This is a genomic window from Proteiniclasticum aestuarii, assembly GCF_017368455.1.
Lineage (GTDB): Bacteria > Bacillota > Clostridia > Clostridiales > Clostridiaceae > Proteiniclasticum > Proteiniclasticum aestuarii.
This window is the reverse complement of record NZ_JAFNJU010000010.1, coordinates 115,344-164,105: the sequence shown is the minus strand read 5'-3', so window position 1 is coordinate 164,105 and position 48,762 is coordinate 115,344. Positions and strand designations below refer to the sequence as shown.

The window sequence follows — 48,762 nt, the reverse complement described above, 5'->3', positions numbered from 1 at the left end:
TTGCAAAACTTAGTGAGACAGTCACCCATAGCCCAAATAAAAACTCCACAAGATTCTTGTTCAACAAAGATGCTGGCATGTATGTTTGTCAGGCTGGACACATGAGTATTCGAAAAACGATCACAGGAAAAAAGAAAAGAGAAAAGACAGGTTTCGCAGCCGTTGTTTCCTATTTCTTCGATGTCGAGAAATGTAGGGTTTGTCCCCATAAAGAAGGTTGTTACAAAGAAGGTGCACTGACTAAGAGCTTTTCGGTTACATTAACATCTAGATTGCACTCTGAACATAAAGCATTTCAGGAAACCCAAGAATTTAAGCTCTACTCGAAGCACAGGTACAAGATTGAAGCAAAGAACAGCGAACTGAAACATCGGCATGGCTATGGTGTTGCCTCCAGCCGAGGTCTGTTTGGCATGACCTTACAAGGTGCATTCGCAATTTTTGCAGTGAATGTCAAAAGAACATTGGCTTTAGTCGATAAATAACAGAAGAATAATACAGGTAAGAGCACCGAATAAAAAAAGAAAAGAGAGAGAAGTTTCGCATAACTTGCGTTCTTCTCTCTCTTTTCTTCGAGGCAGACTTATTGTGAGCCACTTTTTCAGTGGCCTCGCGTTTTCGTTTTCTTCTTTTTCTTATATAAGAATAAAGAAGATTCCGGATTAAAATTTCATGAATTAAGCCAGCTTAAAGTCTTCGGGGCTATAATGAAAGAAAACGGACTGGAGAGATAATGTGAAACGTGTAGTGAACGGTATAGAATTTACAACCATTAACAGGGATTTCAGAAGGATCTTTGATGGCCTCTACGGAGGAAATCAGCATCTTTCCACAAAGCCTCTTGCCATGTTCGGCTGCGGGTCTGTGACCCTGAATAACCATGCGGCGTATACGGAGGGGAAATCCTATGTTCGAGAAGAACTGGTGAAAGACCAGAACCATATGTTCAGAAAGTATCTTCTGGGACCCACCACAGCACTTCGATTCAAGCTCGCTTCACTCTGGTATTATGCAAGCAGAGGAAAAAGAGCCAAAGTGAAGATCATACACAGCTATGCGGGCAGCCTTCTCGGCCTCAGAGCCATGATGGTGGATATCAAGAAGCATATCGATGCCGACAATCCTGTGCCGCTCATCGTGGGCCTGAGACTCTTCAAAGGCTATCGGGATGGACTCTACAATCATTGGGTCACTGTCACAGGCTACGCGGATCATTTCCATGTCCTGGTGTCTAATAATGGAAAGATGGAAGTGATCAATCTGAAGGACCTTTCCGAGAAGAGAATGTTTGTGGCTACGGCCTCCATTACTGTAAGGGAATAAGGGGAAAACAAGGAGAAGCTGGTTAAGTTCAGCTTCTCCTTGTGGTTCCAGATATTTTTTCAGCACCGGACATATTTTCTTTTGAATCCCAGTCGTCCCCGGTCCAGCTCCTTACGGATGGAAGCGATGGGATGGATGGTCTTTGGATTCTTTTCATCTTTCATCAGCATGATTTCTCCCAGCTCCTCTGCAATCTCCACGGCTTCCTCATGAAGAGGAAGATAGGATAGAGCCATGGTATAGAGAAATTCCCCCATGGCTTTCTTCGCATTTTGAGGTGCTTCATGAATGGTCTCTTTCACATGCCGCATCATGGAGCGCAGCTTCTCTTTGTCAAATTCGCTGTCTTTCCGGTTGCCGAGAAGCCAGCAGTAGCAGCTGTAGCCACCAGACATTTTAAGATCCTCCCCGCTTCTGATCCAGCGATCCGCCACTTTCTGAGCGATGTCAGATTCGGAAAGCGTCACAGCAACGATGTAGTCGGAGATCATGAAGAAATAGGCAGCATCCATCCATCTGTCATAATCCTCTTCACTCATGCCGTCAGGATCCGCGATGATTCCGGCAAAATACATGGCATCGAAGTTTCCTGTGGCGTAGAGCTCTTCTGCCAGAGACTGATTGATGCCGATTTTCTTTGAAAGAGGCTTCATAGCGCCTGTGGCTACGCCGAAGAGGGGTTCTTTTGCGCCTCTTCCCATATAGCTTTTCTTTATGCGTTCTTTTCCAAGTGACGCCAGTTCTTTCATGAGCGTTTCAAAATCAAGTGCTTGTTCCAAACAGATCACCTACTCTTCTCTGCTTTTCAGGAACTCGATGATTTCTTCTGCATGACCCTCTGCCTTCACCTTACGGTTCTCATAGATGAGGATGCCTTCTTCGTCAACGATGAAGGTGCTTCTCTGTATGCCGATGGATTTCTTTCCATACATGTTTTTTTCCTTGAGCACATCATATAGAGTGCAGACTTCTGAATCCTCATCGGAAAGCAGGACAAAGGGAAGATCCAGTTTCGTGATGAACTTGTCATGGGACGCCAGGTCGTCTCTTGAGACACCGATGATCACGGCATTCTGTCCCTTGAGAGTCTCATTGTGGTCTCGGAAGCTTTCCGCTTCCAGCGTGCATCCGGGGGTATTGTCTCTTGGATAAAAGTAGAGAATCACTTTTTTTCCTTTGTAGTCACTAAGGGAATGGTTCTTGTCATCAGAGCCCATGAGCGTAAAATCAGGGGCTTTTTCATGTAGTTTCACCAAAATCGATCACTCCTATAAATATTATTATCTCTATATTATAGCGGGAAGGTATGAACTGAAAATTAAGAAGCAGATAAGCTTTCTTTAGTATGATTGGTATGGTTTTGTAATCCCTATGAAATATGTTAAGATAGAAAAGAATTCACTGTAAAAGGAGTAAATTAAATGGAAAACAAAGTACTGGCAACTGTCAACGGAATCGAAATCACAGATGCGATCCTGGACAGCACCATTGCCTCATTAGCCCCAGAAAGAAGAAGTTATTTTGAATCAGAATATGGCAGAAAGCAGCTGCTGGATCAGCTGGTCAGCGTGGAGCTGATCAACGCCTTCGGAACAGAGCTTGGCCTGGAAAGCGATCCTCAGTACATGGCTCAGGTAGAGCAGGCGCTGAAGGACATCAAGTACAGCTTCACCATGAACAAGATTCTAGGAACCATAACCATCGAAGAGGATGAGGCTAAGGAAGTATACGAAGCGCATCCTGAAAGATATCAGGGACAGGAAAGCATCAAAGCCAGTCATATCCTGGTGGATGATGAGAATCTTGCAAAAGAGCTCATCACAAAGATCATCAGTGAGGAGATCTCCTTCGAAGATGCTGCTAGAGAACATTCAAGCTGTCCGTCCAAGGAGCAGGGTGGAGACCTTGGAGAATTCGGAAGAGGCATGATGGTCAAGGAATTCGAAGATGCGGCCTTTGCCATGAACGAAGGAGAAATGACAAAGAGCCCGGTATCCACACAGTTCGGATACCACATCATCAAGACCACTGAAAAGAAGGGGTCTGAGCCACAGAAGTTTGAAGACGTCAAGGATGAGGTCATGAACAAGATGCTTCAGGACAAGCAGATGGAATACTACACCAAGCTCATGACGGAGCTTCAGGAAAAGTTCCCTGTGGAATACAAGAAATAGCACTGAAAACGGAAAAACTCTTTCGAATCATTTCAATGGATTCGAAAGAGTTTTTTTTGTGCCATTTCACCATGAAAGCAGGAGCGCTCCTTTAAAGAAGATGCGGAAGCAGTTCTCCGAAATTCTCGATATAGGTGTGACAGATGCCAAGAATCTCCTCTTTTTTGTCTTCAGAGAACTTATCATGGACACCGAACACCTTCATGCCTGCCTTTTTTGCACCGGTCATGGCTGCTGGAATGTCCTCAAAGACCGCGATGCTTTCAGGGGCGATGTCCATGAGCTTTGCGGCCAGAAGGTAGACATCCGGCTCCACTTTGGTTTTTCCGGCCATATCCGTTGTGACGATGACATCAAAGAAATGGGCGATGCCTTTGGAAGATACGGTATTCTCCAGAAGCTCCTTGGAGGAGCTGGTGGCGATGGCCATTTTGATGCCTTTGGCTTTCAGTGCCGTAAGAAGAGCCAGCGCGTTGTCCTTGAGAAGGACGTTATGGGTATACTCATGTTTTGCCTGCGTGTTCCAGTGGTTCTTGATATCCTCCACGGATTCAGGCAGCCTGAATTCTCTTTTGAAATACTCTGCTGTTTCATGGAAACTCAGGTGGGAAATATTTCCCATGAGATCTTCGGGCAGCATTTCAATGCCCTGTTTCAGAATGAAATCTTCATCGATTTTTCTCCACACCCACATGGAATCAATGAGCGTTCCGTCCATGTCGAAAATGACACCTTTGATTTGATCAAACATAAAAAAACAACCTCCTAAAACAGATGCACTGCCAGTGCAAAGAAACTTCCGATGACACCACCTGCGACGACATCGGATGGATAGTGTACGCCAAGATAAACCCTTGACAGCGCCACAAGAAGCGCCAGCACAAGGTAGGCGGTGGATGCCACATGACCGTTTGTCACCAGTGCCGAAGTCACTGCCAGGCAGAAAGCTGCAGTGGTGTGCCCTGATGGAAAGGAAAACTGGTCCACACCGATTTTGAGACTCTTCAGTTCAATGATGGTCTCGAAGGGTCTTTTTCTTCGGATGGTGTTCTTCAGAATCCCCACGGTGATGGAAGAGAGTATCAGTGCAGCGGCAGCGTATAGGGCAAAGTCATTGATCTTGCTTACAGGAAGAAAAAGGAAGGCCAGGATGAATCCTATGGCGAAAACATCCGATCCCATGTACGTTGCAGCAACAAAAAAGTAGTCCAGGGATTTTCTTTTGATCTTCTGATTGATATAGATGACAATGCGTTCATCCCAGTTTCTGATTTTCTCTATCATAATTTCCTCACTCGCCTATAGATATGTAAGATATTATACCCTATTTTCAGCTCAGTTTCACCCATAGCAGGGAGCGGGCAATGGATTGGATGAAAGTGCTTTCTTGTATTCGTCTCCGTTTGCCTATAAAATGTAAGAGAATATGAGAAAAGATCGAAAGTGGGTTTATTATGAGTGAGTTACTGCCAGGGGAGACATTGGAAGATCTGGAGAGAGACGGCCTTAAAATCATACAGAAGGAAAAGGGATTCCGATTCGGTGTGGATGCTGTGCTTCTGTCGGATTTCGCCAGGGTGAAGAAAAAGGATCTGGTGATGGATTTCTGCACGGGTACGGGCATTCTTCCGATTCTTCTGTATGGAAAAAGTCATGCCCGGCAGATCACGGGCATTGAGCTTCAGGATGAGTTCGCGGAAATGGCCATGAGAAGCGTGCAGCTTAATCACATTGAAGATCGGGTGAAGATCCTCAAGGGAGACGTCAGAGATGAGACGCTGCTGAAGAGCCTGCCCCGGTTCGATGTGGTCACGGTGAATCCTCCCTATAAGAAGGAGAACAGCGGTATCATCAATGAAAAGGATGCTTTGACCATTGCAAGGCATGAGGTCACACTGAATCTGGAAGATGTGATCCGAGGAGCAAGAACCGTTCTCAGGGATCAGGGAAGGTTCTATATGATCCACAGACCGGAGCGGCTTGCGGATATCCTGACGCTCATGAGAAAGTACAGAATTGAACCCAAGCGGATGAGAATGGTCTATCCCAATACAAAGAAAGCACCCACCATGGTTCTGGTGGAAGGCGTGAGAGATGGAGGAGCCTTTCTCAAGGTGGAAGCGCCCCTTTATGTGTACAATGAAGACGGAACCTATTCAGATGAAATCAGAAGAATTTATGGAGATGATAGAAGATGACGAAACTGTATATGGTACCGACCCCCATCGGGAATCTGAAGGATATCTCATTCCGGGTGCTGGAGGTCCTTGGTGAAGTGGACCGCATTGCCTGTGAGGATACCAGGGTCACAGCGAAGCTTTTGAACCGATATGAAATCAGAAAACCGCTCATAAGCTACCGGGAACACAATGAGATGGAAGCGTCCGCTTTCATTCTGGACAAGGTGGAAGGGGGAGAAAACATCGCGCTGGTGACAGATGCCGGCATGCCGGGCATTTCGGATCCGGGTGAGATCATTGTGAAGAAGGCCATTGAAAGGGGTATTGAAGTGAACGTCCTGCCTGGACCCTCTGCCCTCATCAATGCACTGGTTTCCTCGGGCCTGGATACCAGACGATTCACCTTTATCGGATTTCTGGACAAGGCGAAGAAGAAAAAGAGAGATGAGCTCGCGCTTCTCAAGGAAAGAGAAGAGACGCTGATCTTCTATGAAGCACCTCATCGGATTCTGGATACACTGGAAGCAGTACGTGAAGTATTTGGAGACCGCAGGATTTCCCTTTCACGAGAACTGACGAAACTTTATGAAGAGCATCTGAGAGGCACCGTCAGTGAAGTGCTGAAGTGCTTCGAAGACAAACAGCCCAAGGGAGAGTTTGTTCTGGTGGTTGCAGGAAAGTCACAGGAGGAGATTCAGATGGAGCGGGAAGAAGGCTTTATACATCTGTCCATAAAGGAACATATTCTGGAAGTGATGGAGGAAGGGCTCACCAAGAAAGAGGCAGTGAAAAAAGTGGCGGAGCTGAGAGGTATTCCCAAGAAAGAGGTCTATAAAGAAAGCCTTGATCTGTAGGGCATCTGCATCCTAAGCATCAATAGATGTGCGCAATAGGACAGAACGTGAAAGAACACTGAAAATGTTTGATATATGGTATTTATTAACATATAATAAAGTTAAAGTAAGTGTTAAATAAGGATGTGAATGTATGAGCGATCAGAAGGACCCTACAGCGATCAGTATTGAGGATTCCGTGAAGGTGAAAGCTAAAAGCAGTATTCTGCCTTTAAAGGATTTCCCCAAATATGATCTGTTTCTGTCTCAGGTCATTGAATTTCTGGAAGACCTGTTCAATGATGAGACCTACACCATCAATATCATACAGAATTACATAAAAAGCGATGTCATCGCCAAGCCCCATCAGGGGAAAAAGAAGGGATACACCAATATCCATCTGATTCAGCTGGTTTTCGTCAGCTATATGAGACCGGTTCTCAGCACGGAGGAGATCAAGAAAGTGTTCAATCTGGCTTTCAATGACATCAACAATCGTGAAGATGACATCATCTCCTGGGAAACCGCCTATGCGCTATTCTATGAAATCCAGAAGAATCAGGCCAAATCAACTTCCAATCTCATCATTGATGAAAAGAAGTTAAGAGGATATGTGGATGAGCTGAACATCAGAGAAGAGGACAAGGAAAGAATCTTCATCTTCATCTCAGTGCTCGCACTGGTGGCGAAAGCCAGCTTCATCAAGAATACGGCAAAGGAACTGATCAATTAATCTTCGCTGCTTCACCTGTAGGATGCATAGTTAGCTATGGGGTGAGAAATATGGAAGTACTCATTGATGCCTGTGCCAACATCGGATTTCCCATGGTCATTGCCATTTATCTTCTGACGAGGATTGAAGGCAAGATGGAGAATCTGACCATCAGTATCAACAAGCTCAGCGGTGCACTTGAAAAATCACTGTAGCAGACCCTTAAGAGAGTCCCGAAAGGGACTTTTTTGCTTTCTGCGCCTTGTGCCTGAGGCGGACCAACATTGTTCATTTCAGACTGTATTCAGCACTGTTTAATGGTATAATTCATATCATAAAAGGATAGAAATCAACTTGGAGTTATTATGATTGATATTAAGATATCTGTTAGAAATATAATAGAATTCGTCCATCGATATGGGGATATTGTTTCTTCGACCATGGGGGCGAGTCCCCAGAGAATGGAAGAAGGCACCCGTGCCCATGTGAAGATTCAGAAGGACAGACAGAAGGAGAATGCTTCCTATGAAAAGGAACAGTACCTGAAGTATGAAATTCTCTTTGAGGACATACGCTTCACAGTGGACGGCCGAGCAGACGGGATGGTCAGAGGCAGCTACATTGAGGAAATCAAGTCCACCTATACACCGCTGGAAGATGTGGATGAGGACTTCAACAGGCTCTACTGGGCTCAGGTGATGTTCTACGGATTCATGTATATGGAAGAGCATAAGACGGAGAATATCCTGCTGCTGCTCACCTATTTCAATCTGGATACGGAGGTTTCCAAAACCTTTGAAAAAACCTTCACCTACGAAGAGCTGAAGACCTTTGTGACGGAGACCATAGAAGAGTATCTGCAGTATGTGAGAGAAGATGCCAGATGGAAAAAGGAGAGAAACGAATCTCTGAAGGAGCTGAAATTCCCATTCCTGAACTACAGAACCGGCCAGAGAGAGCTGGCTGTGGATGTGTATCGGACGCTCCGGCAGGGCGGCAAGCTCTTCGCGAAAGCACCCACAGGCATCGGGAAAACCATATCCACCCTGTTTCCGGCGGTGAAAGCCATAGGAGAAGGGGAGGCGGACCGGATCTTTTATCTCACTGCAAAGGGAACCCTGAAGACCGTAGCGGAGGAAGCGGTGGAGATCATAAGAAACAAGGGCGGCAGCGTGAAGTTTCTCACCATCACCAGCAAGGAAAAGGTCTGTCTCAATGATGAGGTGAACTGCAATCCCGACAAATGCACCTTCGCGGAAGGTCACTATGACCGGATCAATGCATGCATACTGGACATTCTGAAGAAGGAGAGCAGCTACTCCAAAGAGATGATTCTCTCCTATGCCAGAAAGTACAGAGTCTGTCCTTTTGAGCTTTCTCTGGATCTCTCCTATTTCAGTGATCTCATCATCTGTGATTACAACTATGTGTTCGATCCAAGGGTCTATCTGAGAAGATTCTTTGTGGATGTCCGGGAAAACTATATTTTTCTTGTGGATGAAGCCCATAATCTTGTGGACAGATCCAGAGACATGTACTCTGCGCTTCTGACCAAAGATATGGTCATGGAAGCGAAGAAAGCCGGGGAGAAGTTCTCCTATCTGAAACGCTCTCTGACAAAGGTCAACAAGAAGTTCATAGAAATCAGGAAAGTGCTGGAGGAAAAGGGCGGAAAGCAGCACTATTTCGGTGTTTCCGATGACCTGATCTTCACGCTGAAGGATTTTCTCATGGCATTTGAGATCTTCCAGAAGGAAGTCAGAGAGGATTTTGAAGGAAGGGAAAAGATTCTGGATCTCTTCTTTGCGGTGAACAGCTTCCTTAATATAGCTGAACTCTACAATGACGGGTATGTGACCTATGAGGAAAACAGCGGATCCAATGTGATCATCAAGCTTTTCTGCGTCTACCCTAGAGATCTGCTCATTGATGTCTTCAAACGAGCCAAGGCCTCCATCCTGTTCTCCGCCACCTTGTCCCCAATGAGTTATTATTTTGATGTTCTTGGGGGAGAAGAGGCGGATTACAGAAAAACGCTGGGTTCTCCTTTTCCGAAGGAGAATCTCCAGGTCTATCTGGACAGAGGCATCGATACACGGTACAGAAAGAGAGAGGAGAGTTTCTCGGGCATCAGTGAGAACATCCATAAAATGGTCAGCGGAAAAAAAGGGAACTACATCGCCTTTTTTCCATCCTATAAGTATATGCGTGATGTTCACGAAATATTCATGGAGAAGTATGGTGATTTCTTTGAAACCTATATCCAGGAACCAAGTCTGGGTGAAAAAGAAAGAGATGAGGTGCTGTCACTGTTTTATGCGGAAAGAGAGAAGAGCTTTGTGGCGTTCATGGTTTTAGGGGGGATTTTTTCAGAAGGGATCGATCTGGCGGGCGAAGCGCTCATCGGTACTTCAGTTGTCGGCGTGGGTTATCCTCAGGTGTCTTATGAAAGAGATCTTATAAAGGATTATTTCGCCAGGGATAATCTGGGATTTGAGTATGCGTATATCTATCCGGGCATCAATCGCGTACTGCAGGCGGCAGGCAGGGTGATCCGCTCTGAAACGGATCAGGGGCTTGTGCTGCTCATGGATCTTCGCTATTCCTGGGCGCAGTACAAACATCTTCTGCCGGAGGAATGGCTACCCCTTCGGGACTGGAAAAATCAGAACCAGTGATCGATTCTGCTGGGGGAAATGTGAAATATTTTTAATGACGCTTAATCAATTGACAGAACTTATGAATTAATTATAACATTAGGTAGACATTGAATAATTTTAGTATGAAAGGAGTAGATTATGTTAAGCAAACGAGCGAAAAAAGTATTGCTCCATACTAGTATTGCCTTAGTGATGAGTCTATCGGCTACGGCTTTACCGATGGGTAGGATCGATACAGTTGTGGAAGCGGCAGTAATCAATACTCAGGCAGGAAATCTTACCGTCACTGCATATTCATTATGGGCATACAGCGGTCCCGACTGGAATGCAAAGACAAGAACATACAGCAAGGGTACTACCCTTCAGGTCACAGAGAAGCATGCTGTAGATGGAAAAGAGATGTATAAGCTGTCTAATGGACTCTACATCAGCGCGAACCCATCCTATGTGTCATTCTCTGCTTCAGCTGCTGCTGCGCCATCTGCGCCAAGCACCACCACGGACAAGAGAGAAACCACGGCGAATCTCAATATGAGAAGCGGCGCTGGTCTATCAAACTCCATTCTGCTCACCATACCCAAGGGCACCACACTGACTGTGCAGTCTGTTTCAGGTTCCTGGGCGAAGGTCAGCTACAGCGGAAAGACCGGATATGTTTCCACGAACTATCTCAGATCTGTGACATCATCCACTCCGGCACCGTCACAGCCGGACAATACAGCACCCGAGTCTGGTACGGACATCAGAAAGACCACGGCGAATCTCAATATGAGATCAGGTGCTGGGACTCATAACCGAATATTATTAACCATACCAAGGAATACTACAGTAACCGTATTAAGTCAGAGCGGAGGCTGGGCGAAGGTCACCTATGGCGGAAAGACCGGATATGTCTCCACCAGTTACCTTACGGTGGTTTCACCCACTACACCGGAACCGACACCCACACCGGATCCTCCTGCAGGGGCTGTAGATGATGTGCGGCAGACCACGGCCAATCTCAATTTCAGAAGCGCAAGCTCCATCACCAGCAGTGTGCTGAGTGTGATCCCCAAGGGGACAAAGCTCACGGTGCAGAGCGTTTCTGGGACCTGGGCAAAGGTCACTTATGGTGGGAAGACCGGATACGTTTCGACGAATTATCTGTCCAAAGTATCTACGAGCACACCGGACCCCACACCCACACCGGAACCGTCCAGTGACATCAGAGAAACCATAGAAAACCTGAATATGAGAAGTTCAGGCAGTATTTCAGCAACCATTCTGCTCACCATTCCCAAGGGAAGCAAGGTGACAGTCCTCAGTGAAAGCGGAGGATGGGCAAAGCTGATCTACAATGGCAGAACCGGTTATTCCTCCGCTGCCTATCTCAGGAAGCTGGCCGTGGACCCGACACCGACACCGGACCCCACACCGGATCCGACGCCGACACCAACACCGGACCCCACACCGGATCCGACGCCGACACCAACACCGGACCCCACACCAGATCCGACTCCGGAACCGGAACCGACTCCGGAACCAGCACCAGAGGAACCTGTCATCGTGAACAGCAAGATGATCATCACAGGAAATCTCAACATGAGAGCGGAGCCGGATGGAACCTCCACTGTACTGACGGTGCTTCCTAAGGGAACCATCGTGACCGTGGAGTCCTTTACAGGCAAATGGGGAAAACTCACCTATAACGGTTATGTGGGATATGCTTCACAGAACTATATGAGCCCCTATGATGAGCCGGAGGTGGAAGTCCCCGCAGGTGAGGATATTCGTGAGAACACCTACAATCTGAACCTCAGAAGCGGTCCAGGAACAAACTACGGTATCATTCTGACCATTCCTAAGGGGACGAAGCTGACCATTGAGAAAATTGATGGAAACTGGGCGCAGGTCACCTACAGCGGCAGGACCGGATATGTATCCATCGATTACCTGACAAAGGTATCAGGACCGGATACACCACCTGAGACGGAAGAACCTTCAGCATCGGATTCCATCATAAAAATTGAAGGGCTTTCAGGAACGCTGGACTATGCGGATGTGACCGTAAAGGGATATGTGCTGACCAATGATTCCGTGAAGCAGGTTGATGTCATCATCAATGGCGTCACCATCGGCATCGCGGAGATCAATATGAAGAGGGATGACATCCTGGCTTCCAACCCTGAATTTGCCAATGCCGGCACCAGCGGGTTCCGACTCATCGTCGGTAAAGACCGTTTTGTCAGTGGCACCAATCAGGTGACCACCAGTGCGAAGATGGCAGATGGAAGCACCGTGAAGACCACTGCAAGCTTCACCTACAACAGACCGACCATTGAAACGGCAGGCAAGCTGGATCACATGGATGTGGTGAACTACAAGAACGAGGATATCCTTGTATCCGGATACGGAAAGTTCAATACTGGTGTGAAGAATGTGCGTGTATATCTCAACGGAAGAGCACAGGGCACAGCGCAGTATGGAATTTCCCGTGCGGATGATGAGAATCTCAATACAGGATTCGAGTATCTGATCAGGAGAAATAATCTCTTCCCTGGAAAGAACACCATAAAAGTGGAAGTGAACGGAAACAGCGGAGAGAAGCTGACGTATACGAAAGAGATCAATGTGGAAAAGATCCCGACCATTGTAGTGGATGCGGGACATGGCGGCAAGGACAGCGGAGCACGAGGAAATCTCAATGGAATAAACGTGTATGAGAAGACTTACGTGCTGCAGTATGCGCTGGCTCTGGATGCGGAACTCAAAAATGCCGGATTCAAGACGATTCTCACCAGAGGAAATGACACCTTCATTGAACTTTCTGATCGTGCAAGAATCGCCAATGAGGCGCATGCGGATCTGTTCTTCAGCATCCATCATGATTACAGCTCGAACAGCAGTTCACAGGGAGCCTTTGTCATCTATCCATCCTACAAGGTATCCAGCATATCGGAGTCTTCCATCAGAGAAAGCATCGATGCGGCGGGTTATGTGAAACAGTCCTTCATCTCCATGGGATTCAGAAACAGAAGAGATGGAACGGACCAGAGTATTTCAGGTCATACCCTGGCAGTGCTGAGACAGACGGAGATGAGATCGGTTCTGACTGAAATCGGCTATATGTCCAATGCGGAAGACCTTTCAAAAATCATTGATCCTGTCTTCCAGAAAGCCATGGCAAAATCCCTGGCAGCTCAGATCAAAGCATACTTCGGTATGTAGGAGATCAGTTTATAATGAAGTGAAACATCCCTGTGCGGAAATACTGCACAGGGATGTTTTTTCCGAACTACATCCATTTCCTTCGAAAAATGGACATTCGGGAAAAATGATACATAATAGAAGTAGTGCTAAGAAAGAAGAAGAAGGGAAGCAGGATGAAATACAGGATAGGAATTGATTTAGGAACCACAAACATAAAGGCAGTGCTCTATGACGAAGATCTGAAACGGGTCTCCATGGCAAGTGCAGAATTAAGGGTCATTCAAGAGAGGAAAGGCTACGCCGAACAGCACCCGGTGGAAGTGCTGGAGGCATTCTATAAAGTCATGGAGGAAGTTCTGATCCCCATAGCGGGGCGGGAGAAGGAGGTTCAGCTTCTTTCCTTTTCCAGTGCTATGCATGCTCTGATTCTCCTGGGCAGCGACAATGCGCTTCTTACGAGAAGCATCATCTGGTCTGACAACAGAGCCACCGATGAAGTGGAGGCGTTCAGAGAAAGCAGAGACTGGCTGAAGCACTACAGAAACACCGGAACGCCCATCCATCCCATGAGCCCTTTCTTCAAGCTCCTGTGGCTGGGAAAGCATACGGATCTCATGGGGAAAACCGTTAAAATCATGGGCATCAAGGAATATATACTGATGCATCTCACAAAGGAGCATGTCATGGACTATTCCATGGCTTCTGCCACCGGAATACTGAACATTCATACCCTCACGTGGGATGAGGAAGCGCTAAGCTATGCCGGAATCAGTGAATCGCTTCTGCCGCGCCTTCATGATGTGACCGATAAGCTGCCTGTGAAAAACATGGATTTTCTCAAGAAACTCGGGTTTTCCAAGGATCTTGAAATCATGCTGGGTGCTTCAGATGGCTGCCTGTCAAACCTAGGAAGCCAGGCACTCAGGAAAGGCGAAACAACGGTGACCATCGGTACCAGCGGTGCGGTGCGCATGACGGTGGACACCCCAGTGCTGGATGATTACGGCAGAACCTTCTGCTATTACCTCATGAAAGGGAAATGGGTCATCGGCGGGGCCGTGAATAACGGCGGAAATATAGTAGACTGGCTGGGAGGGGTGATCCATGAAGAGAAAGAGGACATCTACGAGGACCTGGAAACCAGCCTGTCCATGATTGCCAGAGGAAGTGACGGACTGCTCTTCCTTCCCTATCTTTATGGAGAACGGGCACCGCACTGGGATGGATCATTAAACGCTTCTTTTGTGGGGCTCTGCGCCTTTCATGGGAGAGAACATCTTCTCCGGTCTGTTGTGGAAGGGATGGTCTTCAATCTCCGGGAAGTATGGGAAATGCTGACAGCCCTTTCAGGAGAGAGCAGATCCCTTACGGCTTCCGGAGGGTTTCTGAAAAGTGGAGTGTGGGCCGGGATTCTTTCCGATGTGTTCGGGCGGGACCTTGAGCTCGCGGACGATACGGATGCAAGCTGTCTGGGTGCAGTGCTTCTGGATAGTGTCCCGCACTTGCCGAAGGCGAAAAGCCGAAGGGAAATCATAAGGTGCATCCATGGGCATCATGAGGAATATGAGGTTCATTACAGGAAATACCTCTGGTATTCGAAGAAACTCATCGCCCTTCAGAAAGAGGAGCGGGAACTGTTCCCATAAGAAAAACTGCAGTCTGTGTCGACTGCAGTTTTTCTTATGGTGTTAATATCTGATTCTAATATCTGATTTCGATGATGTAGGTATGGGTAGCGGACTCTCCAGGACTCAGAATCACATTGTCTTCCTTCTCCATGAATTCTCCATGGAAGTCCTCATAGTCCGCATGGCCTACCCAGGGCTCGATGCAGATGAAGGGAGCGCTGCCCGTTGTGGTCCAGATTCCCAGAAAGGGGAATTCACGGATATGAAAGCGCACTTCCTTATTGGTTTTTCTGCTTTTCAGGGAGAGGTATTCTGATTTCAGATTCTGAAAAATCAGGGCATCTTCCTTGAAAAGAGACTTGTCCAGATCAATCCTTGTGACTTTCTTTCCGAAAGGACGATGATTTCGCTTCAGAAGTCCTGTCTGCGCATCCAGTCCCATGGCTGTGAGATCTTCAGGATGCTCGAACTCCAGATAATAGCCCCAGTGCTTCTCATCTCTCAGCAGATATTCCTGGCCTTCCATATCTTTGATGCTGAGAAGCTCCGCACCCTGCTGGGTGAGTTCGATGGTGAGATAGGTATTCTTCAAGATGATCATGTCCATTCCTCCCGGTTTTGCTTCTTTCTTTCCAGTATAGCATCAAAGAACTTTAAACTTCTGATTTTTGCGAGGATTTTCTGCTCATTGGCATGGAATCGCATAATTAAGTTATGAAAGGGGTTGGTAATAATGGCAGTAACAGTAACAAATCTATCCAAGGACCTGATTCTTACTTTTGAGAGGTTCAACGACCAGGGGGAACCCGTTGGAGAAACCAGAAGGGTGAGAAACTTCAAGACCACGGCACTTCCTGAAGATCTTCATGAAGTGGCACTCATGATTGCGGCTTTATCCGAGCAGAACTGCGAAGGGATCAGCATGCAGGACGTCAGCGAAATCACAGCGGCATAGGAGGTAGGGATTTATGAATACTCTTACAATGACATTTCAAACCAAGGAAGGTAGAAACTACAACCTGAGACTTCCCAAAGTGAGAACCGACATCACGAATCTGGAAGTGGAGGAGCTTATGAGCGCCATCATTTCAAAGAATCTCTTCTTTGAAGGAGACAAGGAGCTGGTATCCATAGAATCGGCTTCCATCAACAGAGAAGAGGAAATCATCGCATAAATGAGTTTAAAGGTGGGCTGATCATCGTAAGGGTGGTGAGCCCACCTTTTTCTTTCAGCTCTTTCTTCCTGAAACCGGTATTCTGACGGGGGTTAATCGGATGTTTATCCTTTGTTCACGGGAATGTGTTTGGGAATTTCCCCGCATCTATTGTATAATTTTAGTAATAGTACACGGCTATAGAACGAATCACATAGCCGAAGGGGGTTGGAAATGAACAAGTCATTGGCTTTCATGAAAGGATTTCTGGATAAGATCAAAAGAGAAGACAGCATCGCCTATGCCTATCAGCTTACCTATGGGCTTCTCCTGTCCATCTTCCCTTTTCTGATCTTTATCATGACACTCATTGCCTATCTGGGACTGGATACCAGCTATGTACTGAATCTTCTGAGAACCAGCTTTCCGGAGGAGATCTACAAACTGATCAGCGGACCTGTGGTGGACCTTGTGCAGAATCAGCGAGGCGGTCTGTTATCCGCATCGGTTTTTGCGGCGGTCTACACCTCCTCAGGTGGATTCCGTGCTTTCATGAAAGGAATGAACAAGTCCATGGGCTTCAAAAACAACCGTGGTATTCTCTACAAATACGTCATCTCCATCGTATGGGTCATCCTGCTGGCCACGACGATTCTTCTGGCACTGGTGGGGATTGTCTTCGGGAAGCAGATTCTGGATCTCATCACATCCTACTTCCCGCATTTTCCGGCAGCTGGACTCATCGAAGTGCTGAGAATCATCGTACCGGTGGCACTTCTCTTCGGTATCCTGTCTCTGGTCTACATGTTCATTCCCATTCGAAACATCCGGTTCAAGTATGCTTTCCCGGGTGCTGTTTTTTCAACACTGCTCTGGATCACCGTAACCTTTCTGTTCCAGTTCTACATCAATAATTTCGCCAATTACTCCAGATTCTACGGCACCCTCGGAGCCGTCATCGGTCTCCTTCTGTGGCTCTCTCTGACTTCCATCATCATGATTCTGGGTTCATCACTGAATTCCTATCTCATAGAGGTGAGAGGGGCAGAGCATCCTTTCATCCGCAAGAAAGGTGGTAATCAGAATCAGAATGAGGAAAAGGAGCAGAAAGAAGCGGAGGAGTCCTCTCTGACCATGGCCGAGCGTAAGTTCAAAGCGCTGAAGGAGCGATTCCAGAAGACTCTGGAAACAAAAGAAGACAGTGAAGATCAGTAGAAATGATTCATAGACGAATACAGGCGTTCTGCTCTAAAACCGGCAGAGCGCTTTTTTCATGCAAAGGATTAATATAAACTTTCTAAGAACAATGGGCTAAGTCATTTAACTTCTCTTATCATACTATATTCTTCATAGTATAATTTAGGGTAAAAGACAGGTGGTGAGTACATGATTTTAGGTACCGGGATGGATATCATCGAGATAGAAAGGGTCCATGGAGCCTTTCAGACGGAAAGAAGAAAGAATCGGATCTTCACAGAAGGGGAAATTGAACGAAGCGGGCAGTCCAAGTCGAGACTGGCCGGCTTCTATGCGGCTAAGGAAGCCTTCTCCAAAGCCCTGGGAACGGGCATCAAGGGAATCTCTTTCAAGGAAATCGAAGTGCTGAAGGACCCGGAAGGCAAACCCTACTTCAACATGGAGCCGCTCATGAGCCACCTGACAGGAAGATTCGGAGAGAAGAGGTTTCGCGTTCATCTGACCATTTCCCATGACCGGGAAAGGGCTGTGGCCATGGTCATCATCGAGGAGGAAAACTGATGCATGTAACAGATGTCAAAGCAATGAGAGAAATGGACAGACGTGCCGTTTCAGAATATGGGATTCCAGGGATCCTTCTCATGGAAAATGCAGCCATGGCAGTGATGAAGCATCTGGACTTGTCTCTTCATTATTTCGTTCTGGTATGTGGTCCAGGCAACAACGGCGGAGATGGTTTTGCTCTGGCCTGGAAGCTTCAGAAGCTGAATAAGGAAGTGGATGTGTTCTATGTATCCGACGGGAAGGAGCCGGAAGGAGAGGCGAAGGTCTATTACGATATCATAAGAAAGACGGACGTGCCCGTTGAAGTGGTGTCTGATGCCGAAAGCCTGTGGTCCTTCGTTGAAGCGCTGAGAGACGCGGACCTGGTGGTGGATGCCCTGCTCGGAACAGGTATCAGCAGGGAGATTTCGCCGCTTTTCAGAGAGGTCATTGAGTACATGAATGATTTTTCCGAGAAGATTCTGTCCGTGGATGTTCCTTCTGGATTGTCGGCAGATTCCGGCCTGGCCATGCCTCTTGCGGTGAAAGCCTCGAAGACAGTCACTTTCGAAGCCATGAAGAAAGGGCTGCTGTCCTACGGCGCCATTCCCTGCACGGGTATTCTTGTGATGGAGAAGATCGGCATTCCGGACAGGCTGAAGGAGGAGCTGGCAGGCTCTGTATATCTCACCGATGAAGAGGATGTCATGAAGATTCTGCCGAAACGGGAAGTGACTGGTCATAAGAACCACTACGGCAGAGTTCTGGTGGTGGCGGGTTCAAGAGGGTTCACCGGAGCCGCCATGCTGAGCGCAGAAGCCGCTCTGGCCACCGGATCCGGTCTTGTGACCCTCTGTTCCTATAATGAGACCATGGGGATTCTGGTGCCGAGGCTGACGGAGATCATGAGCCTCTATGAGAATAATCTGGAAGAAGGCGTCCGGAAAGCGGACATCGTTGCCTTCGGTCCAGGACTGGGCGCCTCCCGGGATACCCTGAAGCTTCTTCTTCGCGTCATCAAGACGCTGCAGGAAGAGGAGAAGACCGGGTCCACACTGGTCATCGATGCCGATGGACTCAATGTGCTGGAAGGAAAATGTGAAATACTGAAGCCTTTATGCTTCCACGTGATCCTTACGCCCCATCCGGGAGAGATGGCCAGGCTTACGGGAAAATCGAAGAAGGAGATTGAAGAGAACCGCATAGAAACAGCAAAGGGATTTGCCAAGGAGCACGGCGTCATTGTGGTTCTTAAGGGATACCATACGGTGATCACCGATGGAGAAAGAGTGTATATCAATTCCACAGGTACTTCAGCCATGGCCCAGGGGGGGATGGGGGATGCCCTGACGGGCATCATCGCCTCTTTATCCGGACAGGGGACTCCACCTTTCGAAGCAGCGGTGCTGGGCACTTATATCCATGGATGCATCGGAGACCAGCTGGCGAAGGAACGCTACAGCGTGAAAGCTTCGGAAATCATCGAGAAGATCCCCTACTACATGAAAAAGCTCCAGTTCAGAAAGAAAAGCACCAGCCAGTGAAATGATATCCCAGTGGACACCTGATTATGAAATATCGGGTAAAGTGATGAAATCATCCATGGTGTTGTGATAAGATAATAGATGGACAAAAATTGAGAAGTTATGGGAAACAGGAAGAAGGGAGCGCTTCAAAGATAATGATGAACGAAAAAATGAGGCCCTTATGGGCAGAAATCAATCTCGATCATCTGGCATATAACGTCAGGAACATCAAGAAGCTTGTAGGCAAGAGCAGACTCGTAGCCATCGTCAAGGCCGATGCCTATGGCCATGGTGCATCCTGTGTAGCACAGACCATGGTGGAAGCTGGTGCAGAAGCCTTCGGTGTGGCAGTGATCACGGAAGCGCTGGAGATGAGAAGAAGCGGAGTCAGAGAAACCATCATGGTTTTAAGCTACACCCCTCCCGCTTATTTTTCGGATGCCATTCAAGAGGACATCATTCTAAACTGTCTTTCCTATGAAGACGTGGAAAAGCTGGACCAGGTGGCGGCAGAACTGGGTAGGACCGCCAAGGTGCTGATCTCCCTGGACACCGGCATCGGACGGGTGGGCTTTCAGCCCGATGAGAAAGGCGTTTCTGAAATCATACGGATGAAGAACCTGAAGCATATTGAGCTGAACAGCATCTATACGCATTTCGCATCCGCGGATTATAAAGAAAAGAAAACCACTTATATACAGATTGAAAAGTACAATTCCGCACTGAAAAGACTGAAAGAGGCGGGGGTCGAATTTCAGCATGAACATGTGGCAAACAGCGCTGCCATCGTAGACATGGAAGAGACCTATCTTGAAAGCGTGCGGCCGGGCATCATCCTCTACGGATATCATCCTTCCGATGAGGTGAAAAAAGAGAATCTGCTTCTCAAACCCGTCATGAGCATCAGAGGGAAAATCATTCAGCTGAAGACGGTACCCAAGGGAACAGGCATCAGCTACGGACACAAATTCATCACTGAGCAAGAGGAGACGAAGATTGCGACGATTCCCATCGGTTATGCCGATGGCTACTTCCGTGGGCTTTCCGGAAAAGCGAAGGTCATCGTTCACGGAATCGCATGTCCTCAGGTGGGCTCCGTCTGCATGGACCACATTATGGTGGATGTGACGGAAGTTCCAGATGTGAAGGTGCTGGATGTGGTGACGCTCATGGGAGAAGAGAACGGCGTTTCCTTCAACGCAGAGGATATGGCAAGGATTCTGGGAACCATCCCCTATGAGGTGGTCTGTGCCGTTTCCAAGAGAGTGCCAAGAATCTATATGAAAAATAATGAAGAAATCGGAAGAAGAGAGTACGTGTAGGAGAGAAGATGAAAAAATACAAAGAATATATACTCATTACCTTCGGATCTGCCCTGGTGGCTCTGGCTATACAGCTGTTTTTCGTCCCGAACCAGATTGCTCCAGGTGGGGTGTCTGGCATCGGACTGGTGCTGAATTCAGTGACACCGCAGGTTTCCGTATCCACCTATGTCATCATACTGAATGTCATTCTGTTTCTTCTGGCCTTCCGGCTACTGGGTGGAGGATTCGGCTTCAAGACCATCTATGCAAGCTTCTCCTTATCCATCATCATGTGGATCATCGAGAACATCATAAGACCGGAGAATATCACAGATGATCTGATGCTGGCCAGCATTCTGGGGATCCTTCTTCTGGGAACGGGGCTGGGCATCGTGTTCAATCAGGATGCTTCCACAGGTGGAACCGACATCCTGGCCAAGATTCTCAATAAATACACACATCTTTCCATGGGTTTGTCCATGACCATCATCGATCTCATCGTGGTGGTTCTTGTGGCTTTTTTCTTTGGCCTGGAAAGAGGACTGTATGCCGGACTTGCCACCTTTCTCAATGGAATCGTCATCAACCGCGTGGTAGGTGGATTTAATGAGAAGAAGCAGGTCTTCATCATCACCAGCGACAAGGAGGATGTGAAGTCCTTCATCGTCAACGACATACAGCGTGGAGCGACGATTTTTTCCGGAGAAGGCGGATTTTCCGGTGCAGAGAATCATGTGATCTACACGGTTCTTTCCACCAAGGAGTTCGTGCACCTGAAGATGTATCTGAGAGAGCATCATCCGGACTCCTTCGTCACGGTCAGCAGCACCACGGAGGTGCTGGGGCAGGGATTCAGCATGCCGAAGAAAACAGTCGCCAAGCAGCACTGAGAGAAAACTGGAGGTAAGCCATGAAAGAAATGATAAAGAAGTTCAGCATCAAGGATTTTGTCATGATCACCCTGGGGATATTTCTCGTGGCTTTCGGCCTGGAGTATTTTCATATCCCCAACAACATCGCCGCCGGCGGTGTTTCGGGTCTAGCCATCATCATCAATAATTTCATTCCCGCGCTGCCGGTTGGGATCATCATTCTCATTCTGAATGTGATTCTTTTTGCGGTGGCCTTTCTGACTCTGGGCGGAGGATTCGGGGCGAAAACTCTCTATGCTTCCTTCGGACTGTCGGGTATCATGTGGATCATGGAAACCTTCTTCACCCCTGTGGTCCTGTCGGAGGATCTTTTCATCAATGCCGCTGTGGGCGCACTCATCATCGGGACAGGCATGGCCATGGTGTTCAATTATGGAGCTTCCACTGGAGGAACGGATATTCTTGCAAAGATCCTGAATAAGTATTTCCATGTGGAAATCGGGAAATCCCTCCTGGCGGTGGATTTCGTCATCGGCATAACGGGCCTTGCCACCTTCGGTATCACGGCAGGTCTGTATGCGCTCCTCTGCATTGTGGCCAATGGCACGCTCATCGACAGACTCATCGATGGATTCAATACGTCGAAGGAGCTGATGATCATCAGCAAAAGAGAGGAACAGATCATCCGGTTCATCATCGAGGAGCTGGATAAGTCCTGCACAGTGCTCAATGGGTATGGCGGATACACCTCGGAGGATATTCAGATCCTCTATGTGATCCTCAGCAGGCGTGAATACATCAGGCTCAGAAGCTACATCAAGGAGATTGATCCCAAGGCATTCATCTCCGTCAATGAAGTCCATGAGGTTCTTGGAGAAGGGTTTATGGACATCAAGCTCTAATCACTGGGAAGTGATATCCAAAGACATGTTTTCTTCATAAAATCTTTACATTATTATGACATAATTAGTACTCGTGAGGATGATGAGAAATCCATGCGAAACCTATAGCGCTTCAACAGATAAAAGCACTGAAAATATCTATTTCAGGAGCATAAGGAATTTGAACATTGGGAGATGTAATATGATAGAGTTTAAGAATGTCACGAAAAAATATGACAATAAAGTCATGGCACTGGATAACATCAGTGTCAGAATCGATTCCGGAGAGTTCGTCTTTCTGGTCGGTGCCAGCGGAGCAGGTAAATCCACCTTCGTAAAGATGCTTCTCAAGGAAGTGGAACCCACCAGCGGAGAAGTCATTGTCGGGAACAAGAATCTGAAGGGTGTCACCAAAAAGGATGTTCCATACTACAGAAGAAAGATCGGTATGGTGTTCCAGGATTACAGGCTCATTCCTACACTGAACGTGTATGAGAATGTGGCATTTGCCATGCGCGTCATCGATGCCACACCAAAGGAGATCCGAAGAAGGGTCCCTATGGTCCTTGCGCTGGTGGGCCTATCTGACCGTTCCAGAAGTTTTCCAAGTGAACTGTCCGGTGGGGAGCAGCAGAGAGTATCTCTAGCCAGAGCCATCGCCAACAATCCTACGCTTCTGATTGCAGACGAACCTACAGGGAATCTGGACCCGGAAACGGCAAAGGATATCATGAGACTGCTCATGGACATCAACAAAGCCGGCACAACCATACTCATGGCTACCCATGCCAAAGACATCGTGGATTCCAGCAAACGAAGAGTAATCGCCCTGGAGAAGGGTCAGATTGTGAGAGACGAAAAGAAGGGCAGGTATGAATTCAATGCAGAAAATTAAGATGTTTACCCTTGATGCCCTGAAAAGCCTCAAGAGAAATAAGACCATAACACTGGCAAGTATCGTGACCGTTTCCGCAACCCTGTTCATATTCGGGGTGTTCCTGCTGGTAGCACAGACCATCAATATGGGTGTGGAATCGGTGGAATCCAAAGTGGAAATCAAAGCCTATCTCAATGACGGAATCACCTCCACGGAGCAGAGCAATGTGGAGACCATCATAAACGCCGTGGAAGGTGTCAAGGAAGTCTATTACGAGACGAAGGAAGAAGCCTTTGAAAACTTCAAGGAACGACTGGGAGAAGACAATTCCATTCTTACAGGGTTCTCAGAAGACAGAAATCCGCTGCCGAACTCCTTCGTGATCAGTCTCGAGGAGCCGGAAGCCGCCATGAGAGTGGAAGACGCTCTCACGGGGGTAAGAGGTGTGGAAGATGTGGGAAATGAAAGAGAAACCGTCGAGAAGATCATCGGCCTTGCCAGACTTATCCGAAGCATGGGTGTTGTCATCTTCATCATTCTGGTTCTGGTATCCCTGTTCCTGATTTCCAATACCATCAAACTTACGGTATACTCAAGAAGAAGAGAAATCGGAATCATGAAGTTCGTGGGTGCCACAGACTGGTTCATCCGCTGGCCTTTCATCATTGAAGGAATGATCATGGGTCTTGTGGGAGGAGTCATCGCATTTGGCGTTGTCTACTCCGCTTACAGAGTGATTTATGCGGATGTGACTCAGAGCATGTTCTATGCGGAACTTGTCACTCCACAGTATGTCCTGCAGAATTTCTCCTGGCAGTTCGGCGTCACAGGGCTCGTCATCGGAGCACTGGGAAGTTTTATTGCACTGAAGAGATTCCTGGATGTATAATGAGCTTGGAGGGTGATTACATTGTATGAGGACAGAAGCAACAAACGTACCGGCAAAATAGTAACTTTCATTCTGATACTGATCATAGGAACAGGTGCGTTCTTTCTGGGTACCGTATATGGTTCTCTGAACAGTGAGGAGATCATAGACAATGGAACACCCGTGGTCGGGGATTCGTCCTTCGACAAACTTTATGAAGTCAGAGATGTCATCAACAGCCAGTATTATCAGGACATCGATCAGGATGCTCTTGTGGAAGGTGCTATAAAAGGAATGGTCAATTCCGTAGGAGACCCCTATACTGTATTCTTCAATGCCGAAGAATACAAAGAATTCAATGATGACGGCGACGGCAATTATGTCGGCATCGGTGTCATTGTGGGGATCAAGGAAGATAGAATTGTAGTCATCACACCGTTTGAAGGATCTCCTGCTTTCGAAGCCGGACTTCGTTCAGGTGATTTCATCACCAAGGTGGAAGGCGTCGAATATACAGGCACAGAACTGGACAAGGCTGTATCCGTGATCAAGGGCGAAGAGGGGAAACCTGTGACCCTGACCATCGTGAGAAACGGCGAAGAACAGGATATCACCATTGTAAGAGCCAGCATCACCATCGTGAACGTGGAGTCTGAAATGCTGGAAGGGGACATCGCCCATGTGACCATGCTTCAGTTCAGCAACAACACCGCAGAACAGGTGAGAGAAGCCATGGAGGAGCTGAGAGACCAGGGTGCGAAAGGGTATATTCTGGATCTTCGAGGAAATCCTGGCGGATTCCTGGATGAAGCTGTGGATGTGGCCTCCCTGTTTGTGGAAAAAGACAAGACCATTCTGTACACACTGGATAAATATGACCAGAAGAAGGAGTACAGATCCTATGGCGGAAGTTTCATCGATGCACCTCTTGTGGTGCTCATCGATGGCGGCAGCGCATCGGCTTCCGAAGTGGTTTCCGGTGCTCTGAAGGACTATGAGGCAGCTACCCTGATAGGACAGCAATCCTTCGGCAAGGGGATCGTGCAGATGGTTTATCAGGTGGGAGACGGAGAAGCGGTGAAAGTCACCGTATCATCCTACTATTCCCCGGATGGAATCAACATCCATGGAGAAGGAATCGCACCGGATATAGAGGTGGAAATACCAGAAGATGCGGAAATGCCGCTGACTATGGAAAACGACACACAATTACAGAAAGCTGTGGAAGTCTTGAGAGAGAAGATGCAGTAAGAAAAGAGGATGAAGGATGTTCGTGGAAATTCTTAAGGGATATTTCAGTATATTCGCTTCACCGCAAATTCTGATCATGCTGATTCTGCTGATTGTATTCTACATGAGGAATGCAAAGGAAGCGAATGTAAGAAGAATAATACTAGGGGATAGTGAAGACTCTCCCCTAGTTTTAACTTTATATCAGATGATTTACGGAATTGCGGGAGGCTTTGCCATCAGCGTCATGGCTGGTGTTATTAATATCGGTTTCAACTCCTATATGGAGGTGCAGATCATATTTCTTCTGACCGTGTTTGCGGTTACAAGATTTTCTGGCTATGTCAATATAGGGGTCAACGTCATGGCGGTGTTTCTTGCGGGGTATCTTCTGAATCAGGATGTGATTCCGGTTCTGGACCTTGTGAATCTCTACCTTTTCCTTGGACTCCTCTATATCGTCCATGGACTGATGCTGATTCTTGACCGGAGACATGGGTTTCTTCCGGTGCTTTTCTCGAGAAACGGAGTGATCCGCGGCGGATTCAAAGTAGACAAGATCTATCTCCTGCCAGCAGCGGTGGGATTCTATACCGCTTCCGGGACCATCCTGGGCGCATCGGTTTTCTATCTGACCCTGTTTCATCTGTTCCATGTTCAGGAAACGGTGATGAGTTTCAGCAAGAAGCAGGCCATTCTGATCCTGGGCGGACTGAAGATGCTTGCCGGGTCGCTGATTCTTGCGGGATCTGTTCTTGTCAGCTACGATCTGGAATCGGTGTATCTTCTGATCATTCTGGTTCCGCTGCTGGTCTATGCGGAAAAAATGGCATTCAGACTCATGGATAGCAGAAGAAAGGCCTTTTTCACCTCGGATCAGGATCAGATCATGGTCCTTGAGGTCAGAGAGAACACACCTGCATACCGATCAGGTCTTCGTTCCGGCGACAGAATTCTTTCCCTCAATGGAACGGAAGACCCGACGTACAAATCCCTCATGGCTTTCATGGGGACGCTCCACTATGAACGTGGGGTGCATCTTCTGGTGCAGGATCTGCAGAAGGTGGAAAAGATGGTGAAATTCACCATCGCCAAGGAGACCAGTACGGGCATCATCATCGTACCGCCTTCGGATGCTCTGGCATTGCCGGACAAAGAGAATGCATAGACTTAAAAGGTCTGTTAATAATAAATGAACGTATGTACTTATTAAGTGTGAAAGAGTATAATAGATAATGAATAACGGAAGGGGTGATGAAAATGGAGGGAACCTTCAAGATCGCATCGAAATTCAAACCGACAGGAGATCAGCCTGATGCCATCAACACACTGGTGAAATCCATAGAAAGCGGAAACAGAGGACAGACGCTTCTCGGGGTCACCGGTTCAGGTAAGACCTTCACCATGGCCAACATCATTGAAAGAACCCAGAGACCGACCCTGGTCCTGGCGCACAACAAGACTCTGGCAGCTCAGCTGACCTCGGAATTCAGAGAGTTCTTTCCCGACAGCGCCGTGGAATACTTTGTTTCCTACTATGACTACTATCAGCCGGAGGCTTATGTGGCCCAGACGGACACCTATATAGAAAAAGATTCATCGATCAATGAGGAGATCGACAAACTGAGGCACAGCGCCACATCCGCTTTATTTGAAAGAAGAGATGTCATCATTGTGGCTTCGGTTTCCTGTATCTACGGTCTGGGTAATCCGGATGAGTACAGAGACCTTTCCATCTCCCTGAGACCTGGCATGATCAAGGACAGGGATGATGTGATTCGTAAGCTCATTGAGATTCAGTATGAACGCAACGATATCGATTTTTCCAGAGGATCCTTTCGGGTCCGCGGAGATATTCTCGATGTGATTCCGGCTAATGAATCGGCCAAGGGAATCCGTGTGGAATTCTTCGGTGATGAAATCGAAAGAATCAGAGAGTTTGATGTGCTCACAGGAGAAATCATCCATGAACTTTCTCATATCGTCCTGTTTCCGGCCTCTCACTTTGCCACGTCCTACGACAATCTCCAGCGAGCCATCAAGGAGATCGAAGCAGAGCTGGAAGTGAGAATCAAGGAACTGAATAGCCAGGACAAGCTTCTGGAAGCGCAGAGATTACGGCAGCGAACCAACTTCGACATCGAAATGATGATGGAGATGGGATACTGCTCCGGCATCGAGAACTATTCCAGGATTCTGGATGGAAGAGCGCCTCATACACCACCCAAAACCCTTATAGACTATTTCCCGGATGACTTTCTGCTTTTCATCGACGAGTCCCATGTGACGCTGCCCCAGGTCAGAGCCATGTATGCTGGAGATCGTTCCAGAAAAGAGAATCTGGTGGAATACGGGTTCAGGCTTCCCTCCGCCTTCGATAATAGGCCTCTGAAATTCGAGGAATTCGAAGAAAAAGTCAATCAGGTGCTCTTTGTCTCAGCGACTCCTTCGAAATACGAGAAGGAGCATTCCGCTGTGGTAGCAGAACAGGTGATCAGGCCTACAGGACTCATGGATCCGGAAGTGATCATCAGACCTGTAAAAGGTCAAATCGACGATCTTTACGGGGAAATCATCAAGACGGTGGAACGAGGGTATCGAGCACTCATCACGACACTGACGAAGCGCATGGCGGAAGATCTCACCAAGTACTTCAAGGAGCTTCGGGTGAAGGTCACCTACATGCACTCGGATATCGACACCATGGAACGCATGCGAATCATCCGGGACCTGAGACTGGGTGAAGTGGATGTGCTGGTGGGCATCAATCTCCTGCGAGAAGGACTGGATATTCCGGAGGTTGCACTGGTGGCCATCCTGGATGCGGACAAGGAAGGATTCCTGAGGTCAGAGACCTCTCTCATCCAGACCATCGGCCGTGCAGCCCGAAACAGTGAAAGCAAGGTCATTCTCTATGCGGACCGGATCACAGGTTCCATGGATCGCGCCATGTCCGAGACCGCGCGCAGAAGAAAGATTCAGGAAGAATACAACAGAGAACACAACATCACACCGACCACCATCAAGAAGGACATCCGAAGCGTGCTGGAGATCACTCAGGTGGTGGATGAGATCACGGAATTCGAGTCCCTGGACGAGGCGGTGAAATATAACAAGGAAAATCTTGAAAAGACCATAAAGAAACTGGAGCTAGACATGTACAAGGCCTCCAAGGAACTGGAATTCGAGAAAGCTGCCTACATTCGTGATGAAATCGCTAAACTGAAAAAAGAACTGATCCGAAACAGACAGGGTTAGTCAGTATAAATGGAGAGAAAATGAAGAATATAGTAATAAAAGGTGCAAAAGTCAATAATCTCAAGAATATCAGTCTGGAGATACCACGAGACAAGCTTGTGGTGTTTACAGGATTGTCCGGTTCAGGAAAGTCATCGCTGGCTTTTGACACGCTTTATGCGGAAGGGCAGAGACGCTATGTGGAATCTCTGTCTTCCTATGCCAGACAGTTTCTGGGTCAGATGGACAAGCCGGATGTGGAATCCATTGAAGGGCTCAGCCCGTCCATCGCCATCGACCAGAAGACCACATCCAAGAACCCCAGATCCACTGTGGGTACCGTCACGGAAATCTATGACTATCTGAGACTGCTCTATGCAAGGCTGGGCGTACCGCACTGCCCTGTATGCGGCAAGGAGATTTCCTCTCAGAGCGTGGACCAGATGGTGGATAAGATTCTGGAGCTTCCTGAAAGAACCAGAGTGCAGATTCTTGCACCCATGATCAAAGGGAAGAAGGGTGAACATGAGAAGGTGCTGGAAACCATCAAGAAGGCCGGGTATGTAAGAGCGAGAATCGATGGCACCATCATCGATATCTCCGAGGAGGATGTGAATCTCAAGAAGACACTGAAGCATGACATCGAGGCGGTCATCGACCGTCTTGTGATTCGCGAAGACATCAAAGGAAGGCTGTCTGAATCCATAGAGCAGGCGCTGAAGCTTGGAGAGGGGAATGTCATCGTCAGCATCATCGACGGAGAGGATCTGAAATTCTCGGAAAAGTTCGCCTGTCCGGATCACAATATCGGTATTGAAGAGCTGGAGCCAAGGCTCTTCTCCTTCAATGCGCCCTACGGAAAATGCGAACACTGCGACGGTCTGGGTACCCTTCTGGAGATCGATGAGGACCTGGTCATTCCCGACAGAAAGAAGAGCATCCTGGACGGGGCCATCGCTTCCTGGGGCAACGGAAGACTGAAAGAGGACTCCTGGACCTATGGAATCCTACAGGCACTATCGAAGAAGTATAAATTCGATCTCAATACGCCCATCGAGGATCTGCCCGACAACATTGTGGACATTCTTCTCTATGGAACCAGAGGCGTCAAGCTCAAGGTGTTCTATACCAAGAACTATTCCAGAGGAGAGTACAACTATGCCTATGAAGGGGAAATCAACAACCTGAAGAGACGTTATCTGGAGAGCGGCTCCGATTACATCAAGGGTGAAATCGAGCAGTTCATGAGCAGCAATCCCTGCCCCACCTGTAACGGGGCTAGGCTGAAGCCGGAAGTGCTTTCGGTGACCCTGGCTGGAAAGAACATCTATGAATTCACCACCCTTTCCATCGAGGAAGCCCTGAAATTCATAGAAAGCTATAAACCTACTGAGCGGGACCTGGTCATCGGTGAACAGATCATCAATGAGGTCCATGCCAGACTCAGCTTCCTGATGAATGTGGGACTGGATTATCTCAATCTGGCCCGTAATGCGGGCACCCTGTCCGGGGGAGAAGCCCAGAGAATCAGGCTGGCCACCCAGATCGGGTCCAGTCTCATGGGGGTGCTCTATATTCTGGATGAGCCTTCCATCGGACTGCATCAGCGAGACAACGACAAGCTCATAGAAACACTGAAAGCGCTCAGAGACAACGGAAACACGTTGATTGTGGTGGAACATGACGAGGATACCATAAGAAACGCGGATTATGTGGTGGACATCGGTCCTGGTGCCGGAGAACATGGCGGAGAAGTGGTGGCCAAAGGCACAGTGAAGCAGGTCATGCGGTCCAGAAAGAGCATCACGGCGCAGTATCTCACCGGGGAAATGAAGATCGAGGTACCTGAAAAGAGAAGAGAAGGCGATGGTACTTATATCACCGTCAAGGGTGCCCGAGAAAACAACCTGAAGGACATCACCGTGGATTTCCCGCTACGGGAGCTTGTGGCGGTGACGGGTGTATCGGGTTCTGGTAAATCCACGCTGGTCAATGAGATTCTATACAAGGCTGTGCACAGAAAAGTGAACAAGGCCAGGATCCTTCCAGGAAGACATGAGGATGTCACAGGCATCGAAAACATCGACAAGATCATCGACATCGATCAGAGCCCCATCGGAAGAACGCCAAGGTCCAATCCTGCCACCTATACGGGGGTCTTCGACCGGATCCGGGAACTCTATGCGAACACGCCGGAAGCCAAAGCGAGAGGCTACAAGCCTGGCAGATTCTCATTCAATGTGAAGGGCGGACGCTGCGAAGCCTGCTCCGGAGATGGAATCATCAAAATCGAGATGCAGTTTCTCTCCGATGTCTATGTGCCCTGCGAAGTCTGCAAAGGCAAGCGATACAACCGGGAGACGCTGGAAGTGAAATACAAAGGAAAGAACATCTCTGATGTGCTCAATATGACCGTGGAAGAGGCATCCAAATTCTTCGAGAATCTGCCTCGGATCCACAGAAAGATCAAGACTCTCATGGATGTGGGCATGGGCTATGTGAAGATGGGACAGCCCTCCACGCAGCTCTCCGGCGGAGAAGCCCAGCGTATCAAGCTGGCCTTCGAACTGTCCAAGGTGAGTACCGGACAGACGCTCTACATTCTGGATGAGCCCACCACAGGTCTTCATACGGACGATGTGAAAAGACTCAATGAGATTCTGCAGAGACTGGTTTCCCAAGGGAATAGCGTCATCGTCATCGAACATAACCTGGATATCATCAAGTGCGCGGACCATATCATCGATCTGGGACCGGAAGGCGGAGACAAGGGCGGAACCGTTCTTGTCACGGGCACACCGGAAGAAGTGGCAGAACACGAGGCGTCCTACACAGGACAGTATCTGAGAAAAATGCTCAAATAAGGAATATGCTCCGCTAGGATCTTTGGTTTATCAGGTAGATCCCAGCGGAGCTTCACCATAATCCGAGAGATTTCTTTGGTGTTACGCGGTTTTTGGTATAAAATTAGAGAAATAGGCTGACTCGAGTCAGCAGAGGGAAACAGGTGCCTTGGACAGATTAAGATGGAATTCAAATAATATTAATCTTTTCAGGGTAGAATGGTATCAATCTTATCGTATCGGGAGGGAAACATGGATATTCAGCGTATCATCAGTCTAGCTTTCACAGGCTTTTTCGTCATCATATTATTCTTCATCATCATCCGCTCACTGATCCTCATGTCCAAAGATATGAGCGCACCGCAGGAGGAAAGAGAAAACATCCTGAAACTGACGGTGCTTGAAATCGGTGAGAACAGGAATCTCCGAAAGGGGGGAACCATGACCATTTCCGAAGAAACGACCTTCGGCAGAAAAAATGACAACACGGTGGTGCTGACGGATCCCTACGCTTCCGGATACCACTTCAGAATCTTTCCCCACGAAGGGCGTTATGTCATAGAAGACAACAAGTCCACCAATGGAACGCTTCTGAACGGGGACAGACTGGAGATGAAGACGTACCTCAAGAAAGACGACATGATCCGAGTGGGAAACCTGAAACTTAAAGTGAAAGTGTCATAGGAGGATCTCATGAAAGATGCAAAAATCAGAATGCTCATCCCCATATTTCTATTGACCTTTGCCATGTTTTTCAACATTGCGGTCTTTCAGCCGGTATTTGACATCGGTGCACTGATCATGGCTGCGGTCATGTGTGTGCTGATTGCCTATGCCCATTTTGTGGTGAACAAGTTCTTTTCCAGCGGGGACAAGTTCCTAGTGACCTTCATGTCCGTGCTGCCGGTCATCGGCATCGCAGTGCTGTACAGGCTGAATCCGGATATCGCCATCAGACAGGTGCTGTGGTTCATCATCGGTATGAGCGTGTATATCGCTCTGGTGATCATCCTGCCGGACCTGAAGCGCTTTGCGAAGCTGAAGTATCTGTATCTGGTGGGTACGGTGGTCTTCATGGCCATGGCCACCTTCATAGGAGAGACAAGGTTCGGCGCGAAGAACTGGGTGGATCTCGGATTCATCTCCTTCCAGCCCTCGGAGTTTGGAAAAATCTTCTTCGTGTTCTATCTGGCCAGCAGCCTGAAGAATTTCTCCACATTGAAGTCCCTTCTGGAACCGGGAATCATCGTGCTGGTTTCCATCGGTTTCATGGTGCTCCAGAGAGATCTCGGTTCCGCCATGATCTTCTCCTTCATAGCCATCGCCATGATTTTTGCGGCCACATCGAAAGTGAAGTATCTCCTGGCATCCTTCGGGGTGGGCGCTCTGGGGGCGCTGATGAGCTACGCGCTCTTTCCCCACATCAGAAGAAGAGTGATGATCTGGCTGAAGCCCTGGGAGTATGCGACCAATGAGAGCTACCAGATTGTTCAGGGACTCTATGCCATGGCGTCTGGAGGTCTCTTCGGACAGGGCCTCGGCAACGGTTCTCCGGAATATATTCCTGTGAGAGAATCGGATTATATCTTCGCGGTCATTGTGGAGGAACTGGGGATGGTCTTTTCCTTCGGGATTCTCATCATCTACTTCCTGCTGTTCTACAGAAACATCAGGAGTGCCCTGAAGGCCAGATCGACCTTCACCTCACTCCTGGCGGTAGGGTTTTCGGTGATGATTGCCATGCAGGTCATCGTCATCATCGGTGGCGTGCTCAACATGATTCCGCTGACAGGAATCACACTGCCCCTGATCAGTTATGGCGGCACTTCCATGCTGACGGTTTTCTTCAGCCTGGGTATCATACAGAAGATTTCGGAGGAGGCGTAGCGGATGCGTGAAGAAGTAAGAAAAAATGCACTGAACAAGAACATAAAAATCATCTCCGGTGTGATCCTTCTGCTTTTCGTCGGAATCATGGGATACATGCTCTATTTCCAGGCCACCATGGCGGAGGAGATTGCGGCGAAACCAGGGAATGTGAGAAGCGCTGTAGAGCGAAACAGAGTACTCCGTGGGACCATCTACGACAGAAACGGAACAGTTCTGTCCTACAGCCAGCGGCAGGAGAACGACAGTCAGAAAAGAATCTATCAGGGTGGTGCAGCCTTTGCGCAGACTTTAGGGTATGTGACCAGGGGAACAGTGACAAGCCTGGAGAGCTACATGGATAAAACCCTTGTGACGGACGAATATGAAATCAATATAACCAGAGAAAATTTCTTTGAGGTGTTCAGAGACCCCGGTTCCATCATCAACAGAACAAAGCTCGGAAACAATGTGGTGACGACGCTGGATGGAGAGCTTCAGAGAAAAGCCTACGACCTTCTGGGTGATGAACTGGGAGCCTCTGGCTCCGTGGTGGCGCTCAATCCGAAAACTGGAGAGATACTGGCCATGGTCAATAGGCCCAGCTATGATCCCAACAGACTGGAGGAGATCTATGCAGAGCTCAATGAAAAAGGGTACGATGAAGGTGTGTTTGTGAACCGTGCTTCCAGAGGGACCTATGCACCGGGTTCCACTTTCAAGATCATCACGCTCCTTGCGGCGCTGGAAGAGATTGAGGGTGTGGAAGAGCGGATTTTCGAGGATGACGGTTTCCTGGAAGTCAATGCAGGAAATGGTATCCCCAATGTGAATGACAACCGATACGGAAACATCAGCCTGAAGAAGGCCTTTGAGGTATCCTCCAATGTGGTCTTCGGCGGCCTTGCCATTGAGCTGGGCGGAGAGAAGATGAAAGAAGTGGCTGAAAGATTCGGTTTCAATGAAAGCCTGGATGTGACGGGCGTCAACTTTGTCAGCGGATCCTATACAGCTTATGGGAGAAGCGATGACGGACTTCTTGCCCTGACAGGCATCGGCCAGGGGGATGTAGAGGGGAATCCGCTGCAGATGGCCATGGTCACGGCAGCCATCGCCAACGACGGCATGCTCATGGAGCCGAGACTTGTGAATTCTATTCTGAAATACGATGGAACCACTAAAGAGCGCTACGAGCCCGTCCTCTACAACACCGTGGCGGATGTGGATACAGCCCAGACAGTGAAAGCCTATATGAAGAACAACGTGGATGCATCGAAAAACGACAATATGAAAGTCATCTCCTCCATTCGTGGAGGGGGGAAGACGGGCACTGCCCAGGACAGATTCCAGACGACCAGCGGTGACTACATCGATGTCGAGAATTCCTGGTTTACAGGGTATGCACCCTTTGAGGACCCGGAAATCGCCATCGCGGTCATCGTCCTGGATGGAGGGTCCGGCAGCGGAAAAGCGGCTGCCATTGCAGGAGAACTGATGAAATGGTATACGGAGAACAGGTGATAAAGTGTTTGATTTAGAATATCAGCTCAGTATACTCCCGGATAACCCGGGTGTATATCTGATGAAAAACAGCTTGGGTGAAATTATCTATGTGGGTAAAGCCAAGAATCTGAAAAAAAGAGTGAAGTCCTACTTCCAGAATACGAAGAACCACTCGGAGAAGACCAGGGTCATGGTTAGCAAAGTGGCGGAATTCGAGTACATCATCACAGACAGCGAAATGGAAGCGCTGATCCTTGAGATGAATCTCATCAAGAAGCACAGTCCCAGATATAATGTGCTGCTGAAGGATGACAAGCATTTTCCGTTTATCAAGATCACCACCAATGAGGACTTCCCGAGAGTCTATATGACGAGAACCTATGCCAGGGACGGAAACAGATATTTCGGTCCCTATACGGACGTGAATGCGGTCCATGAGACCCTGGACACCATCAAGAAGATCTATCCCATCCGAACCTGCAGAAGAGTCATACTGGAATTCGGAGAGCCTACAAAGCCCTGCCTCAATTATCATCTGGGACTCTGCAAGGCGCCCTGTGCAGGGTATATCTCCAAAGCGGAATACGGCCTCATGATCGAGGACATCATAAACCTTCTGGAAGGAAGGGATGTGAAGATCAGAAAGTCTCTGAAGGAGGAGATGCTGGAAGCATCGGAAGCGCTGGATTTTGAACGGGCGGCGCACCTGAGAGATAAGCTCTTCGCCATCGACAAGACCCTGCAGAAACAGAAGGTGTTCACAAGAAGACTGGATGATGAGGACTACATCGGCATCCATAAGGATGAAGAGGATGTATCCGTTCAGGTCTTCAATGTCAGAGACGGAAAACTCACAGGAAGAGAACATTATATTCTCAAAGGCTTTGCCCAGGAAGAAGAGGAGAAGATCCTGACGGATTTCATCAAAAGCTACTACAGCGGCACCGCCTTTGTACCGAAGACCATCTACAGCAGAGTGGAGGTGAGGGATGAGGTTCTGGCGGACTGGCTCACCATGAGAAGAGGAAAAAGCGTTGCGCTTCATACCCCGAAGCGGGGAGACAAGCTCAACATGCTGGGACTGGCAGAAAGCAATGCCAAAGCCACCATCGATCAGTTCAAGCAGAAGATTCTCAGCGAGTATGAAACCAGCAGCCTGGCACTCAGTCAGCTGGCATCGACCCTCGAACTGGACGATCTACCGGAAAGAATCGAGGCCTTTGATATTTCCAACATTCAGGGCGTGGATTCCGTGGGGACCATGGTGGTCTACGAAAAGAACAGATTCAAACGAAGCGACTACAGGAGATTCAAAATCAGAACCGTCAAGGGAGCCAACGATTATGACTCCATGCGGGAGATTCTCACCAGGCGATTCAAAAGAGGGCTCAGTGAAGTCAGGGAAATCCAGGAAAGAAAGCTGGATTACACCGGCGGAAAATTCTCGATCTTCCCGGATCTCATCATCATGGATGGGGGAAAAGGACAGGTGAACATCGCCCTTGAAGTGCTCAGGGAACTGGATATCGAGATTCCGGTCATGGGGCTTGTGAAGGATGATTATCATCGTACCCGCGGCATCATCTACATGAACCGGGAATATGGTCTGAGAGAACTGAAGGAAGCCCGAAATCTTCTGACGAAAATCCAGGATGAAGTGCATCGCTTCGCCATCACCTATCACAGGACCCTGCGAGACAAGAAGACCCTTCATTCCATTCTGGAGGACATTCCGAGAGTAGGTGCCACCAGAAGAAAGAATCTGATGCTGAAATTCGGGTCCATTGATGCCATTAGGGAGGCATCGGTAGAGATGCTGCAGGAAACGCCGTCCATCGACAGACAGACGGCAGAGAGTATTTATACCTACTTCCATGGTAACGGAGAGGAAGAGAAGAATATCGGGCGGGAAGACCGGCATCAGGAGGAGAATCTGTAGGATGGAATCCTGAGCCTTCTTAAAGAAGAAAGGAAGGTTTTATCATGAAAAAAATGTGGATGATTCTACTGGTCATTACAGTTGCTGCGGTTTTCACAGGATGCCAGGGAAAGTCCCAGCTGAAAACCGGAACCTATCTACTGGATGGCAATGCGGAGAACTATATCTATGTGGTTCTTGATGAGAAAGGTGGCTTTCAGTTCAGCCGAGGTCTGGCGCTGTCCTACCGGCCCATGGGGTCCTATGAAGTGGAAGGGGACAGGCTGATCCTTCAAGCAGGTCCAGATGAGACCTATACTTTTCTCATCGATGGAGAGGTGCTGGTCTATCTGGAAGGATTCGGAGAGATCATTGAGAAGGGCAGCCGATTCATCTATTCAGAGGTCTCCATGCAGGTTCATGGAAACAGGGCTGTTTCAGGGTGATGGAAACAAAGCTCCTAGGGTTTTTCTTAGGAAATCAGTAATCTTTCCTTAACCATTCTGTTAAAATCATGTATTATAGTAATGATAAGGATAAATTTGCAGATATTGTGGGGCTAAGGATGCACTTCAGCAAGACTTTCACATAATGCCTATTTATTTATTTCGTCCTATTGTGTATAATGCATAGATGGAATTAAGTTTAAGGAGCATTGAGAATGAATAGATATTTGAATGCCTATGATGAATTGGCATCATTCCTCAACAAGGAGGAAATTCTACTGGACGAACCCATGAAGAACCACACCTGGTTTGAAATCGGCGGTACTGCGGATATTCTTGTGATTCCCCAATCGGTGGAAAAGCTGATCAAGGTGATTCATTATGTCAGAAAAAACAACATCCCCACTTTCCTCATCGGGAATGGGTCCAACCTGCTTGTAAAAGACGGTGGCATCCGAGGGATTGTCATAAAGACCGAAATGATCAATAGAATCTCTGTAGAGGGAGAAATCATCACAGCAGAATGCGGTGCACTTCTTGAAGATATTTCTGGAATCGCCTATGAGCATGGTCTCAGCGGGTTTGAGTTCGCATGCGGCATTCCGGGGACCTTGGGCGGAGCTGTATTCATGAATGCAGGAGCCTATGACGGGGAGATGTCTTTTGTTCTGGACAGCGTTCGCGTCATGACACCGGATCTGAAAGTGCTCACACTGAAGAGAGATGAGCTGGAACTGGGCTACAGGACGTCGGCGGTGAAAACCAACGGCTATGTGGTTCTGGATGCGAAGATTGTGCTGGAAGCTGGCAGCAAGGAAGAAATCAAAGCGAAGGTGGATGATCTGACCCATAGAAGAGAAGACAGACAGCCTCTGGAATTTCCATCTGCCGGCAGCACGTTCAAAAGACCCACTGGACATTATGCGGGTAAACTGATTCAGGATGCGGGCCTCAAAGGATACCAGATCGGTGGTGCTCAGGTTTCCGAGAAGCACAGTGGATTCGTCATCAACAAGGATCATGCGGAGGCCAAGGATGTGCTGGATCTCATCAGTTATATCCAGTCCACGGTGATGGATAAGTTCCATGTGGAGCTTTGCACGGAAGTGCTCATTGTGGGAGAAGACAAACAGGATATCATCTAGAATTGAATTTTATGGAAGAGAGACAGGATAGTTTCTCTTTCTTTTTTTGCCTTATTTCTGTACTGCTTGCGGGCAGGATTTCCTTGATTGGCCCATCTGCATGGGGTATCATCAGAGTATACGATTTCATAAGGGGGAAAACATGAATTATAGAATACGGGAAGAAATAAAGAACATGAAGAGATATGTGGCGGGGAAACCCATATCTGAAGTGAAGAGGGAGCTGGGGATCGAAACCGTGGTGAAAATGGCATCCAATGAGAATCCCTTCGGAGCCAGTCCGATGGTGAAGGAAGCGATTCTTAGAACCTGCGAGGATGTGAGCCTTTATCCGGATTCCGGATCCTTCGGACTGAGACAGGAACTGTCTCAGATGACCGGGAGACCCATGGAGGAGATCTTTGTAGGCGGAGGTTCCGATTCTCTCATCAAGGTCATTTCTTCCACCATGCTGAGCAGAGGAGACGAAATCATCATGGGAGAGCATTCCTTCTCCCGATACGAGGACAATGCGAAGCTCATGGGGGCTGTGGTGGTGAAGACCGATATGGAGAAACTGGTGCTGAACCTGGATGCCATGGAAAAGGCCATCACGGAGAAGACCAAGATCATCTACCTCTGCAATCCGAACAATCCCACGGGTTCGTCCTTCGGGAAGGCGGATTTTGAAGCGTTCATCGCCAAGGTGAGTAGTGACATCCTTGTCATCATGGATGAGGCGTACCGGGAGTATGTCACAAGAGAAGACTATTTCGATGCGCTGGAGTATCTGGATGACCATAAGAATCTCATTGTGCTCAGAACCTTCTCCAAGGCCTACGGCATGGCCGGTCTTCGTGTGGGCTACGGTTTTGCGGATCCGGAGCTTGTGGGGTACTTCTATCGCGTGGTGGATCCCTTTGATGTGAACCTCTTCGCTCAGGAAGCGGCGGTGGCTGCGCTCAGAGACCAGGCGTTTCTGAAGGAAGTCATTGAAAGGAATACGGAAGGCAAACATTTCTTCTACCGGGAGCTCGAAAAAATGGGACTGCCCTTTGTGGTATCCGATACGAACTTCATCCTCTGGGATACAAAGAAAGATGATATGGAGATCTTCCGAAGACTCATGAAGAAGGGCTATATCATAAGACCTGGCGGCTTCTTAGGCATTCCGGGACATATCCGTGTCACCATCTCCACCATGGAGAACAACAGAGGATTCATGAAGGCCTACAAGGAAGTTCTGAAAGAAATGGAAACGGGAAAATAGAAGATCAGTTGGAGGGAAATCCATGGACATGAACAAGAAAGATCCTAGAAAAATATCAGGTGAAAGAAAAGGTCTGTACTATATCGGTATGGGCATGAGTGCCATCGGGGTGGTGCTGTTCTTATCCGTATTCTACTATGCGTTTACGGGGATCGGAGGAAGCGGTATGGTGGAACCCGACTTCGGATTCATGAAGAACGGGTTCATCGGGTTCATTCTTATAGGAGCAGGGGGATTCGTCATGAATCTAGGGGCGAAAGGCGCTGCGGGGTCAGGTCTTGTGCTGGATCCCGAGAAGGCCAGAGAGGACCTGAATCCCTACACCTCCGCGGCAGGCGGGATGATCAGTGATGCCTTGAAGGAAGTGGAGGTGCTGAAGAAGTCGGGGGAAGAAAAGGCTGAAATCAGAGTCCGATGCAGGCATTGCAGAGAACTGAATGAAGAAGATGCCAGGTACTGCAAAAGCTGCGGGAAGGAAATGTAAGGAGTCAGTCAAGGATGTGGCAGGTTGAATCAGGCTGCATCCCTTTTTTCAGCTGTAAAATTCCGGTTTCCGGGGTTATTGATGAAATTCGAGAAGCGGAATGGATTGGGATGATTGAAGAAATGTGAATTCTGGTGTAGAATTGCTAAGAAGACAAAAAACTGAAACTGTTTCTGAAAAGCAGAACAGTTCCATAGGGAAACGGATTTTACTCAAGAACAGGGAGATAGAAGAATGGTGACGATATACGATATTGCAAAGAAAGCGGGTTGTTCATCCAGTACGGTGTCCAAGGCACTGAACAATTCCTCGACAATCAGCAAGAAGCGAAAAGAAGAGATCATAGCGATTGCGAAGCTCATGGGATATGTTCCGAACTCAAACGCAAGACAGCTTGCGACAAAGAACAGCTGGTCCATTGGGATTCTCTTCAGCGAGGATCTGAACATCGGTCTGGAGCATCACTTTTTCGGTGGTGTGCTGGAGGCTTTCAAGACCTATGTGGAGGACCTGGGCTATGAAGTGACCTTTGTTTCCAAGAAAGTGGGACATCAGTCACTGAGCTATCTCGAATGGTGCAAATACAAGAATGTGGATGGGGTATTCATCGTGACGGTGGATGTGGATGATGTCAATCTCAAAGAGCTTACAGAAAGCGGCATTCCCATCGTGACGGTGGATAATGGCGTCCTGAACGTGCCGACGATCATTTCGGACAACTACCAGGGAACAAGGATGGTGCTGAACTATCTGAGACTGAAGGGGGCGAAGAATATTGCCCATATAGCAGGACCCATGAGATCCTTTGCGGCCCAGGAACGTATCGATGCCTACAGAGATGTATTAACCAAAGCCGGAGTTGAAATCGATGAAAAGCTCATTATTGAAGCCAACAACTATGATTTCAACAGCGGTAAGAATGCTTTGTACCAGCTGGTCAGCCAGTATGGCGGCGTTCCGGATGCCATCTATGCTGCCAGTGACGACATCGCTCTTGGTGCCATCAGGGCGCTGAAGGAGCTGGGGTACAAGGTTCCTGAAGATGTATGTGTTGTAGGATTTGACAACATCGAGCTGACGAAATACACCTCGCCTGCCCTGACGACCATCGCTCAGGACAAGGTGAAAATCGGCAGAGAAGCGGCCAAGCATCTGATTGCACTCATCAATCATGAAATAGAGAGTACGCCCGGCATCGTGAAACGCGTACCGGTTGAACTGGTCATTCGGGAATCAACAAAATAAGACTGGACGATCAGTCCGTGAGAAGAGATCTGAACAAATCAGGTCTTTTTTTTGCGTTGTAAGAAAAAGGGCAGGTGTAATATCAGAACGGAGAAAATCGGTGAATAAAAACTGATTTCACAGATTCTTGTATTTGCTTAATGGAATTCCTATGCTATCATAGACTAAGCGAAACCGATTTCGTAAATAGTTATTATCGAAAAAAGATATGGAGTGTAAGCGAAATCGGCATTCTTAAATCACTGTTCAACAGGAGGAACTATGGGATATTATTATAAGGACAAAGAATTTGTCATAGAAAATTACGATAAAAGGAAACCCTTTTCCAGTTTTCTTCCAGGGATTGCGGGTATCCGAGGCATCCCTTTATGGGTATATTACGCGAATCGCGGGCAGGGCATCACCAGTTTCGGGCTAAGAGACAAAAACGAACCGATCCAGGAGTTTTTTCCCGCCAACACCAGCTATCAGTATGTGGACCGATACGGGTTCCGCAGTTTCGTGAAGGTGGATGGGGAAGTCTACGAACCTTTTGCTCCAGGCAGTCGTGATGTGGTGAAGAGAACCATGTTCATCGCCCAGGGGCATTTCACCATCGAGGAAATCAATGAAACCCGAAAGATCACCTACCGAGTCACCTATTTCGGGCTAACCAATGAGCCGGTGGCAGGGCTTGTCAGAGAAGTGGAGATCGTGAATGACGGAGCTGCAAGAATCCTGGAAGTTGTGGACGGGATTGCGAATATCCTCCCTTCGGGCACCACCAATGAAACCTTTAAGAACATGTCGAATCTCATGGTTTCCTGGATGGGCGTGGAAAACATGGACCACCATATTCCGTTCTATAAATTCAGAGCTTCCAGTGGAGACGATGCCGAAATATCCATGGTTCAGAAAGGGCATTTCTACCTTTCCTTCATGGAGGACGGGCAGCTGATCCCTCCCATTGTGGATCTGGAGAAAATCTTCGGCTATGACACGTCCTTGTCAGTGCCGACAACGATGGAAAGCCATAGCCTGGAAGAGTTGGATCTCAAGAATCAGGTGCTGGTCAATAAAGTGCCTTGCGGGTTCTCTCCCGTATCGAAAAAGCTTGAAGCCGGGGAGCATCTTAACATCCATACCATCATTGGCAGTGTTTCCGATGTGGAAATCATCAATGAGAAAGCCAAGGCTTTCACGAAAACAGCATACATTTCCCGTAAACGTGAAGAAGCGGAGGAGGTCCTCGATGAACTGGTGAATGTGATCCGAACGGAGTCAGCCTATCCGGTCTTTGATGCCTATCTGAAGCAGAATTTTCTGGATAATACCTTGCGAGGCGGGTTTCCGCTGGTATTCGGAGAGGGGGACCAGAGAAAGGTCTACCACGTGTTCTCCAGAAAGCACGGGGATCCTGAACGGGATTACAACTTCTTCTCTCTCGCGCCTGAGTTCTATTCTCAGGGAAACGGAAACTTCAGGGATGTGAATCAGAACAGACGAAGTGATGTGCTTTTTACGCCGGAGGCAGGACTGTTCAATGTGAAGATGTTCATGAATCTCCTGCAGCTGGACGGATACAATCCCCTGGGGGTTCAGGGTACCACGTTCACCATAGAAGCATCTGCGATGGAGGTGCTGATGGGAAAATATGTCCTTGAAGGGCAGGAGAAACTGAGAGAGGTTCTTTCCGGCAAATTCACGCCGGGCAATGTATCCATGAAGATTCTTCTGGAGGGGATCAGGCTTGATATCGGCGAGGACGCATTCATGGATCGTCTTCTGGAAGAAGCGGAGCAGCACATTGAAGCCGTCTATGGGGAAGGGTACTGGTCCGATCACTGGACATACAATTTCGATCTAGTTGAAAGTTATCGGAGCGTCTACCCTGACCGGATCGAGGAGATGCTGTTCGAAGATGAAACCTATCGGTACTACGACAGTCCGGTCCATGTTCTGCCCAGACGCGAAAAATACGGACGAACGGAAAATGGGGTCATCAGGCAATATGGCGCCATAGAGGAGGAAGAGCATTCTAGCCGATTCGAGCAGTCAAACTGGAAGCGTGTCGGGGGAGAAATCTACAAAGTGAGTCTCGCACAGAAGCTCCTGCATCATGTGATGATCAAGTTCACGACCCTGGATCCTTTCGGCATGGGCGTGGAAATGGAAGCGGACAGACCCGGGTGGAATGATGCCATGAACGGTCTTCCAGGACTGTTCGGATCAGGGATGAGTGAGACCGTGGAACTGGTGAGGGTGGTCAGGTTCCTGAGGGAGAATCTGACAAGACCGGTGCGTCTCCTTGATGTCAGTCATCATCTCTACAGTCGGATCACTGAGGTGCTTTCCAGGGAGATGTCACTGTTTGAAAGATGGGATGCGTTGACTTCTCTGCGAGAGGACTTCAGGGAAAAGATCAGAGAGGACATCGGCGGAAATGAAGTCCTTGTGGATGCGAAGGAAGCCGGCCAGTTTCTGGAAAGGCTGGAGGGGGTTCTTATGGATGGAATCAACCGGGCGAAAACCCTCCATGAGGGCGTGCTTCCCACCTATCTCATCTATAAGGTTACGGATTATGAAGTGCTGGAAGGAAAGACTCCTTACGGACTGCAGAGGGTTCGTGTCAAGGGCTTTGAACTGGAGAAGGTCCCGTTTTTTCTGGAGGGTCCTGCAAGATTCCTGAAGATCGGGACGGCAGAGGAAAACAGAGCTCTGCATCACCGCATAAGAAATTCAGGTATGTATGATCCGGTCCTGAAAACCTACAGGACCAGTGCATCGCTGGAGGATATGAGCTATGAGACCGGTAGAATCAGAGCGTTCACCCCAGGTTGGCTGGAAAGGGAGAGCAATTTTCTGCACATGACCTACAAGTATCTTCTGGGACTTCTGAAAGGAGGGCTTCCGGATCTGTTCTTCGAGGAAATCAGAACGAATCTGGTCTGTTTCATGGATCCTGAAGTCTATGGGCGATCCACGCTGGAAAACTCCAGCTTCATTGCCAGCAGTCTGAATCCCAACAGTAAACTGCATGGGCAGGGATTTGTGTCCAGGCTCAGCGGGTCCACAGCGGAGATGCTCAGCATCTGGCAGCATATGATGTTCGGGAAATCCTTGTTCACCTTCAGCGGCGAACTGTGTTTCTCACCGGAGCCGATTCTCGGGGCGGATTTCTTTGTGGATGGAAGGGTTACGACCACGCTTCTATCCGACATGGAGTTCATCATAGAAAATGACACCGGGCTGCCCACCTATTCAGAGCGGGTGTGCATCGATCACTACAAGGTGGACGGAAAAGCATATGCATGCATCTGTGGAGATCTGGCGCAGAAAGTGAGAGACCGTGAGGTGAAACAGATCATCATGATATACAAGTTGAAGGAGGAATCACTATGAAAGTCAAAGCAATCAGGTCCGAGAAGAGAGATCTGAAATTCTGGAAAACTCTGCCCGAAAGAGAAACGGGTCATTATGATCCGAAAAGACCCGTAATTGCCGTGAACAGCAGGGTGGAATATCAGGAATTCATGGGTTTCGGTGGCGCGTTTACGGAATCAGCTGCCTTCACCCTGTCTGAAGCTCCTGAAACGGTTCGGGAGGAAGCTCTTCGTGCCTATTTTTCAAAGTTGGAAGGGCTCGGGTATGTTCTGGGAAGAGTGCACATCAACTCCAGTGATTTTTCGCTGGAAAACTATACCTATGTGGAAGAAGGGGATCAGGATCTGAGCACTTTCGATCTTTCAAGAGAGGACAGATGGGTTGTGCCCATGATCAGGGATGCCATGAGACATGCGGAAGAACCTCTGAAGCTTCTTGCTTCTCCGTGGAGTCCTCCGGGGTACATGAAGGATACCGGGGAAATGAATTACGGTGGAAAGCTCCTGCCGCAGTTCGCTGATATCTGGGCGAAATATTATGCCCGATACATCGAAGAAATGAAAAAGCGTGGAATCGGCATCTGGGCCGTCAGTGTCCAGAATGAGCCTCTGGCCACCCAGACCTGGGATTCCTGTATATACACAGCGGAAGAAGAACGTGATTTTGTGAAGCACCATCTGGGTCCTGTTATAAGTGCAACCCACCCTGACACAAAGATCATTGTGTGGGATCACAACAGGGATGTTCTGGTGGAGCGAGGGGCAGTGGTGCTGTCGGACCTGGAGGCAGCCCAGTATGTGTGGGGTGTCGGCAATCACTGGTATGTGAGCGAGGCATTCGAAAATCTCACGGCGCTCCACAACATGTTTCCGGATAAACATATTCTGTTTACGGAAGGCTGCGTGGAACTGACCACCACATCCGAGAATGCGGTGCATAACGGATATCTCGGTTCCTGGTCCAACGGGGAGCGATACGGCCGCAATATCATGGGTGACTTCAACAACTGGAGCAGAGGATGGATCGACTGGAACCTGGTTCTGAATGAGATCGGAGGGCCCAATCATGTCTACAATTACTGTGAAGCGCCCATCATGTATGACCGGAACACGGAGAAGCTCATCTACAACAATTCCTATTATTATATCGGTCATTTCTCGAAATACATCGCTGTGGGGGCAAGAAGACTGGAAATCAGTGTGACCAAGGAAGACGTCCATGCGGTGGCATTCAGAAACCCTGATGGCAGGATTGTGGTGGTTGCGCAGAATGAAGGGTTCATCGCTGAACTTTCTCTCGTGGTGGACGGGGAAGGGCTGAACATCAATCTGCCGGACAACTCCATCACCACCTTCATCATCGGATAAATAAGGAAAGCGGTTTCGAAAATGTGAAATATGAGGCGTCTGGTTGCTGATCAGAGCCTTGTGGAGAGGATGCGTATGCAATAGTGGAAGGGAGTCTTCCGCTGGCAGTCAGAAGACGCATCAAAAACGGAGAAACATCTGAAATCAGCTGATTTTCAGGTGAAATGAGATTATGGGCTGTCAATCTCATAATATGGATTCAAAAGCGCTACTGAAAGAAACAGATGTTTTCTCCTTTTTAAAAGGTTTTCATTTTCATAAAAAACTTTTAAAAAACTATTGAAACCGCTTTCGTAAATGTGCTATATTATGGGTGCGACATAATGAGTGTTGAAATAAAGGAAAAAGGGGTTAATCGAATGAAAATCAAAAAAATACTTTCATTCCTGATGGCATCTATGTTTGTACTTTCTGCCTGCGGCACATCTGAGGAGGCGCCAAATGTAGAGGTGGATCCATCCAAAGACTATTCAAATGAGAAACTGGTGATCTGGTCCTTCACAGACGAACTGGAGACAGCCGGAGACATTGATCATTTCAAGGAACTATATACAGCGGAAGGCAAACCTCTGGAAGGCATGGAAGTGGAGTTTGTTGCAGTATCCATTCAGGACGGTTATATGGATAAGATTCTGCCTGCACTATCCTCCGGCAACGGACCAGATGTATTCACTGGAGAGCTTGACCACATCAAGCAATTCATTGAAGCTGGATACTATGCCGACATTGAAACCATGATGGAAAATGATCCTGATGTGGATCTTGCTGCAGAGAAAGCGGATTATGCGGAGTATATCTGGCAGTCCGGAATCGATCCAGCCACAGAGAAGCTTGCCGCTTTATCCTGGCAGGTGACACCTGGTGCCATCTTCTTCAAAACAGATATGGCTGCTGAAGTATGGGGCACAGAAGCCGGATTCCCAGCAGAAGGGTCTGAAGACTACAACACCGCTGTGACAAACTGGATGAACGAAAACAAGTTCGATAGCATCGAGAATATGCTTGAAGCGCAGGAGGAAGTCAAAGCCTACAATCCGAACTGGAGACTGTTTCCGGATGATCAGGCGGTAAGACACTTCGCTGCAGGTACAAACGATCCTGCGAAATGGGTCGATGAAGACGGAAAACTGAATGCGGATAAAATCAAGGAACAGATTCCATATATCAATCTGGTGAAGGAAATGTACGGTGAAACCATCGATGCATCACTGACTGCCAATGCAGCAGAGTGGAGTGGTCCCTGGTTTGATGCCATGGACAAGGACCTGACCGATGCAGAAGGAAAGACCTGGCAGGTCATGGCGTACTCCATGCCTACATGGGGCCTGAGATACATCATTGAACCGAACATGGAAAAAGTGGATGCGGAGGGCAACACACTGGCAAAGCCGGCAGAAGACGCATCTCAGGAAGAAAAGGACGCATATGAGAATGCGGCATTCAAAGGCAACTGGGGTATGGCATCCGGACCGAATTCCTATTTCTGGGGTGGAACTTATCTGGGTGTCAACGCAGATTCCGAAAATCCCGAAGCGGCATTCGCTTTCCTGAAATCCATGCTGTTTGACAAGGAAAGACTGGCAGAGCGTCAGGAAGCAGATGGAGACATGTATTCCGTCGAGTCCGTCATGGCACCGGTCATTGCAGACTACGAAGGCAGACAGTCCCTGGGCGGAATGAATCACCTGAAGGTATTCAGTGAAGAAGCGGCCAAGATCGATCTATCCAATGTAACAGTCTATGACAGAGGTCTCAATGATCTTCTGGGTACACACATCACAAACTACAAGCAGGGTGCTTCAGGTTACAGCTCCATTGCAGATGTGCTGACTGCTTTCTATAATGATGTCAAGGTGACCTACCCTGAAATCTATGTGGATGGGCTGCCAACAGAATAAAGAAAAAAACTATGCAGAAGTAGACGTGAAGTCTACTTTTGCATATGGAGGTAAAAATGAAAAAAACAAAAGAAAGGAAAGGATATTTTTTTATCACACCATTTTTTCTGGTGTTCGCCCTGTTCAATGTATATCCGATTCTGTTCACATTGTACCTGTCCATGACGAGATTCAAAGGTTATGGACCACAGGTGTTCATCGGAGCTGAAAACTTCAAACTGGTTTTCAATGACCCCAATGTGGTGGATGCATTCTTCAATACCATCAGAATCTGGGCAGTGAATATTTTCTTCCAGATTTTCCTGGCGTTTCTATTGGTCATGATTTTCTCGGACATCAAGTATAAAGTCAAAGGACTGGGCTTCTTTCGAGTTGTGTTCTATCTTCCGAATCTCATCGCATCCGCGACCATAGCACTGATTTTCGTGAAGCTTCTCGACAGAGACTATGGCGTTGTGAATCAGGTGCTCTTCAATATCGGGTGGATTGATACCGCCATCGGATGGCTGACGAAGCCGATTCTGGCTCAGATGAGTGTTTCAGGGATTCAGACCTGGATGTGGTTCGGCAACTCCTTCATTCTATTCATGGCTTCCGTGCAGGCTGTGAGCAAAGAGACCTTTGAAGCAGCAAGAATCGATGGGGCCAACAGATTCCAGATCATGAAGAACATCACCATACCTTCCATCAAGCCCATCCTCATGTATGTCATGGTCACGGGTCTCATAGGGGGGCTTCAGCTCTTTGATATTCCCTTTCTCATTACCGACAGCAGAGGGTTTCCGGAAGGCAGTCTGAACACGATGATTGTGTACATCTACAATATGGCCTTCGTCTACAGAAACTATGGTTATGCTTCTGCCCTTTCTTTTGTACTATTCCTCCTCATCATGGTATTTACAGCGGTCTTCACCATTGCGACAAACAGAAGAGAAATCAGAGAGTTTTTTGAAAACAGGAAAGAGAAGAAAGCGAGAAAGAAAGAAGTTTTAATGATGAAAGGCGGTGATCCTCATGAAAGACAATAGAGTGAAAGAACAAATCAGT

43 protein-coding genes (1 of these 43 cut by a window edge) are annotated in these 48,762 nt (G+C 48.1%); 38 read left to right on the top strand and 5 right to left on the bottom strand.

Translation table 11 applies throughout. From position 1 onward, the window contains the following. Positions 1-485 (top strand): transposase (locus J3A84_RS13075; RefSeq protein ID WP_207600478.1); only part of this gene is annotated, 485 nt, incomplete at its 5' end. Between the two features lie 250 nt (positions 486-735). Then, the gene (locus J3A84_RS13070; RefSeq protein ID WP_207600477.1) at positions 736-1,323 is read left to right on the top strand and encodes a hypothetical protein; all 588 of its coding nucleotides are present in this window, start codon (positions 736-738) and stop codon (positions 1,321-1,323) included. A 59-nt stretch (positions 1,324-1,382) separates the two neighbouring features. On the opposite strand, the gene J3A84_RS13065 is transcribed toward J3A84_RS13070, so the two are convergent. Next, positions 1,383-2,102 (bottom strand): DNA alkylation repair protein, encoded by a 720-nt coding sequence (locus tag J3A84_RS13065; RefSeq protein ID WP_242694225.1) that lies wholly within the window; start codon positions 2,100-2,102, stop codon positions 1,383-1,385. A 9-nt stretch (positions 2,103-2,111) separates the two neighbouring features. Next, entirely contained in the window at positions 2,112-2,576 is a 465-nt protein-coding gene (locus J3A84_RS13060; RefSeq protein ID WP_425350764.1) for a peroxiredoxin, read from the bottom strand. 168 nt (positions 2,577-2,744) lie between these two features. On the opposite strand from J3A84_RS13060, the gene J3A84_RS13055 reads away from it, so the two are divergent. Continuing rightward, entirely contained in the window at positions 2,745-3,497 is a 753-nt protein-coding gene (locus J3A84_RS13055) for a peptidylprolyl isomerase (protein ID WP_207600476.1), read from the top strand. 91 nt (positions 3,498-3,588) lie between these two features. Here J3A84_RS13055 and J3A84_RS13050 read toward each other — a convergent pair whose 3' ends face one another. Together J3A84_RS13050 and J3A84_RS13045 are read right to left on the bottom strand one after the other, a co-directional pair. Next, entirely contained in the window at positions 3,589-4,248 is a 660-nt protein-coding gene (locus J3A84_RS13050; protein WP_207600475.1) for an HAD family hydrolase, read from the bottom strand. Between the two features lie 14 nt (positions 4,249-4,262). After that, a complete protein-coding gene (locus tag J3A84_RS13045) occupies positions 4,263-4,781 on the bottom strand; it encodes a phosphatase PAP2 family protein (protein ID WP_207600474.1) in 519 nt (172 codons plus the stop codon). 170 nt (positions 4,782-4,951) lie between these two features. Between J3A84_RS13045 and J3A84_RS13040 the strand changes: the two genes are divergently transcribed. The 7 genes from J3A84_RS13040 to J3A84_RS13010 all read left to right on the top strand — a co-directional run bounded on the left by J3A84_RS13040 (position 4,952) and on the right by J3A84_RS13010 (position 14,717). Further along, positions 4,952-5,695, top strand: a complete 744-nt coding sequence (locus tag J3A84_RS13040) for a tRNA1(Val) (adenine(37)-N6)-methyltransferase (protein ID WP_207600473.1) — start codon at positions 4,952-4,954, stop codon at positions 5,693-5,695. Continuing rightward, on the top strand, positions 5,692-6,531 hold the full coding sequence (gene rsmI, locus J3A84_RS13035; RefSeq protein ID WP_207600472.1) for a 16S rRNA (cytidine(1402)-2'-O)-methyltransferase: 840 nt from the start codon (positions 5,692-5,694) through the stop codon (positions 6,529-6,531). The genes J3A84_RS13040 and rsmI overlap by 4 nt, the downstream gene beginning before the upstream one ends. Before the next feature lie 133 nt (positions 6,532-6,664). Continuing rightward, positions 6,665-7,243 (top strand): DUF1836 domain-containing protein, encoded by a 579-nt coding sequence (locus tag J3A84_RS13030; RefSeq protein ID WP_207600471.1) that lies wholly within the window; start codon positions 6,665-6,667, stop codon positions 7,241-7,243. 50 nt (positions 7,244-7,293) lie between these two features. Then, complete coding sequence (locus J3A84_RS13025; protein ID WP_207600470.1) at positions 7,294-7,437, top strand: YvrJ family protein; 144 nt, start codon at positions 7,294-7,296, stop codon at positions 7,435-7,437. Between the two features lie 150 nt (positions 7,438-7,587). Further along, positions 7,588-9,900 carry an ATP-dependent DNA helicase gene (locus J3A84_RS13020; protein WP_207600469.1) on the top strand — a complete coding sequence of 771 codons (2,313 nt, stop codon included), beginning with the start codon at positions 7,588-7,590 and terminating at the stop codon, positions 9,898-9,900. Positions 9,901-10,020: 120 nt separating this feature from the next. Then, positions 10,021-13,089 carry an N-acetylmuramoyl-L-alanine amidase family protein gene (locus J3A84_RS13015; RefSeq protein WP_207600468.1) on the top strand — a complete coding sequence of 1,023 codons (3,069 nt, stop codon included), beginning with the start codon at positions 10,021-10,023 and terminating at the stop codon, positions 13,087-13,089. A gap of 155 nt (positions 13,090-13,244) precedes the next feature. Further along, positions 13,245-14,717 (top strand): gluconokinase, encoded by a 1,473-nt coding sequence (locus J3A84_RS13010; RefSeq protein WP_207600467.1) that lies wholly within the window; start codon positions 13,245-13,247, stop codon positions 14,715-14,717. 55 nt (positions 14,718-14,772) lie between these two features. On the opposite strand, the gene J3A84_RS13005 is transcribed toward J3A84_RS13010, so the two are convergent. Next, entirely contained in the window at positions 14,773-15,300 is a 528-nt protein-coding gene (locus tag J3A84_RS13005; RefSeq protein ID WP_207600466.1) for an aldose epimerase family protein, read from the bottom strand. Positions 15,301-15,432: 132 nt separating this feature from the next. Between J3A84_RS13005 and J3A84_RS13000 the strand changes: the two genes are divergently transcribed. The 28 genes from J3A84_RS13000 to J3A84_RS12865 form a co-directional block, all read left to right on the top strand. Then, positions 15,433-15,654 (top strand): DUF1659 domain-containing protein, encoded by a 222-nt coding sequence (locus tag J3A84_RS13000; protein ID WP_207600465.1) that lies wholly within the window; start codon positions 15,433-15,435, stop codon positions 15,652-15,654. A gap of 13 nt (positions 15,655-15,667) precedes the next feature. Continuing rightward, positions 15,668-15,874, top strand: a complete 207-nt coding sequence (locus J3A84_RS12995; protein WP_207600464.1) for a DUF2922 domain-containing protein — start codon at positions 15,668-15,670, stop codon at positions 15,872-15,874. 213 nt (positions 15,875-16,087) lie between these two features. Then, complete coding sequence (locus J3A84_RS12990; protein ID WP_207600463.1) at positions 16,088-17,068, top strand: YihY/virulence factor BrkB family protein; 981 nt, start codon at positions 16,088-16,090, stop codon at positions 17,066-17,068. A 171-nt stretch (positions 17,069-17,239) separates the two neighbouring features. Continuing rightward, positions 17,240-17,611, top strand: a complete 372-nt coding sequence (acpS, locus tag J3A84_RS12985; protein ID WP_207600462.1) for a holo-ACP synthase — start codon at positions 17,240-17,242, stop codon at positions 17,609-17,611. Continuing rightward, positions 17,611-19,137, top strand: a complete 1,527-nt coding sequence (locus J3A84_RS12980; protein ID WP_207600461.1) for an NAD(P)H-hydrate dehydratase — start codon at positions 17,611-17,613, stop codon at positions 19,135-19,137. Before acpS ends, J3A84_RS12980 begins: the two co-directional genes overlap by 1 nt. Positions 19,138-19,274: 137 nt before the next feature. Continuing rightward, a complete protein-coding gene (gene alr, locus J3A84_RS12975; RefSeq protein WP_207600460.1) occupies positions 19,275-20,441 on the top strand; it encodes an alanine racemase in 1,167 nt (388 codons plus the stop codon). Positions 20,442-20,449: 8 nt separating this feature from the next. After that, the gene (locus J3A84_RS12970; RefSeq protein WP_207600459.1) at positions 20,450-21,313 is read left to right on the top strand and encodes a YitT family protein; all 864 of its coding nucleotides are present in this window, start codon (positions 20,450-20,452) and stop codon (positions 21,311-21,313) included. Positions 21,314-21,345: 32 nt separating this feature from the next. Continuing rightward, positions 21,346-22,197, top strand: a complete 852-nt coding sequence (locus tag J3A84_RS12965) for a YitT family protein (RefSeq protein WP_207600490.1) — start codon at positions 21,346-21,348, stop codon at positions 22,195-22,197. A gap of 181 nt (positions 22,198-22,378) precedes the next feature. Further along, positions 22,379-23,071, top strand: a complete 693-nt coding sequence (gene ftsE, locus J3A84_RS12960) for a cell division ATP-binding protein FtsE (protein WP_207600458.1) — start codon at positions 22,379-22,381, stop codon at positions 23,069-23,071. Then, on the top strand, positions 23,058-23,942 hold the full coding sequence (gene ftsX / locus J3A84_RS12955) for a permease-like cell division protein FtsX (RefSeq protein WP_207600457.1): 885 nt from the start codon (positions 23,058-23,060) through the stop codon (positions 23,940-23,942). Before ftsE ends, ftsX begins: the two co-directional genes overlap by 14 nt. A gap of 21 nt (positions 23,943-23,963) precedes the next feature. Then, positions 23,964-25,172, top strand: a complete 1,209-nt coding sequence (locus J3A84_RS12950) for a S41 family peptidase (protein WP_207600456.1) — start codon at positions 23,964-23,966, stop codon at positions 25,170-25,172. A gap of 16 nt (positions 25,173-25,188) precedes the next feature. After that, entirely contained in the window at positions 25,189-26,319 is a 1,131-nt protein-coding gene (locus tag J3A84_RS12945) for a PDZ domain-containing protein (protein ID WP_207600455.1), read from the top strand. Between the two features lie 92 nt (positions 26,320-26,411). Beyond that, entirely contained in the window at positions 26,412-28,409 is a 1,998-nt protein-coding gene (gene uvrB / locus J3A84_RS12940; RefSeq protein WP_207600489.1) for an excinuclease ABC subunit UvrB, read from the top strand. Positions 28,410-28,429: 20 nt separating this feature from the next. Beyond that, positions 28,430-31,252 (top strand): excinuclease ABC subunit UvrA, encoded by a 2,823-nt coding sequence (gene uvrA / locus J3A84_RS12935; RefSeq protein ID WP_207600454.1) that lies wholly within the window; start codon positions 28,430-28,432, stop codon positions 31,250-31,252. Between the two features lie 231 nt (positions 31,253-31,483). Next, a complete protein-coding gene (locus J3A84_RS12930; RefSeq protein WP_207600453.1) occupies positions 31,484-31,915 on the top strand; it encodes an FHA domain-containing protein in 432 nt (143 codons plus the stop codon). A 9-nt stretch (positions 31,916-31,924) separates the two neighbouring features. Continuing rightward, complete coding sequence (locus J3A84_RS12925; RefSeq protein WP_207600452.1) at positions 31,925-33,118, top strand: FtsW/RodA/SpoVE family cell cycle protein; 1,194 nt, start codon at positions 31,925-31,927, stop codon at positions 33,116-33,118. Between the two features lie 3 nt (positions 33,119-33,121). After that, complete coding sequence (locus J3A84_RS12920) at positions 33,122-34,618, top strand: peptidoglycan D,D-transpeptidase FtsI family protein (RefSeq protein ID WP_207600451.1); 1,497 nt, start codon at positions 33,122-33,124, stop codon at positions 34,616-34,618. Positions 34,619-34,622: 4 nt separating this feature from the next. Next, the gene (gene uvrC, locus J3A84_RS12915; protein WP_207600450.1) at positions 34,623-36,539 is read left to right on the top strand and encodes an excinuclease ABC subunit UvrC; all 1,917 of its coding nucleotides are present in this window, start codon (positions 34,623-34,625) and stop codon (positions 36,537-36,539) included. A 44-nt stretch (positions 36,540-36,583) separates the two neighbouring features. After that, the gene (locus J3A84_RS12910; protein ID WP_207600449.1) at positions 36,584-36,964 is read left to right on the top strand and encodes a hypothetical protein; all 381 of its coding nucleotides are present in this window, start codon (positions 36,584-36,586) and stop codon (positions 36,962-36,964) included. A 215-nt stretch (positions 36,965-37,179) separates the two neighbouring features. Beyond that, complete coding sequence (murB, locus tag J3A84_RS12905; RefSeq protein ID WP_207600448.1) at positions 37,180-38,109, top strand: UDP-N-acetylmuramate dehydrogenase; 930 nt, start codon at positions 37,180-37,182, stop codon at positions 38,107-38,109. Between the two features lie 142 nt (positions 38,110-38,251). Next, the gene (gene hisC, locus J3A84_RS12900; RefSeq protein ID WP_207600447.1) at positions 38,252-39,358 is read left to right on the top strand and encodes a histidinol-phosphate transaminase; all 1,107 of its coding nucleotides are present in this window, start codon (positions 38,252-38,254) and stop codon (positions 39,356-39,358) included. A 22-nt stretch (positions 39,359-39,380) separates the two neighbouring features. Next, entirely contained in the window at positions 39,381-39,842 is a 462-nt protein-coding gene (locus J3A84_RS12895) for a zinc ribbon domain-containing protein (protein ID WP_207600446.1), read from the top strand. Positions 39,843-40,076: 234 nt separating this feature from the next. Continuing rightward, on the top strand, positions 40,077-41,087 hold the full coding sequence (locus tag J3A84_RS12890; protein ID WP_207600445.1) for a LacI family DNA-binding transcriptional regulator: 1,011 nt from the start codon (positions 40,077-40,079) through the stop codon (positions 41,085-41,087). 261 nt (positions 41,088-41,348) lie between these two features. Further along, positions 41,349-44,468, top strand: coding sequence for a cellobiose phosphorylase (locus tag J3A84_RS12885; RefSeq protein WP_207600444.1), 3,120 nt, complete (start codon positions 41,349-41,351; stop codon positions 44,466-44,468). Further along, entirely contained in the window at positions 44,465-45,817 is a 1,353-nt protein-coding gene (locus J3A84_RS12880) for a glycoside hydrolase family 30 protein (protein ID WP_207600443.1), read from the top strand. Before J3A84_RS12885 ends, J3A84_RS12880 begins: the two co-directional genes overlap by 4 nt. Before the next feature lie 359 nt (positions 45,818-46,176). Further along, positions 46,177-47,715, top strand: coding sequence for an ABC transporter substrate-binding protein (locus tag J3A84_RS12875; protein ID WP_207600442.1), 1,539 nt, complete (start codon positions 46,177-46,179; stop codon positions 47,713-47,715). A gap of 56 nt (positions 47,716-47,771) precedes the next feature. After that, entirely contained in the window at positions 47,772-48,743 is a 972-nt protein-coding gene (locus J3A84_RS12870; protein ID WP_242694222.1) for a carbohydrate ABC transporter permease, read from the top strand. After that, positions 48,730-48,762, top strand: partial view of a carbohydrate ABC transporter permease gene (locus J3A84_RS12865; RefSeq protein WP_242694221.1) — the 5' portion only. 876 nt of this gene lie beyond the right edge of the window; the window shows 33 of its 909 coding nt (coding positions 1-33); the start codon lies at positions 48,730-48,732; the stop codon falls past the right edge of the window. The genes J3A84_RS12870 and J3A84_RS12865 overlap by 14 nt, the downstream gene beginning before the upstream one ends.

Excerpts from the sequence above, each read along its gene's own strand:
- J3A84_RS12970 (WP_207600459.1), top strand. The coding sequence starts at position 20,450 with ATGAAAAAATACAAAGAATATATACTCATTACCTTCGGATCTGCCCTG.
- uvrA (WP_207600454.1), top strand. The coding sequence starts at position 28,430 with ATGAAGAATATAGTAATAAAAGGTGCAAAAGTCAATAATCTCAAGAAT.
- J3A84_RS12920 (WP_207600451.1), top strand. The coding sequence starts at position 33,122 with ATGCGTGAAGAAGTAAGAAAAAATGCACTGAACAAGAACATAAAAATC.
- J3A84_RS12925 (WP_207600452.1), top strand. The coding sequence starts at position 31,925 with ATGAAAGATGCAAAAATCAGAATGCTCATCCCCATATTTCTATTGACC.
- J3A84_RS12995 (WP_207600464.1), top strand. The coding sequence starts at position 15,668 with ATGAATACTCTTACAATGACATTTCAAACCAAGGAAGGTAGAAACTAC.
- J3A84_RS12930 (WP_207600453.1), top strand. The coding sequence starts at position 31,484 with ATGGATATTCAGCGTATCATCAGTCTAGCTTTCACAGGCTTTTTCGTC.
- alr (WP_207600460.1), top strand. The coding sequence starts at position 19,275 with ATGATGAACGAAAAAATGAGGCCCTTATGGGCAGAAATCAATCTCGAT.
- J3A84_RS12980 (WP_207600461.1), top strand. The coding sequence starts at position 17,611 with ATGCATGTAACAGATGTCAAAGCAATGAGAGAAATGGACAGACGTGCC.
- J3A84_RS13040 (WP_207600473.1), top strand. The coding sequence starts at position 4,952 with ATGAGTGAGTTACTGCCAGGGGAGACATTGGAAGATCTGGAGAGAGAC.
- murB (WP_207600448.1), top strand. The coding sequence starts at position 37,180 with ATGAATAGATATTTGAATGCCTATGATGAATTGGCATCATTCCTCAAC.
- J3A84_RS13030 (WP_207600471.1), top strand. The coding sequence starts at position 6,665 with ATGAGCGATCAGAAGGACCCTACAGCGATCAGTATTGAGGATTCCGTG.
- J3A84_RS12875 (WP_207600442.1), top strand. The coding sequence starts at position 46,177 with ATGAAAATCAAAAAAATACTTTCATTCCTGATGGCATCTATGTTTGTA.
- J3A84_RS12910 (WP_207600449.1), top strand. The coding sequence starts at position 36,584 with ATGAAAAAAATGTGGATGATTCTACTGGTCATTACAGTTGCTGCGGTT.
- J3A84_RS12870 (WP_242694222.1), top strand. The coding sequence starts at position 47,772 with ATGAAAAAAACAAAAGAAAGGAAAGGATATTTTTTTATCACACCATTT.
- rsmI (WP_207600472.1), top strand. The coding sequence starts at position 5,692 with ATGACGAAACTGTATATGGTACCGACCCCCATCGGGAATCTGAAGGAT.
- J3A84_RS12885 (WP_207600444.1), top strand. The coding sequence starts at position 41,349 with ATGGGATATTATTATAAGGACAAAGAATTTGTCATAGAAAATTACGAT.
- J3A84_RS12890 (WP_207600445.1), top strand. The coding sequence starts at position 40,077 with ATGGTGACGATATACGATATTGCAAAGAAAGCGGGTTGTTCATCCAGT.
- acpS (WP_207600462.1), top strand. The coding sequence starts at position 17,240 with ATGATTTTAGGTACCGGGATGGATATCATCGAGATAGAAAGGGTCCAT.
- J3A84_RS12880 (WP_207600443.1), top strand. The coding sequence starts at position 44,465 with ATGAAAGTCAAAGCAATCAGGTCCGAGAAGAGAGATCTGAAATTCTGG.
- J3A84_RS13005 (WP_207600466.1), bottom strand. The coding sequence starts at position 15,300 with ATGATCATCTTGAAGAATACCTATCTCACCATCGAACTCACCCAGCAG.
- J3A84_RS13020 (WP_207600469.1), top strand. The coding sequence starts at position 7,588 with ATGATTGATATTAAGATATCTGTTAGAAATATAATAGAATTCGTCCAT.
- J3A84_RS12990 (WP_207600463.1), top strand. The coding sequence starts at position 16,088 with ATGAACAAGTCATTGGCTTTCATGAAAGGATTTCTGGATAAGATCAAA.
- ftsX (WP_207600457.1), top strand. The coding sequence starts at position 23,058 with ATGCAGAAAATTAAGATGTTTACCCTTGATGCCCTGAAAAGCCTCAAG.
- hisC (WP_207600447.1), top strand. The coding sequence starts at position 38,252 with ATGAATTATAGAATACGGGAAGAAATAAAGAACATGAAGAGATATGTG.
- J3A84_RS13000 (WP_207600465.1), top strand. The coding sequence starts at position 15,433 with ATGGCAGTAACAGTAACAAATCTATCCAAGGACCTGATTCTTACTTTT.
- ftsE (WP_207600458.1), top strand. The coding sequence starts at position 22,379 with ATGATAGAGTTTAAGAATGTCACGAAAAAATATGACAATAAAGTCATG.
- J3A84_RS12945 (WP_207600455.1), top strand. The coding sequence starts at position 25,189 with ATGTTCGTGGAAATTCTTAAGGGATATTTCAGTATATTCGCTTCACCG.
- J3A84_RS13055 (WP_207600476.1), top strand. The coding sequence starts at position 2,745 with ATGGAAAACAAAGTACTGGCAACTGTCAACGGAATCGAAATCACAGAT.
- J3A84_RS13025 (WP_207600470.1), top strand. The coding sequence starts at position 7,294 with ATGGAAGTACTCATTGATGCCTGTGCCAACATCGGATTTCCCATGGTC.
- J3A84_RS13045 (WP_207600474.1), bottom strand. The coding sequence starts at position 4,781 with ATGATAGAGAAAATCAGAAACTGGGATGAACGCATTGTCATCTATATC.
- J3A84_RS13050 (WP_207600475.1), bottom strand. The coding sequence starts at position 4,248 with ATGTTTGATCAAATCAAAGGTGTCATTTTCGACATGGACGGAACGCTC.
- uvrB (WP_207600489.1), top strand. The coding sequence starts at position 26,412 with ATGGAGGGAACCTTCAAGATCGCATCGAAATTCAAACCGACAGGAGAT.
- J3A84_RS13010 (WP_207600467.1), top strand. The coding sequence starts at position 13,245 with ATGAAATACAGGATAGGAATTGATTTAGGAACCACAAACATAAAGGCA.
- J3A84_RS13015 (WP_207600468.1), top strand. The coding sequence starts at position 10,021 with ATGTTAAGCAAACGAGCGAAAAAAGTATTGCTCCATACTAGTATTGCC.
- J3A84_RS12895 (WP_207600446.1), top strand. The coding sequence starts at position 39,381 with ATGGACATGAACAAGAAAGATCCTAGAAAAATATCAGGTGAAAGAAAA.